This window comes from Cupriavidus sp. WKF15 (genome assembly GCF_029278605.1).
Lineage (GTDB): Bacteria > Pseudomonadota > Gammaproteobacteria > Burkholderiales > Burkholderiaceae > Cupriavidus.
Genome location: NZ_CP119572.1, coordinates 1573218 through 1630888, shown reverse-complemented (window position 1 = coordinate 1630888; position 57671 = coordinate 1573218). Strand labels below are relative to the sequence as shown.

Below are 57671 nucleotides of genomic sequence, written 5' to 3'. Positions count from 1 at the left end.
GGCAGATGGCCAGCGCGACGTGCTGGGCCTGTGGGTCGAGCAGACCGAAGGCGCCAAGTTCTGGCTCAAGGTCTTCAATGAACTCAAGAACCGAGGCTGCCAGGACATCCTGATCGCAGTGGTCGACGGCCTCAAGGGGTTGACGGAGGCCGTTGCCACGGCCTATCCCCGCACGACGGTGCAGACCTGCATTGTGCATTTGATCCGCAACAGCCTGGAATACGCCAACTATAAGGACCGCAAGGTGCTGGCACAGGCGCTGCGTCCGATCTACAGCGCGGCCAGCGAACAAGAGGCCGGGCAGGCGCTGCAGGACTTCGCCGACGGCCCGTGGGGAGCCAAGTACCCGATGATCGTGCAGTCGTGGCGACGCGCCTGGGAGCACGTCATACCGTTCTTCGTGTTCCCGCCCGACATCCGGCGTGTGATCTACACCACGAATGCCATTGAGAGCTTGAACATGCAGTTGCGCAAGATCATCAAGACCCGGGGCCACTTCCCTTCGGATGAAGCTGCGATCAAGTTGCTGTGGCTGGCGCTGCGCAACGTGCTGACCAAGTCCGTTCGCACGACCTATGACTGGAAGTCCGCCATGAATCAGTTTGCTATTCTGTATGGCGAGCGATTTACTGCCGCTCGAAGCTGACAGAATTCAAAACCGCCTCGCACACAAAAATACGGACAGGCCCCCCGCCGGCTACGCCGGCGAAACAGCAGCGCCTGCCAAGCACGACAACCCCATCATTGCCCATTCCCCGTATTCCTGCGAATAACCAGAAAAAAGGCCGGCATAGCTGCCGGCCAACGTCCTTGAACCCAGTGACAAGCCAAGGTCGATATGAATCTCTTTCGTCCGCACGCGCTGATGCGCGTGCTCAAGCTGCATCAGAACCGGTGGCGAACGCCAATCATCGCGCCGGTCTGGTTCTGTCCTGGCAGCGTATTCGCGGTACCGGTTACGCCGTAGGTTGCATTCCCTTTGTTGCTCACATAGCCGAGCAGCAGGTACGCGTCGGTGCGCTTGGAGAAGGCATAGTCCGCGTTCAGCACGAACATCCACGAATCCTTGCTGTCAGTGCGGGCGTCCGTATAGTAGGCCGCGCCGGTCAGCGTGAAGGCCGGCGTGAACCTGTAGTTCGCGCCAAGCCAGTACAGGTTATCGTGACGGGCCGTACCCGTGGTGACCTCATCGCGCATCCAGCGGTAGCCAGCGAATACCTTGGCATCGCCGAAGGCATACGAACTGCCGATCGCGGCGCGCTTGGCGGTCAGGTCCGCTGAAGCCAGGGTGCTGCCCTGGAACTGGTCATAGGCAACGCCCACCGAGAACGGGCCGTTCGCGTAGGCCAGACCACCGCCAAAGTTGGTACCGACCTTGAAGTGGCCTGGCACTTCACCGCCCAGGCCAGTGTTCACGTCACGGCCGAAGCTGTAGAAGCCAGTTGCCGTCAGGCCACCGAACTTGCCCGTGTACTTGATGGCATTATCGGCGCGGCCGTTGAACTGATTGTCTACAGAGTTCAGCGAGTAGATCGGGCCGACCGCCATCGGATCATAGGCTCCGAACAGGTCGTACAGCGAGTTCTGCTGACGGCCCAGGGTCACGGCGCCGAAATCGCCCTGCAGGCCAACATAGGCCTGGCGACCAAACAGCCGGCCACCCTGGGCGGACTTGCCGGTGTCGATATCAAAACCGCTTTCCAGTACGAAGATGCCCTTCAGGTTGTTGCCGAGGTCCTCCACGCCGCGCAGACCCCAACGCGAGCCGGACAGGCCGCCCGATGTCACACCAGTGACCGAGCCACTGCCGTTGGCGCCACCATTGACATGATTTTGGAAACTGATGCCGGCATCGGCGATGCCATAGAGCGTCACGTTGGACGACTGGGCAAAGGCGGCGCCCGACGTGGCGCAGGCAGCGAATGTCACTGCGAGGAGAGCATTTTTCATTGTTGAATCGAAGACTGTTTGAACGAGTTGGTTCCCTGCCGTCAGTCCACATTAAGGCCGGCCGCCGAACCAAGCGGCCCCTCCTGACGCGTCGGGGATATTAGGGCGCTCATATGACAGCTTGCGTAAGCAATGACTTGATTCATGGAAACATTGTTCGCCACGGCGAACAATGGACTGGCGGAAAGAAATGGACCCGGTCGATGAGATGGCCACATACCTACCATCGCGCTCTGCGACCTTGTAAAGGGTCGCGCATGAGCTGACTACTGGCGGCTCCAGGCTCGGCAAAGCCGCAATGGGTCGTGATGAATTCCCTCTGCGCCAGCGGCAGAGGGTTGCAAACTTAACTGTCAGGCCGCCGGACGAATCGGAAACTCGTCATCGGCAACCTTCACTTCAGTTGGATTGGATACCGGCGCGTTGGGCAATCGCTCGCATGCGCGGCAGCTCCGCGTCGATCATGGCACTGACCCGCTCAGGCGTGGCATAGGCCGGCTCCAGCCCGTTGGCCAGCAACTTCTTCTGGATATCCGGATCCCTGGCGACCTCGGCAATTGCCTTGTCCAGTCGAACGCGCACGTCCGCAGGCAGCCCTCGTGGCGCCGCGAGGGCTACCCAGGCATCGGCATCGAAGCCGGGAAAGCCAGACTCCGCGACGGTTGGCACATCTGGCAACGCCGTTGCGCGCGTGGCGCCAGTCACGGCAATCGGCTTGATCTTGCCGCTGCGGATATGCGGCAGCGAAGCGGCAACGGTGTCCACAGAAAACGGGATCTGGCCGCCGATCAGGTCAGCAACGGCCGGCGCGCTCCCCTTGTAAGGGATGTGCTGCAGCTTCATGCCAGTGGCTTCGAGCAGCATCTCGCCGGCGAAATGCCCCGTGGTGCCGGTGCCGAATGAACCATAGGCGTACTTGTCCGGCGCGGCCTTGGTCAGCGACACCATGTCCTTCAGGCTGTTTGCCGGCACGTTGCGATTGGCCAGTACGACCAACGGCACGCGCGCCACCAGGCCGACCGGCTCGAAGCTCTTGATGGGGTCATAGGGCAAGCTGGCGTTGATGGCGGGATTAACCGTGAACGTCGAGCCCGAACTGATGAACAGCGTGTAGCCGTTGGGCGCGGCCTTGGCCACGTAGCTGGCGCCCACGATAGTGCCGGCGCCGGCGCGGTTCTCGATCACCACTGGCTGGCCGAGCCGGTCGCCCAGCGCCTTGCCGACCATGCGGCCGATGATGTCCACTGCGCCTCCCGCGGGAAACGGCACCACCAGCACCAGCGGTTTGGCAGGATAGCCTTCGGCCCGCGCGTGTGTGCCGGCCACGGCCAACCCCAACAACGCGAGCGCCTGTAGTGCCCCGGCCGCAAAGCGTGGAATTCCCTTCATTTGCTGTACCTCCGATCGCTTGATGTGATCCGGGCCAACTCATGGTGCGGCCCGGGCGCTGTCTCCTCCCGGTTGAAGCCTGCTCGTTATCGCGTGTCAGGTCGGCGGCTGCGCAGAGCCGGTTGCAGGCGGCGCTGCGCGGCCGGAATCGGTCAGCCGTTGCGGAACAGGAAGCTGTAGGCGTTCAGCGCGGGGGCCCCGCCGAGGTGGGCGTACAGCACCCTTGAGCCTTCGGGGATTTCGCCGCGGCGCACGAGGTCGATCATGCCCTGCATCGACTTGCCCTCATAGACCGGGTCGGTCATCACACCTTCGTACTTGGCACAGAGGCGGATGGCCTCCAGCGTGCCCTCGGACGGCAGGCCGTATTCAGGCCCACCATAGCGCGTGTCGAGCACCACGTCGGCGTCCGTGATGTCGCGGCCCAGGTCGACCAGCTCGGCGGTATGGCGCGCGATGCGCAGGATCTGCGCGCGGGTCTGTTCAGGCTTGGCCGATGCGTCGATGCCGATGACGCGATCGGCACGGCCGTCGGCGGCGAAGCCCACCACCATGCCGGCCTGGGTGCTGCCCGTGACGGAGCACACCACGACATAATCGAACTTGAAGCCGAGTTCCGCCTCCTGCGCCCTCACCTCCTCGGCAAAGCCGACAAATCCAAGGCCTCCCAGCGGATGTTCGGAACAGCCCGCTGGAATCGGATAGGGTTTCCCGCCAGCCTGGCGCACGCTTTCCATCGCGTCTTCCCAGCTCTTGCGGATACCAATGTCAAAGCCGTCGCTGACCAGCCGCACGTCGGCGCCCATCATGCGCGACATCTGGATATTGCCGACGCGGTCATAGACGGCATCGGAGTAGTTGACCCAGTTCTCCTGGACCAGCACGCACTTCATCCCCAGGTGGGCCGCCACCGCAGCCACCTGGCGGGTCTGGTTGGACTGGATGCCCCCGATCGAAACCAGCGTGTCGCAGCCCTGCTCCAGCGCATCGGGGATCAGGTATTCCAGCTTGCGGGTCTTGTTGCCACCGAAGGCCAGGCCGCTGTTGCAGTCTTCGCGCTTGGCATACAGCTCGACCTTGCCGCCCAGATGCGCGCTCAGGCGCTTGAGGGGCTGGATGGGCGTGGGACCGAAGGTCAGCGGGTAACGGGAAAAGCGCTTGAGATTCATGCTGGCAACTCCTGGGTTGAAGGCGGGTATCCAGGCATCGGGGCTCGCGAAGAACATGGGCATGTCGGGCTCCGTGGCTTGATGCTGAGACGGCTTCATCCTAGGGAAAAATGCGCGAAACGTGCTTGCAAAGATGGCGGTTTTTGCGCACGATAAAAAAGCTAATCGATGATATTTAATCTCAAAATTTTTTGATTCATGCGATGAACGAAACAACATTTCGCACCAAATCCGAGCAGCCCGGGCCCCTGATGGATGCCCTCGATCGCACCGACAAGGGGATCCTCCGTGCCTTGCAACAGGACGCGTCGATCTCCAACGTGGCGTTGGCGGCCAAGGTGAATCTGAGCCCGCCGGCGTGTCTGCGCCGCGTCGAGCGCCTGAAGGAAATGGGACTGATTCGGGGAATCGTGGCACTGCTGAACCCTGCACCGCTGGAGGCCGGGATGCTGGTGCTGATCGGCGTGGTGCTGGACCGCTCCACGCCGGAGTCCTTCGCCCAGTTCGAGCAGGCCGCGCAGAAAGTCTCGGGCTGCATGGAATGTCACGTAGTGACGGGCGAATTCGACTACTTCATGATGGTGCGCACGAAGGACAGCGAGAGCTTTAACCGGCTGCATGCCGAACAGCTGCTGTACCTGCCGGGCGTGCGCCAGATCCGCTCCTTCATGGTGCTCAAGCAGGTGCTGTCGACCACCCAGATCCCGATCTGAGCCGCAAGGTTCGGCATGCCCGTTGATGTCGCGCCGGCGGGAAAGCTGGCTCCATGGGCAGCCGGCGCGATGACTCTTTCAGGTGCAGCGTCAAACTGCCGATACGCCACCCGCTTGTGTGGTCTCGCAGAAAGTGGGCGGGGCGGTCACGATGGAGCGAAGCGCGGGCACGGCCGGCGCGATGGCATCGAGGTCAGGAATGGGACGGCGCAATGCGGATGAGGCGGCAAACGCTGTCTCCATCGCCTGCGCCACGCCGAGCGTCTCGTCATCGCCCCGGAAGCGGCCGGTAACCTGCAGGCCGAATGGCATGCCTTGTTCGTCAACGCCGCACGGCAATGAAATCGCCGGGTGCGTAGTCAGGGTGACGACATAGGTCAGTGCCAGCCAGCGGTAATAGTTCTCCTGCTTCTCGCCATTGATGGTATCCGCGTACAGGCGGGTCCACGGAAACGGAGAGACTGGCGTTGTCGGCGACAGGATCACGTCATAGTCCTGGAAGGCCTGCTGGAAGCGTTGCAGGATCCGGGTCTGCTCTGCCTGGGCCCAGGAGCTGTCGACGAGCGACAAGCGGGCGCCAATCTCGTAGTTGGCGCGGGTATTGGGCCCGAGGCTGTCGGGATCGCGCTGGTAGGCTTCATGCAGGCTGGCGACGAAGCTCTCGGCGCGCAGCACGTCAAAGCATCGGTGCACATCGCCCAGCTCGAAGCTGACCTCATCGCAGGACTTGAAGAGGTGGCGCATCGCGGCGATCTTTGCCCGAAAGACGCGGCGGATGCCGTCATCGACGCTGCAGCTGCCGAAATCCTCCGTCCAGCCTACGCGCAAGTTGGACAGGTCAACTTGCGGTGGCGACAGGAAGGCGGCCGGATCGAGTTCGTAGCTCAGCGGATCGGTGACCGAAGCGCCCGCAGACGCTGCCAGTTGCAGGCAGGTATCGGCGACCGTGCGGCCCATCGGGCCGACCACCGAGATCGGGGTCCAGCCCAGCAGTTTGCGCGAGTTCGGCACGACCCCCGGCGAGGGCCGGAAACCGACCACGCCACACTTGGCCGCCGGGATGCGCAGCGACCCCCCCGTATCAGAGCCCGTGCAAACCGGCAGGAAATTGGCGGCCAGCGCAGCGGCCGAGCCGCCCGAGGAACCGCCAGCGTTCAGGTTCGGATCGAAAGGGTTGCCGGTGGCCCCCCACACCGCATTGCGCGAGTTCGCACCAGCACCCATTTCCGGGATATTGGTCTTGCCGACGACGATGGCGCCAGCCGCCCGCAGGCGCGCCACCAGGACATTGTCCTGGCTGGGCACGTTGCCCCGGTACAGCGGCGAACCATAGGTGGTGAGCAGCCCGGCGGTTGCCTCCAGGTCCTTGACGCCCAGCGGCAGCCCGTGCAGAAGGCCCAGGGGCTCGCCGCGCATGACTGCCTGCTCGGCCGCCCTCGCCTCCCTGCGCGCACGCGCGTAGCAGGTCGCGGTGACCGCGTTGATGACCGGGTTGTAGGTCTCGATGCGGGCGATGCACGCCTCCAGCAGTTCGACCGGGGAGATATCTCTGGTGCCGATCAGCCGGCGCAGTTCGACGGCGGACGCCGAAGTCAGTTGGTCCTGCGAAGACATGGAACGATGATCTCCTTGAGTGGCCCGGCGCTAGCGCCGACGGCCCGGATTGAATGGCAGGAATTTGCGCGGGCTCAGTCGAGCTTGATATTGGCGCGCTGGGCAACCGCACGCATTTGCGGTATCTCTTTCTCGATCATGTCGCTGACCTGCCTGCCCGGCGCGTAGTGCGGCTCGATGCCGTTATCGTTCAGCTTGCGTTGCGTATCCGGGTCCGCGACGACGTCGGCGAGCGCTTTCTCCAGCCTGGCGTGGACCTCCGGCGGCAAGCCACGCGGTGCCACCAGCGCGATCCACGTGCTGGTGTCCATGCCGGGATAACCGCTCTCGGCCACGGTCGGCACGTTGGGCAGCAGCGCCGAGCGCTTGGCCGTGGTGACGGCGATGGCCTTGATCTTGCCGGCCTTCACTTGTGGCAGGGCCGCGGCCACGGTATCGATGCTGAAGGGGATCTGGCCGCCAATCAGGTCCGCCATGGCAGGCGAACTGCCTTTGTAGGGCACATGCAGCAACTTGGTACCGGTCAGGCTGAGCAGTGCCTCGCCGGCAAAGTGCGCGGTGGTCCCGGCGCCGAAAGAGCCATAGGAGTACTTGCCGGGCTGGGCCCTGGCGGCGGCGACGAACTCCTTCAGGTTGTTGACGGGCACGCTGCGGTTGGCCAGCAGGATCAGGCCGGTGGATCCGATCAGGCCAATCGGCTCGAAGTTCTTTTGCGGATCGTAGGGCAGCCGCGGATAGATGGCGGGGTTGACGGTGAAGGTCGTGCCTGACGTTGCCAGCAGGGTGTAGCCGTCGGCCGCCGACTTCGCGACATAGCTCGCGCCGACGATCGTGCCGGCGCCGGGGCGGTTGTCGACCACCACAGTCTGGCCGAGTCGCTCACCGAGCTTCTGGCCGATGATGCGGCCGACCACATCGGTGGCGCCGCCCGGCGGATACGGCAACACGAGCTGGACCGGCTTGGACGGGTAATTGCCCTGCGCGCCTGCCGGGACGGGAGCCAGGCAAGTCCCGATGGCGAGCCCGCAGACGGTCAGCGCAGAAAGAGCGTGGTGGACAGGGGATCGCATCGTTTTGCTCCAGCAGGGTTAGGAACCGGCACAGGCGACGGGCGGCGCGCCGTGTGTCACTATCCTACGATCTCGTCAGTCCGAATCCGTGGCAATGTTTCGAATATTTGATTGCCGATTCGGCAATCCATAGAATTGAACTTGCCCACTGTAATTCCCAGCCTCCCCTATGTCCTCCTATCGCATCCTTCAGGAAACCGCCGTCCGCTACTTCCTCGAAGTGGTGCGCACCGGCTCGGTCAAGGACGCGGCGCTGAAGCTGAATGTGGCCCCGTCAGCGGTCAGCCGGCAGATCGCCAAGCTTGAGGATGAACTTGACACCCTGCTGTTCGACCGGCGCGCGCGGGGGCTCGCCCCTAATGCCGCCGGAGAGTTGCTGGCGGCATTCGCCAAGCGCTCGCAGCAGGACATCGAGCGCGTCACAGGCGACATCCAGGCGCTGCGTGGCCTGCGCGCGGGACGGGTGCGCCTGGCCAGTGTCGAGGGCCTCGCCCACGAGTTTCTGCCGACCCTCGCGGCGAGGTTCAGGGAAGAGCACATGGGGATTCGCTTCGATCTTGACGTTTGCCCGCAGGGCGATGTCGCCCGGCGAATCCGGGACGGCGAGGCCGATATCGGCGTCACGCTGAGCGGGCTGCCCGAGCGGGAGATCGAGGTGGAACTTCGCCACCCCGCGCCCGTGCTCGCCATCATGGCACCGGACCATCCGCTCGCCGGGCAGCGCCAGGTCTCGCTGTCGCAAGTCATTGCCCATCCGCTCGCGCTGCCGCCCAAGGACAGCTCGTTGCGGCAGTTGCTTGACACGAGCTGCAGCCGGCAGGGCCTGCACTACCAGACGGTATTCTCGAGCAACCATCTCGATGCGCTCGTGAGCTTCGTCGTGGCCGGCGGCGGCGCCATCAGCTTCTATGGAGAACTATCGGTACGAGGGCGGCTGAAAGCCGGCACAATCGCCGCCGTGCCGTTGCGCGACCGGGAAATGAACGAGCGCTACATCGAGATCCAGACCCTGGCCAAGCGCAACTTGCCCCCTGCCGCGCGCGCCTTCGTCCAGCAGTTGGTGCAGAGCATCACTGGCGTCGGCAGCGGCTGATTGCCGAAATTGCAATCGATCGTTCCGTTAAATGCCGCGCAAGCATATTCCCTTTGACTCGCGCGGCATGGAGAATCTGAACCTGGTCCCTATGGCCAGCATCACTGCTGGTCCGCCGTGACCCGACCTCGTTGCCGGCACCGGCACCCTTGGATGACAGCAAAGACGGCATGACAAAGGACATTGTGGTACTCGGCGCCGGCATGGTGGGCGTATGCACGGCGTTGGCACTGCGCCAGCGCGGCCATGCGGTGATGCTGGTCGATCGCCAGGCACCCGGCAGGGAAACTTCCTACGGCAACGCCGGCATCATCCAGCGAGAAGCGGTGCAGCCCTATGCCTTTCCGCGCGAGTGGCAGGCGATCCTGCGCGTGGCACTGCGCCAGGGCAACGATGTGCACTACCATCCGGGCGCGCTGGCACGTCTGGCACCGACGCTGATGCGTTACTGGCGCGAGTCGGCGCCCGATCGCTATGCCCCGATCGTCACGGCCTACAGCGCACTGATCCGCCACTGCCTGAGCGAGCACGAGCGACTGATCACACTCGCCGGCGCGCAAGACCTGGTGCGCAAGTCGGGTTGGCTGCAGGCCTACCGCACGGCACAGGCATTCGACCGGGCGGCGCACGAGGCAAGCGCCGTCGCCCGCGTGCACGACCTGGATTGGCAGGCGCTTGACCAGGCTGGCGCGTCTGCCACGGAGCCGGCCCTGCATGGACGGCTCGCCGGCGCGATCCATTGGCGCGATCCCTGGACGGTCGCCGACCCCGGGGAACTTGTCACCCGCTATGCCGCGCTGTTCGAGCGCATGGGCGGCGAATTCCGCCGCGGCGACGCCACGACGCTGAAACCGGCCGGCGCCGGCTGGACCGTGGCCACCGAAGACGGCCAGCTCAGCGCAGCACACGTGGTGATCGCACTCGGCCCATGGGCCTCGGCCCTGATCGAGACGCTCGGCTATCGCTTTCCGCTATTCGTCAAGCGCGGCTACCACCGCCACTATGCGGCCGAGCCGATGCCGCGACTGCCGGTGCTCGACGTCGAGAACGGCGTCATGCTAGCACCGATGCAACGCGGCCTGCGCCTGACCACGGGCGCGGAGTTTGCCCTCCGCGACGCGCCGCCGACGCCCGTTCAGTTGGGGCGTGCCGAAAACTACGCGCGCGAACTGGTGCGGCTGGGGCCTCCAGTCGAAGCGCAGCCGTGGCTCGGCGCACGCCCCTGCGTGGCCGATATGAAGCCCGTCATAGGTCGGGCCCCGCGCCATCAAGGCCTCTGGTTCCACTTTGGGCACGGCCATCAGGGCTTCACGCTGGGACCGGTCACAGCGCGCTTGCTCGCCGAACTGATCGACGGCGAGCCGCCCTACATTGATCCCCTGCCTTACGATCCCATGCGCTTTGCATCCTGAGATGTAACCAGGAACGTGTATCCCGTTCCCTTGGTTTGTGCGCCAAGTCCCCGCATCTGCACGGGAATGGGGTCAGCTGATACGACGAACATGGCAAGCCGTTCAACTGGACCGCCTCAGCGGTGATCTCGTTAAGCTGGTCCCGATAAATCCGGCCTCCGGGTTCTACCGCCAACTTGTTCCGCTGGCCGGCGATAGTCACCGAAGGACCCGAATTCACTCCCACTCGATCGTCGCCGGCGGCTTCCCCGACACGTCATACACGACCCGGTTAAGGCCACGTACCTCGTTGATGATCCGGTTCGAGCAACGACCCAGCAGAGAATACGGCAGGTGCGCCCAGTGGGCCGTCATGAAGTCGGTCGTCTGCACCGCGCGCAACGCAACGACGTAGTCGTAGGTCCGGCCATCGCCCATCACGCCCACCGACTTCACCGGCAGGAACACGGCAAAGGCCTGGCTGGTCAGGTCGTACCAGCTCTTGCCCACCTGTTGCGGCTCGCACAGGCCGGCAGCGGCATCCTGTTCCGTCGCGATGGTCTTGCGCAGTTCCTCGATGAAGATGGCATCGGCACGGCGCAGCAGGTCGGCGTAGTCGCGCTTGACTTCGCCCAGGATGCGCACGCCCAGGCCCGGACCCGGGAACGGGTGGCGGTACACCATCTCCGGCGGCAGGCCGAGCGCCACGCCCAGTTCGCGGACTTCGTCCTTGAACAGATCGCGCAGCGGCTCCAGCAGCTTCAGGCCCAGCGTTTCGGGCAGGCCGCCGACGTTGTGGTGGCTCTTGATGGTGGTGGCCTTCTTGGTCTTGGTGCCGCCCGACTCGACCACGTCGGGGTAGATCGTGCCCTGGGCCAGCCACTTTGCGTTGGTCAGCTTCCTGGCCTCGGCCTGGAAGACCTCGACAAACTCGCGGCCGATGATCTTGCGCTTCTGCTCGGGGTCGGTCACGCCGGCCAGGTGGCCAAGGAACTGTTCCGAGGCATCGATGTGCACGACCTTGGCATGCAGGCGGCCGGCGAACATCTCCATCACCATCTTGCCTTCGTCCAGGCGCAGCAGGCCGTGGTCGACGAACACGCAGGTGAGCTGGTCACCGATCGCACGGTGGATCAGCGCGGCCGCCACGGACGAGTCCACGCCGCCGGACAGGCCGAGGATCACCTCCTCGTCGCCCACCTGCTTGCGGATCAGGGATACGGCTTCCTCGATGTGGTCCTTCATCACCCAGTCCGCATTGGCGCGGCAGATGCCCAGCACGAAGCGCTCGAGCATCTCGCGGCCCTTAGACGTGTGGGTGACTTCCGGGTGGAACTGCACGGCGTAGTAGCCGCGCGCCTCGTCGGCCATGCCGGCGATGGGGCAGCTCGGCGTGGACGCCATCAGCCTGAAGCCCGGCGGCAGCTCGCCGACCTTGTCACCGTGGCTCATCCAGACCTTGAGCATGCCGTGGCCTTCGGCCGTGGTGAAATCCTCGATGTCCTTGAGCAGCGCGGTATGCCCATGTGCGCGGACTTCGGCGTAGCCGAATTCGCGGTGATCACTCCACTCGACCTTGCCACCGAGCTGCACGGCCATGGTCTGCATGCCGTAGCAGATGCCCAGCACCGGCACGCCCAGGTCCCACACGGCCTGCGGCGCGCGCAGCTGGTGGTCCTCGTAGGTGCTGGCGTGGCTGCCCGACAGGATGATGCCCTTGGGCGCGAATTCGCGGACGAACTCGTCGCTCACATCGTTCGGGTGGATCTCGCAGTAGACGTGCGCCTCGCGAACGCGGCGGGCAATCAGCTGCGTGACCTGCGAGCCGAAATCAAGAATAAGGATTTTGTCGTGCATGATGGGCGGGTGGCGTATCTTCCGGTTCGGGTTCGGTTGTCACTTCCGTGCCCGGTCCGTAGCCGGGCGGCGGCGTGATGACCGGCTCGCGCCGGTTGTCGGGGAATGTCGATGTTTGCGCGCGGCGCACAGCGCCGGGTTGCGTGCGCGAATTGTTGGCTTCGGTGGCCTGCTGCAGCTCTCGTTCTGCCTTCTGCTGCCGCTCGCGGTTGCGTACGCGCTTGGCCGCCGGTATCTGCACCAGCGCGAAGAAGCCAAGCATGACTACCAGTACGGGCACCCAGACCTTGCCGGCGCCTTCGAGCGGCAGTTCCAGGAACACCAGCCAGGAGAGGATCAGCAGCGCGCTGGCCAGGTTGACGTAGCCGGCGGTGCGCGCCACCGTCACCGTCATCTGCCCGTTGAAGGTGGCATGCCACAGCAGCCAGGCCAGGCCGATCAGCGCCACGCCCAGCAGCTGTCCGAACAGCGCCGGTTGCGGCTGCGGCAGTTGCAGGGCCGCGTACAACGTGGTGAACGGCGACATCAGCAGCAGCACGCCGAGCAGCAGGTCGAGCAAGGCGTCGAAGAACAGCACGGCTCGCAGCAGTACCTTCATGAGCGTTCCTCAGCAGGCCCGGCAGGCTTGCCTGCCGGGATGCCTGGCACCTGGCTCGGCAGGCCCGCCGCGCGGGTCAGTCGATGTGGTAGTTCGGCGCTTCCTTGGTGATCTGCACGTCGTGCACGTGCGACTCGCGCATGCCGGCCGCGGTGATCTGCACGAACTGCGAGGTCTCGTGCCAGTCGGCGATCGACTTGCTGCCGCAGTAGCCCATCGAAGCACGCACGCCACCGGTGAGCTGGTGGATGATGGCCATGACCGAGCCCTTGTAGGCCACGCGGCCTTCGATCCCTTCCGGAACCAGCTTGTCGACGTTGGCGGTGTTGTCTTCCTGGAAGTAGCGGTCTGCCGCGCCGTCCTTCATGGCGCCGACCGAACCCATGCCGCGGTAGCTCTTGAAGGAGCGCCCCTGGAACAGGAATACCTCGCCCGGCGCTTCCTCGGTACCCGAGAACATGCCGCCCATCATCACGGTGTGGGCGCCGGCTGCGAGCGCCTTGGCCACGTCACCGGAGTAGCGGATGCCGCCATCGGCGATCAGCGGCACGCCGGTGCCCTTGAGGGCCTCGGCCACGTTCGACACCGCAGTGATCTGCGGCACGCCAACGCCGGCCACGATACGCGTCGTGCAGATCGAGCCCGGGCCGATGCCGACCTTGACGCCGTCCGCGCCATGTTCGACCAGCGCGCGAGCGGCTTCACCGGTGGCGATGTTGCCGCCGACGACCTGCACCTGCGGGAAGTTCTGCTTGACCCAGCGCACGCGGTCCAGCACGCCCTGGCTATGGCCGTGCGCGGTATCGACCACGATCACGTCCACGCCGGCCTTGACCAGCAGCTCGACACGCTCGTCATTGTCCGGGCCCACCCCGACCGCGGCGCCTACGCGCAACTGGCCGTGATCGTCCTTGCTGGCCAGCGGGTTCTCGACGGCCTTCTGGATGTCCTTCACCGTGATCAGGCCGCGCAGCTCGAACGCCGCGTTGACCACCAGCACGCGCTCCAGGCGGTGGCGGTTCATCAGGCGCTTGGCTTCTTCCAGCGTGGCGCCTTCGTTGACGGTCACCAGCTTTTCGCGCGGGGTCATCTTGGCACGCACCGGCGCGTCCAGTTCCTCCTCGAAACGCAGGTCGCGGTTGGTGATGATGCCGACGACGGTCTTGCCTTCCAGCACGGGGAAACCGGAGATGCCGTGCTGTTGCGACAGCGCGATCACTTCTCGCACCTTCATGTCCGGCGAAATGGTGATTGGATCACGCAGCACGCCCGATTCGTAGCGCTTGACGCGAGCCACTTCGCGGGCCTGGTCCGCGGGCTTGAAGTTCTTGTGGACGATGCCGATGCCGCCGGCCTGCGCCATGGCAATGGCCAAGCGAGCCTCCGTCACGGTATCCATGGCAGCGGACACGAGCGGAATGTTCAGGTCGATCGAACGGGTCAGGCGGGTACGAAGGGAGACATCCCGGGGCAGGACGGCCGAATAGGCCGGCACGAGCAGCACATCATCGAACGTGAGTGCTTTCTGGACAAGACGCATAGCAATTCCTCTAGGCGCAAAACCGAATTATACAGGAATGCGCGCACCTTGATGCGCCGCAAACGCCCGCGCACGACGGTCTCTGCTATGCTCGACGTCTTTTTCTTCGAAAAGTGGCAGCAATGGGCATCGGCGTACTGTGCGGACTGCTGGCGGGCGCGTTCTGGGGCATGGTATTCATCGCGCCCAAGCTGCTGCCGGCATTCTCCCCATGGGAGCTCGCCATCGGGCGCTACCTGGCCTACGGGCTGGTCGCGCTCATCGCCGCCCTGCCCCTGATAAAGCGCATTGCGCGCAAGCTCACGCGCGCCGACTGCTTGGCGCTGCTGCGCCAGGCCTTCACCGGCAACCTGCTGTATTACGTGCTGCTGGCCTTTGGCGTGCAACTGGCCGGGGTAGGCCCGACCTCGCTGATCATTGGCATCCTGCCGATCTCCGTGACTATCATGGGCCGGCGCGACCATGGGGCGGCGCCGCTGTCCAGGCTGATCTGGCCGCTGCTGGTGGTCGCGGCCGGCATTGCCTGCATCAACATCGACCTGTTCGGCGGCGGCCAGAGCGCCCACGCGTCCGCCGCCGGCACCATGGCCCGGCCCGTCTGGCAGAAACTCGCGGGCGTGGCCTGCGCGGCCGGCGCGCTGGTCTGCTGGACGCTGTATGCCGTGGACAACGCGCGCTACCTGCAGCGCAACCCGCACTACAGCGGCAATGAATGGTCGGCGCTGTACGGGCTGTCGACCGGCGCGGTCTCCGCCGTGCTCGCCGTGGCGGGCTGGCTGATGGCGGGCGACGTGCTCAGCGCCCCCGGCAGCGGACGCGACTGGCAATGGTTCTGGATGATCAACACCGCCGTGGCGTTGGGAGCGTCGCTGATTGGCAACAACCTGTGGAACATTGCCAGCCGCCGGCTGCCACTGACGCTTTCCGGCCAGATGATCGTGTTCGAGACGCTATTCGCGCTGGCATACGGGTTTGTGTTCGATCACCGCTGGCCGCGGTTGCTGGAAATTGCCGCCATCGCCCTGCTCATGGCCGGCGTCGCCTGGTCTGTCCGCTTGCACGCCAGCGACAAGTCTGCGTAGACTTGCACTCGATGCCGCCGGGGTCACATCATTGACGTCCGGCCGGTACTGGCGAGCCGTCGCCGGCCGCCTAAAATCGTCCAGACACTTCCTGCACCCAGCCATGATCCGTTCGTCCGCGCTGTCGCTTTCGCTGCTCGCCGCCGCCCTCGCCACCGTGCCGGCATCGGCCTCCGCCCAGTGGCAATGGCGCGATGCCAGTGGGCGCATGGTGTACAGCGACGTGCCCCCGCCGCCTTCCGTCACGCGCATTCTGAAGGCGCCCGGACAGCCTTCCGGCGAATACAGGCCGGTCGAGGCCGCACCCGCCAATGCCGAAGGCGTCCCGGCGAAGCCTGCCACGGTGAAGCCGGCCGCAGCGCCCGCCCCCACGGCCGAGGAAGCGTTCCAGAAGCGCCGCGCAGAGCGGCTCGAGGCAGCGTCCAAGGAAGCACAGAAAGAGGCGGAGGCCAACGAGCGCGCCACGCGCTGCACCCAGCTGCGCAACTACGCGCAGGGCCTGCAGCAGGGCGCGCGTACCGGCGTCATGACCGCCGACGGCGGCGTGCAGTATCTGGGCGGCGAACAGCGCCAGGCCGAGATCCTGAAAACGAACGCCACCATCGAGAAGGATTGCGGCTAAGGCCCGTACCGCACACCGGGTCTGGCCGGCATGGAGTTCAGCCGCCGCCGCGCAGCCATTTCTGCCCTTCGCGCGTTCCGCTCTCGCGCGTCTTCTGCACGCGCCGGCGCCGGGCCGTTTTTGGATCCGCAGTCAGGGGCCGATAGACTTCGACGCGGTCCCCTGCGCGCACGACGGTATCGGGTGTCTTGAGCTTGCCGTAGATGCCGACGCGCATCGTCGACGGATCCACTTCGGGACAAGCCTGCTGCAAGCCCGAGCCGACGATGGCTGCGGCGATCGTGGTGCCCGCCGGCACATCGAGCTCCTTCAGGAAAACCGAATCCGGCTTCGCGTAGCACACCGAGATGCGTACCATGGCCGGCGCGGCATCAGCTGGCACCATAGACCACCTCGGCGCGCTTGACGAAGGCATCCACGAAGGTATTCGCGATCATGCTGAATACCGGGCCGATAATCTTCTCGATCAGCAGGCTGGAGAATTCGTAGTGCAGGTGGAATTCGATCTTGCAGGCGTTCTCGCGCAGCGGCGTAAATCGCCACGAGCCATTGAACGTCTTGAACGGCCCATCGGCAAAAGTCATGTCGATGCGCGTGGGCCGCTCCTGCGTATTGCGCGTGTGAAAGAACTGCTGGATACCCTTGAACTGGATATGGATCTTTGCATCCAGCGTGGTCTCGGTCTGCTCGAACACCTCAACGCCGCCACACCACGGGAGGAACTTGGGGTAATCCTCCACGCGCGTGACCAGGTCGAACATCTGCGCGGCCGAATAGCCGAGCAGCACGGATTTATGGACGTCTGCCATGAATGGGAAAATCGGGCATCCGGTCATTCCGCACTGCAATATCGCGCCTGTCGGAGCTGGCGCGCCGCGGACATGGACCGGTACCGGGGCTGGTTTGCTAAAATCGGGATTCTAGCCGACGCAGGCGTCCGCGGCATCCCCGCCGCGGCACCTGTCACTGAGCCCGTCAGTGAACCCGCCCTGCCGGCAAGATTTTCCACTTACGCATCCCTGACCCGCACGCATGACCATCGCAGATAACAAGAAGGCCTTTTTCGACTACTTCATTGAAGAGCGATATGAGGCCGGCATCGTGCTGGAAGGCTGGGAAGTCAAGGCGATTCGCGCGGGCCGCGTGCAGATCAAGGAAGGCTACGTCGTGGTGCGCGACGCCGAGATGTACCTGATCGGTGCCCACATCAGCCCGCTGCAAAGCGCGTCCACGCACGTGAATCCGGACCCGGTGCGCACGCGCAAGCTGCTGCTCAAGGCCGACGAAATCAAGAAGCTGATCGGCAAGGTCGAGCAGCGCGGCTATACGCTGGTGCCGCTGAACCTGCACTACACGCGCGGCCGCGTGAAATGCGAGATTGGCCTGGCCAAGGGCAAGAAGCTCTTCGACAAGCGCGAAACCGAGAAGCAGCGCGACTGGCAGCGCGAGAAGTCCCGCATCATGAAGGGCGGCGGCAAGGAATAAGCCGCCGGCCCTGCCGAGCCTGTCAGATTTTTAGTGTGCCGAGGTCATGAGACGATTACGGAAACGTCCAATGACCGACACGACAGTGAACAAGAAGAGCAAGAACCCGAAGGCACCGAAGCTGTTTCCCGATGAGCTGATCGATCAACTGCTGGCCCAGGTGCAGAGCAAGGATGCCGAGTCGATCCTGGGCGAATCGGGCTTGGCCGGCCAGCTCAAGAAGCAGTTGGCCGAGCGTATGCTCGCCGCCGAGTTGAGTCACCATCTGGATAACGAGGCCGAGCAAGGCAAGACCGGCAACCACCGCAACGGCACCAGCCCCAAGACGGTCCTGACGCCCAACGGTGAGCTGAATCTGGATATTCCGCGCGATCGGCAGGCGACGTTCGAGCCCCAATTGGTCGGCAAGTATCAACGCCGGCTGCCTGGCTTCGACGACCACGTCATCAGCATGTATGCGCGCGGCATGAGCGTGCGCGAGATTCAGGGCCATCTGCTGGAGCTGTACGGGCTGCAGGTATCGCCCGATCTGATTTCCACGGTCACCGACGAGGTGCTGGCTGACGTCGAGCAATGGCAGCAACGCCCGCTCGAGGCCATGTATCCGATCGTGTACTTTGACGCGCTACGACTGAAGATTCGCGACGAAGGCACGGTCAAGAACAAGGCGGTCTATCTGGCGCTGGGCATCCGCGCCGACGGCCGCAAGGAAGTGCTAGGTCTGTGGATCGAGCAAACCGAAGGCGCCAAGTTCTGGCTGAAGGTCTTCAACGAACTGAAGAACCGCGGCTTGCACGACGTCCTGATCGCGGTGGTCGACGGCTTGCGCGGCTTCCCCGAGGCGATCGAGGCGGTCTATCCGGCCGCGCAAATCCAGACCTGCATCGTGCATCTGATCCGCAATTCGCTGAATCTGGCGAGCTGGAAGGACCGTAAGCCGTTGGCTGCCGCGCTCAAGCCGATCTATCAGGCCGCCACGGCCGAGGCGGCGGCCGCAGCGCTCGACACCTTTGCGGGAAGTGAGTGGGGACGCAAATTCCCTACCGTCGCGGCCATGTGGCAGCGCCAATGGGAACAGGTGATTCCCTTCTTCGTCTATCCGCCTGAGGTGCGTCGAATCATCTATACGACAAACGCCATCGAGAGCATGCACATGCAGTTGCGCAAGATCGTCAAGAATCGCGGCCACTTCCCCAGCGACGAGGCCGCCAGCAAACTGCTGTATCTGGCCTTGCGCAACATCGAAAAGGATTGGAAGATGCCACCTATCACCTGGCGGCAAGCAGTCAATCAGTTCGCCATTCTGTTTGGCGAGCGATTCACCTCCGCCATGAGCTGAGATTTTTTAACCGACCTCAGCACACAAAATTCCTGACACCTCCGCCCTGCCCGGTCAGGCTGCCTTCTGGCCTTTCACGATCTGCAGGGCAGAGGCAATCATGCTGCTCATCTCGCCAAGGTTGCCCGGCACGATCAGCGTATTGCCCTGCTTGGCCAGGTTGCCGAAGGCCGTGACGTATTCCTCGGCAACCTTCAGGTTCACCGCCTCCATGCCGCCTTCCACGCGGATGGCCTGACCGATCTTCTGGATCGCCTGCGCATTGGCTTCGGCCACCGCCAGGATCGCCGCCGCCTCGCCCTGCGCCTTGTTGATGGCGGCCTGCTTCTCGCCCTCGGACTTCTGGATGGCCGCTTCGCGCGCGCCCGATGCCAGGTTGATCTGTTCCTGGCGCTTGCCTTCGGACGCGGCGATCAGCGCGCGCTTCTCGCGCTCGGCGGTGATCTGCGCCTGCATGGCATGCAGGATTTCCTTAGGCGGCGTCAGGTCCTTGATTTCGTAGCGCAGCACCTTGACGCCCCAGTTCGAGGCAGCCTCGTCCAGCGCATTCACCACGCTGTGGTTGATGAATTCGCGCTCCTCGAAGGTCTTGTCGAGCTCAAGTTTGCCGATGACCGAACGCAACGTGGTCTGCGACAGCTGCGTGATTGCCACCACGAAGTTGCTCGATCCGTATGAAGCCTTCATCGCGTCGGTGACCTGGAAGTACAGCACGCCATCGACCTGAAGCTGCGTATTGTCCTTGGTGATGCAGACCTGGCTGGGCACGTCGAGCGGGATTTCCTTCAGGATGTGCTTGTAGGCGACGCGGTCGACGAACGGCACCACGATCGTCAGCCCCGGTGTCAGCGTGGCGTGGTAGCGCCCGAGGCGCTCGAGCACCCACGCATGCTGCTGGGGCACGATCTTGATGCCCTTCGCAATCAGCACGATCGCGGCAATCAGGATGATCAGCGGCAACAGGCCAAGCTGAAAGACTTCCATGTAAGACCCTCCGGACAGTTGACGGCAACACCGCGCCGCCTGGGCGCGGCAACAACGGGAATCAGCGCGGCAGGACGATCAGCGTCGAGCCGCGGACCTCGACAATGCGGAAGCGCCCGGGCGCGGCATCGGCGCCGGGAGCAAGCTCGACGGTCCAGTCCGCGCCGCGGTACGGCACGCGCGCGCGGCGGTAGATGTCCCACGCCGGCACTTCGAGCTCCTGGCCGATGTCGAGGTTGACGTCGGGATCGGCCGCCGCGCTGCCGCGGCGCAGCCGGCCAAAGCGCGTGCGGCGCAGCAGGACGATGGCGACAACGGCGACCAGCGCCGCGACCAGCGTCTGCGCCGGCGGCTCCAGCCCCGACAGCGCCGCCACGCCGCCCGCGGCCAGCCCGAGCGCCACCATCAGCAGATAGAACGTTCCGGTAGCCAGCTCGGCGATCACGAGCACGGTCACAGCCACGAACCACATGTATTGCGGCGCCATCTATTCTGCCCCCCCCGGGCCTGGCCCGGCGACCATCGTTCAATGCGAAGGGCAAAGAAAAACCCCCGCAACGCCAACGGCGCCTGCGGGGGCCTTTGATCACACCTGCCCGCAGGGCCGGTGCTACCCGGCGCATCGCGGCGCCGGCAGTCCTCGTTATTGTGACGCCAAATACATCACGACGCCAGTTGTTGCCAGGTCTCGACCACCGAATCCGGGTTCAGCGAGATCGACTTGATGCCTTCCTTGGCCAGCCAGAGCGCGAAGTCCGGATGATCCGAAGGACCCTGGCCGCAGATGCCGACGTACTTGCCCAGGCGGTTGGCCGTGGTGATGGCGCGCGACAGCATGAAGCGCACGGCCGGATCGCGCTCGTCGAAGTCCTTGGCCAGCAGCTCCATGCCGGAGTCGCGATCCAGGCCCAGCGTCAGCTGGGTCAGGTCGTTCGAGCCGATCGAGAAGCCGTCGAAGTACTGCAGGAACTCTTCGGCCAGAATGGCGTTCGACGGGACTTCGCACATCATGATGATGCGCAGGCCGTTCTCGCCGCGCTTCAGGCCGTGCTTGCCCAGCAGTTCGATGACCTTCTCGGCCTGGCCCAGGGTCCGCACGAACGGCACCATGATCTCGACGTTGGTCAGGCCCATCTCGTCGCGCACGCGCTTCATGGCCAGGCATTCCATCTCGAACGCTTCGGCGAAGTCGTCGGCGATGTAGCGCGAGGCGCCACGGAAACCCAGCATCGGGTTTTCTTCATCCGGCTCGTAGCGCGAACCGCCGATCAGCTTCTTGTACTCGTTGGACTTGAAGTCCGACAGGCGCACGATCACGGGCTTCGGATAGAAGGCCGCGCCGATGGTGGCGATACCCTCGGCCAGCTTGTCGACGTAGAAGGCGCGCGGGCTGGCGTGGCCACGCGCGACGCTTTCCACGGCCTTCTTCAGGTCGGCATCGACCTGCGGATAGTCGAGGATGGCCTTCGGGTGAACGCCGATGTTGTTGTTGATGATGAACTCCAGGCGGGCCAGGCCCACGCCGCAGTTCGGGATCTGCGCGAAGTCGAATGCCAGCTGCGGGTTGCCGACGTTCATCATCAGCTTGACGTCGATCTCGGGCATTTCGCCACGCTGGACTTCGGTCACTTCGGTTTCCAGCAGGCCGTCATAGATGCGGCCCTCGTCGCCCTCGGCGCACGACACGGTCACCAGGGTGCCATCCTTCAGGATGTCGGTCGCATCGCCGCAGCCGACCACGGCCGGCACGCCCAGTTCACGCGCGATGATGGCCGCGTGGCAGGTACGGCCGCCACGGTTCGTGACGATCGCCGAGGCGCGCTTCATCACCGGCTCCCAGTTCGGGTCGGTCATGTCGGCCACCAGCACGTCGCCGGGCTGCACGCGTTCCATTTCGGACGGGTCGTTGATGACGCGCACCGGGCCGGTACCGATCTTCTGGCCAATGGCGCGGCCGCTGGTCAGGACCGGAGCGGTGCCCTTGAGCTTGAAGCGCTGCTCGGCCTTGCCGGCCGACTGGCTCTTCACGGTTTCCGGGCGGGCCTGCAGGATGTAGATCTTGCCGTCCTTGCCGTCCTTGCCCCACTCGATATCCATCGGGCGGCCATAGTGCTTCTCGATGATCATGGCGTACTTGGCCAGTTCCGACACGTCGGCGTCGGTGATCGAGTAGCGGTTGCGCAGTTCGGCGGGAACGTCCACGGTCTTCACGCGGCCCGCTTCGCCCGGCTTGGTGAATTCCATCTTGATCAGCTTGGAGCCGATCGAGCGGCGGATGATCGGGTACTTGCCGGCCTGCAGCGTCGGCTTGAAGACGTAGAACTCGTCCGGGTTCACGGCGCCCTGCACCACCGTTTCGCCCAGGCCATAGCTCGAGGTGATGAAGACCACGTCCGGGAAGCCCGATTCGGTGTCGATGGTGAACATCACGCCCGACGCCGCCAGGTCCGAACGGACCATGCGCTGCACGCCGGCCGACAGTGCCACCACGTCATGGGCGAAGCCCTTGTGCACGCGGTAGGAGATGGCGCGGTCGTTGTACAGCGAGGCGAACACGTGCTTGATCTTGTCGAGCACGTCGTCGATGCCGCTGACGTTCAGGTAGGACTCCTGCTGGCCGGCGAATGACGCGTCGGGCAGATCTTCGGCGGTCGCGGACGAACGCACGGCGAACGATGCCTCGGCGCCTTCGCGCTCGGCGGCGCGTGCGTAGAACTCACGGATTTCCTGTTCCAGGCGCGGCTGGAACGGCGCCTCGACCACCCAGCGGCGGATCTCGGCACCAGCCTCGGCCAGGGCCTTCACGTCATCGACGTTCAGGGTCTTCAGGCGGTCGGAAATGCGGGCGGTCAGGTCGTTGTGGGCGAGGAAGTCGCGGAATGCCAGCGCGGTGGTGGCAAAACCACCGGGGACACGGACGCCGGCTTCGGCCAGCTGGGAGATCATCTCGCCCAGCGACGAATTCTTGCCGCCAACCGTTTCCACATCCGACATGCGCAACTGCTCGAACGGCTGCACGTAGGCGCCGTTATTTGCCTGGTTAGTCATGAAAGCCTCAAAACAAAGTAAGAAATCTGGCGCGGGTGTCCGGTATGTTCTTGTTGTTCTGTTCCCGAACGGATCGCTTGGCTAAACAACCCCGCAGAATTCAGGGGAATTGTGTTTTGCGGCTGTCGTCTCGCAGCGCACATTGTCGACAATTCCGGCCGGGATAGCCGCAAAGGCAAACGCCTGCAGAATTGCTTAGCGAAAAGATCGCCGCTATTCTACCGTGCTGCGCCGCACTTTTCTGCGGAACATTGAATCTATTTATTCTGCTCGCCCATGTCTGAGCCAGTCGCGCCGGACGGCGCCCAGCCGGCCAATGCCGGTGCAACGCCGCAGCCTCCCCAAGCCGCCACGAGCGACCGCCCCGCCACCCGCACGGTCTTTATTGTCTCGGACGGCACCGGCATTACAGCCGAAACCTTCAGCCATTCGATCCTGGCGCAATTTGAAATGCGTTTCCGCAAGGTGCGCATGCCATTTGTCGACACCGCGGAAAAGGCACATATCGCCGTTGGCAAAATCAACGAAGCGTTCCACGCGGAGGGCGTGCCGCCCATCGTCTTCACCACGCTTGTCAACCAGGAAGCGAACAAGGCACTGCGCCGCGCCAAGGCGATGATCCTGGACATGTTCCAGACCTTCATCGAGCCGCTGGAAAAGGAACTCGGGCTCAAGTCCACGCATGCGATCGGCCGCTTTCACCAGAATGCGGATACCGAGGCCTACAAGAACCGCATCGAGGCCATCAATTTCTCGCTCGCGCATGATGACGGCCAGTCACACAAGAACCTCGAAGAGGCGGATGTGATCCTGGTCGGCGTGTCACGCAGCGGCAAGACGCCAACCAGCCTCTACCTGGCCATGCAGTACGGCCTGAAAGCGGCGAACTATCCGCTCATTCCCGACGATTTCGAACGCGGCAAGCTGCCCAGGGCCCTGTACGACTACAAGAGCAAGATCTTCGGTCTTTCCATCGACCCGCAGCGCCTGACGGAAATCCGCAATGAGCGCCGCCCCGGCAGCAAGTACGCCGCGATCGAGAACTGCCGCTATGAGGTCAATGAGGCCGAAGCCATGATGCGGCGGGAAGGCATCAAGTGGCTGTCGTCGACGCACAAGTCGATCGAGGAAATTGCCACGACCATCCTGCAGGAAATCAAGGTCGACCGCGACAACTACTGAACGGCGCTACGGCTACGGCTACAGCTTCGCGCGCCGCTGCCGCACTGCCTCGAACAGGCAGATCGCGGTGGCGGCAGCCACGTTCAGCGATTCCAGGCCGCCAGGCTGCGGAATGCCGACGGTGCGTTCCACGCGCTCCATCCATGCCGCACTGACGCCTGCGCCCTCGTTGCCGACGATCCATGCGACCGGCTGGCGCAGGTCGGTATCGAACACCGCCGCATCGGCATGCGACGATGTCGCCAGCAGCGGCACTGCCAGCCGCGGCGCCAGCATGTCGATGGTGCAATGCTCGACGATATTCAGGTGGAAGTTGGCGCCCATGCCGGCGCGCAGCGTCTTGATCGACCACGCGAACGCGCAGCCGGTGCCCAGGAAGGCGTGACGGATACCCGCCGCCGCCGCGCTGCGCAGGATCGACCCGACATTGCCGGCATCCTGCAGGCCGTCAAGGATGATGCAGTCTTCGTCGATACGCGCCGGCAGATGCCCGGCCGGCGTCTCGATCACCAGCATCAGGTCGATGCCGTTGGCCACGCCGCTGATCTGCACGAACAGCGCGTCGGCCAGCACGACGACCCGCTGGCTGTCGATCCCGGCCAGCAAAGGCGCCACTTCGGCATGGTCGTAGTGGCGCTCCGAGACCACGCAGCTGACCGGCTGCCCCAGCGCCGCGACATAGGCCTGCGCGAGGTGCACGCCATCCAGCAGCGACTGCCCTGCCTTGCGGCGCTGGTGCGTCGACGTGGCGAGGGCCTTGAGATGTTTGAACAGCGCGTTGTCGCGCGAAGTGACGTGCTTCACAGGTGAGTGTCTCGTTGAGCGCGCCGCGCTCAGAAGGCCACCGGGCCGCGGGCCAATGCCTCGCGCACGGGTGCGAAAGAACGACGATGGTGCGGCGTGGCGCCGAATTGTGCGAGCGCCGCCAGGTGCTGTGGTGTCGCGTAGCCCACGTGGGCATCGAAGCCGTACTGCGGATAGGCATCATGCAGGACCAGCAGCTCACGGTCCCGCGCGACTTTCGCCAGGATAGACGCCGCCGAGATCGCCTTGACCAGCGCATCGCCCTTGACCACCGCCTCGACCGGGAACGGCACCTGCGGGCAGCGGTTGCCGTCCACCTGGACCAGGTCCGGGATAATGCCCTTCTCTGCCAGCCCCTGCACCGCGCGCTGCATCGCCAGCATGGATGCATGCAGGATGTTCAGCGTATCGATTTCCTCCACGGTGGCGAAGGCGATATGCCAGCCCAGCGCACGCTCGCAGATCTTGTCGTAGAGCTCTTCGCGCTTGTTCGCGGTAAGGACCTTCGAATCCGCGAGCCCGCGAATCATCGGCTTGCCCGGATCGAAAACCACCGCCGCAGCGTACACCGGCCCCGCCAGCGGTCCCCGGCCGGCTTCATCCACGCCGCACAGGAACTGAACGCTGGCCGCGGCCGGCGCAAGGTCAAGCCCCATCTGCGGCGACGGCGATTTGCTGCGAGCCATCAGAGCAGCCCCCTTGCGCGCACCAGGTCGATCACCACGTCGGCGGCAATCTGCGCCGTATTGCACTTGAGCGTCTCGTGCATGCGCGTGAAGTGTTCGTACAGGAAGGAGATATTGCCCTGGTCATTGAGCTGCAGCAGCGTCTCGCGCGCCAGCGCTTCAGGCGTGGCGTCGTCCTGCAGCAACTCGGGCACGACAAAGCGCCCGGACAGGATATTGGGCAAGCCCACGTAAGGCAGGTAGCCTTGTCGCTTCATGATCTGCGCGGTAAGCCAGGGCACCTTGTACGAGATCACCATGGGTTTCTTGTAGAGCGCAGCTTCCAGCGTCGCGGTACCGCTGGCCAGCAGCACCACATCAGCCGCCTCCATGGCCAGGTGCGAGTTGCCGTCGACAATCGTCAGCCGAAGCTCCGGGTACTGCTGGTGCAGGCTCTCCACGATGGCACGCAACGGGGCGCTCGCCGCCGGAAGCACGAATGCCAGGTTCGGGTCCATGCGCTGCATCCGTGCCATGGCGGCAAAGAACGTGGCACCGAGATTGCGCACCTCGGACTGCCGGCTGCCCGGCAGCACCGCTACCACACGGTGGCCGCCCGGCAGGCCCAATGCCGCGCGCGCGCCTGCGATATCGGGCACCATCGGAATCACGTCGGCCAGCGGATGGCCGACATAGGTGGCCGGGATGCCAGCCTTGGCATAGATCTCGGGCTCGAACGGAAACAGGCAGAGAATATGGTCGACCGCGCGCGCGATGGTACGGATGCGCCCGCCCCGCCATGCCCAGATTGACGGACTGACAAAATGGACCACCGGAATCCCGGCGCGGCGCAGCGGCACCTCGAGTCCGAAATTGAAGTCCGGCGCATCCACGCCGATGAAGCACAGCGGCGGATTCGCCAGCAGCGAATCACGGACGGCGCGTCGCGTCGCCAGGATCTCGCGCAGCGAACCCAGGACCTCGACGTATCCATTGACCGACAGCGTTTCCATCGGCCAGTGCGAGACAAAGCCCTCCGACATCATGCGCTTGCCGCCAATGCCGGCATAGCTGACCGTATCGCCCAGCCGGGCCTTGAGCCCGCCCAGCATCAACGATGCCAGCAAGTCGCCCGATGCTTCGCCAGCCACCATGGCAATGGTGCCACGCCGACTGGCATTGGTTCCGGTACCGGCGGGCAGCGAGCCCCGAATCGCGGCGTCGACCATGTCCGGGCCAGTCTCAGCGTACGATGCCGCGCTGGGTCGCGGCAATGAAGTCGAGGAACGCCCGCAGCGGTTCGGCGGCGCTCGCGTCGGCCTGGGCCAGCAGGCCGCCGATTTCATTGCGCGCGTCGTCGAAGCTGAGATCCGACTTGTACAGCAGCTTGTAAGCCTGGCGCAGCGCTGCAATCTGCGCGGCGTCGAAGCCGCGGCGGCGCAGGCCTTCCACGTTGATGCCGTGCGGCGTGGCCTTGTTGCCGCTCTTGTCGCTGGCCGCGATCACGAACGGGGGCACGTCCTGCACCAGGGCCGACGCGCCGCCCAGCATGGCATGCGCACCGATGCGCACGAACTGGTGCACGCCGCTCATGCCGCCAAGAATGGCCCAGTCGCCCACTTCCACGTGGCCGGCAATCTGTGCGTTGCTGGAGAACACCGTGTGGTTGCCCACCGTGCAGTCATGCGCGATGTGCACATAGGCCATGATCCAGTTGTCGCTGCCGATCGTGGTCACGCCGCGATCCTGCACCGTGCCGGTGTGGATCGTGGTGAATTCGCGGATCGTGTTGCGATCGCCGATATCGAGCCGCGTCGGCTCGTTGCGGTACTTCATGTCCTGCGGCACGCCGCCGACAGATGCGTAGGGTCCGATATTATTGCCCTCGCCGATCGTGGTATGGCCCTCCACCGTGGAGTGCGCGCCAATCTTGGTGCCGCTGCCGATCCGCACATTCGGGCCGACAATGGAAAACGGGCCAACGGTCACGTCGGCCGCAAGTTCTGCTTTCGGGTCGACCAGTGCGGTGGGATGGATTTGCGTCATACGTCCTGTCCTGTTGGTCTGGTGTCTGGGGGCCGGGAGCGGGGCCGCCCCGGCCCAGGCGTGGCGGCAGATAGCCGCCGTGCCCGCGGACCTGCCGCGGGCGGGTGGACTCAGGCGTCAGCCTGCTTGACGGTGCACATCAGCTCCGCCTCGCATGCCACCTTCTCGTCCACCGTGGCGAACGCCTTGAACTTCCAGATGCCGCGGATATAGCGTTCCACGGTCACGTTCATATGCAGCTGGTCGCCCGGGTAGACGACCTGCTTGAAGCGCGCGCCGTCGATGCCCACAAAGTAGTACAGCGCGCCTTCCTTGCGCTCCATGTCGGCGCCAAAGGTCAGCAGGCCGGCCGACTGCGCCAGCGCTTCCAGGATCATCACGCCGGGCATCACCGGCTGCTCGGGAAAATGCCCCTGGAAGAACGGCTCGTTGATAGTGACGTTCTTCAGCGTCTTGATCCGCTTCTGCGGTTCGAATTCCAGCACGCGGTCCACCAGCAGCATCGGATAGCGATGCGGCAACAGCTTGAGGATCTGGCGGATGTCGATTTCGGCGGCGATCATGATGATTCTCTTAGTCTTGTGAGGTTTGGGTCCCGGCTGACTGGCCGCGCAGGCGGCGCTCCAGTTGCATGACGCGTTCACGCAGCCTGGTCAGGCCACGCACGATCGCGGCGTTGCGTTCCCATTCGCCATGCGGCAGGAACGGGAACACGCTGGTGAAGTGGCCACCGGGCTTGGTAATGGATTTGGTGATCGAGGTCCCGCCCGACACCGTGGTGCGATCGGCAATCGTCAGGTGCCCCGAGAAATTCGCGGCACCGCCGATCACGCAGAAGCGCCCGATGCGCGTGCTGCCCGAGACCGCGGCACAGCCTGCAATCACCGTACGCGCGCCGACCCGCACGTTGTGCGCGATCTGGACCTGGTTGTCGATCTTGCAGCCGTCTTCGATCACGGTATCGGCCATCGCGCCGCGGTCGATAGCGGTATTGGCGCCGACTTCGACATCGTTGCCAAGCACTGCCCGGCCGGTTTGCGGAATCTTCACGTACTCGACGCCGGCGGGACCGATGTCCGGCGCAAAGCCGAACCCATCGGCACCGATCACGACGCCGCTGTGCAGGATCGCGCGCGCGCCGACCACGCAATGGTGGTAGATCGAGACGTTGGCGTAGATCAGCGAATCGTCGCCGATCTCCGCGTTGGCGCCGACGAAGCTGTTGGCCAGGATACGCACGCGCTCGCCAATGCGCGCCCCGGATTCGATGACCACGTTCGGCCCGATAAAGCACGAAGCCGGAACGGTAACGCCCTGGGCAATACTGGCGCGCGGGTCGATGCCCGTGCGCGCGTCGCTATTGGCCTTGTCAAAGCGCTGCGCGATCCGGGCGAAGCAAACATAGGGATTGCGTGCCACGAGCCAGTTGCGGCCATCGGCCTGCCCTTCGGCGCGGATGCGCTCCAGGTCCTGTGCCGACACGATCACCGCGCTTGCCTTGGAAGCCAGCGCCTGCAAAAGGTAGAGCGGATTGGAGAGAAACGAGAGTTCGCCGGGACCGGCCTGGTCCAGCGGAGCCAGGCCGACGATCGCGAGGTCGGGATCACCCACAACCTGCGCGCCGTTCTCGGTGGCGAGCTGCCCCAGTGTGGGTGTCTGCATGGCGGTACTTCCTAAAAAAAAACGGACAGCGGCTTACTTGCCGCCAGCGTTCAGCGCCTTCATCACGTCGTCGGTGATGTCGATGCGCGGGTTCACATACACCGCTTCCTGCACGATCAGGTCGTACTTGCGCTGCTCGGCAAGCGAGCGGATCACCCGGTTGGCGCGCTCGAGCACCTGGGCCAGTTCCTCATTGCGGCGCTGGTTCAGGTCCTCGCGGAACTCGCGTTGCTTGCGCTGGAACTCGCGGTCCAGGTCCGCGACTTCACGCTGACGACGCTGGCGGTCGGAATCGGCCAGCACGGCCGTGTCCTTGTCCAGCTTGTCGGCCATGCTCTTGATCTTCTGGGCCATGTCCTGCAGTTCGCGGTCGCGCTTGGAGAACTCTTGCTCCAGCTTGACCTGCGCAGCCTTGGCGGGCTGCGAATCGCGCAGGATGCGCTCGGAATTCACGGCGGCAATACGGGCTTCCTGGGCCGTGGCCGGTGCCGCGGCGCACAGTGCCGCAGCGGCCACGGCGGCGGCGCTCAGGGTCTTGACCAATTTAGATTTTGTATTCATGAAACAGATCCTTTTACAGAATCAGAACGCGGTGCCAATCTGGAACTGGAAGCGCTGAACCTTGTCGGTTACATCCTTCTTCAGCGGGAAGCCCATGCTGATCTTGAGCGGGCCGATCGGCGACAGCCACGACATGCCGAAACCGGTGGAGTACTTCAGCTCGCTGAACGACAGCGGCGCACCTTCCTGGTAGACGTTACCGAAGTCAAAGAAGGTGAACAGGCGCAGCGTGCGGTCCACGCCCGAACCCGGCAGCGGGAAGATGAATTCCACGTTACCGATCATCTTGGACGCACCACCCACCGGGTTGCCGTTCTGGTCCTTCGGGCCCAGCGTGCTGGTCTGGTAGCCGCGCACCGAACCGATACCGCCGGCGTAGAAGTACTTGTACACCGGGAACGGCGTATTGCCATAGCCGTGGCCATAGGCGACTTCACCGTTAAGCGCGAGCGTAAAGGCCTTCGAAAGCGGATAGAAGTACTGCTGCTGCACGCTGGCACGGTAGTACTGCACGTCCCCGCCCGGGATCCCGACTTCCAGGTTCGCCTGGGTGTAGGGGCCCTTGGTCGGAACCAGCGCCGAGTCACGGCGGTCACGCGCCCAGCCGATCGTGAACGGGAAGTTGTTGATCGGCGAGGCCGTGCCCACGGTCTGTCCGGCCGGGAGCTTGTTGATGTCGTGAAGGAACTTCACGTACTGGCTCGGCGTATTCGGCGAGACCGAGATACGGGTCCATTCGTAGCCGATGCCGAAGAACACGGTGTCGACTTCCGAGAACGGCACGCCGAACTTGAAGCCGCCACCGGCCGTTTCGATCTTGTAGTCCTGGTCGCCGGTGTAGTACAGCGGGCGGGACGTACGGTAGTAGATATCGGTCGAGCGGCTGATGCCGTCCACCGTGAAGTACGGGTCGTACTGCGTCAGCGCGATGGTACGGAAAGACTTGGCCGTGTTCACGTCCAGACCCAGGCTGGTGCCCGAGCCGAACACGTTGTCCTGGCGCAGGCCTGCCTGCAGCACGAGCTTGTCCGTGGACGAGAAGCCCACGCCAAGGCTGATCTGGCCGGTCGGCTTTTCGGTCACATTGACGTTCACATCGACCTGGTCAGGCGCGCCCGGCACGTCTTCCGTGGTGATGTTGGTGTCGGTGAAGTAGCCCGTGCGGTTGATACGCGCCTGCGACTGCTGCAGCTTTTCGCTGTCGAACCAGGAGCTTTCCATCTGGCGCATTTCACGGCGCACCACTTCGTCGCGGGTCTTGCTGTTGCCAACCACATTGACGCGGCGCACGTACACGCGGCGGCCCGGGTCGACCATCAGCGTCAGCGCGACTTCGCGCTTTTCCTGGTCGATCTGCGGCTGCGGGTTGATCGTGGTGAACGCATAACCATAGGTGCCGAGCAGGTCGGTAATGGACTTGGTGCTAGCCGTCAGCTTCTCGGACGAGAAAATATCGCCCTTCTTCAGCTGCAGCAGCTTTTCCATTTCCTCCTGCTTGCCGAGCAGTTCGCCGGCCAGGCGGATATCGGACACCTTGTACTGCTCGCCTTCCTTGATGTTCAGCGTCAGGTAGATGTCCTTCTTGTCCGGCGTGATCGACACCTGGGTCGACTCGATGGAGAATTCCAGGTAGCCGCGGTTCAGGTAGTACGAGCGCAGCGCTTCCAGGTCAGCCGTGAGCTTCTGCTTGGAGTAGAGGTCGTTCTTGGTGTACCAGGACAGCCAGTTCGGCGTGGACAGCTGCATCTCGTCGCGCAGCGTGCTTTCCTTGAATGCCTTGTTGCCGACGATATTGATCTGCTTGATCTTGGCGACCGGGCCTTCTTCCACGTTGAACACCACTGACACGCGGTTGCGGTCCACCGGCGTCACCGTGGTCTGCACGTCGGCCGCATAATAGCCACGGGCCACGTACTGGCGCTTGAGTTCCTGCTCGGCCTTGTCGATCAGGGCCTTGTCGTAGTAGCGCGCTTCGGCAACGCCCACGGCTCGCAGCGAGCGGCGCAGCGTGTCCTTGTCGAATTCCTTGATGCCGACGAATTCGAGCTGCGAAATGGCCGGGCGCTCTTCCACCTGGACGACCAGCACGCCGTCTTCGGCGCGGATCTGCACGTCCTTGAAGAAGCCGGTGTTGTACAGGGCGCGGATGGCATCGGCACCCTTGTCGTCGGTGAACGTCTCGCCGACGCGGACGGGAAGGTAGCCAAAGACCGTACCCGGTTCCACGCGTTGCAGGCCCTCAACGCGGATGTCCTTGACAACGAACGGATCGGCGGCCCAGCCCGCCGGGCTCCAGGCCGAAATAATGGCACTCGCGAGCAAGCCCAGCGAGATGCGCTTATGTCTGATCAACTTTGATCCCCTCTTTGATTCCATCCAGGATTGCGCTCCGATGCTTCGTGGGACTGCGCCTGTCAATAGCATCCCGGGCGACGGTGTCGGCAACACGATCGCCCTGTTTGCCGATATCTGTCCCTAGCCATTGGCCAGGAACATCCGGCTGACGTCATTGAACAAAGCGAGCGAAGTCAGGAGCAAGATGCAGGCGATGCCTACCTTCTGCAGCATTGCCTGCCAGTGGTCTGGGACGGGCCTGCCAGTCAAAAATTCCACGCAATAATACAGCAAATGCCCCCCATCCAGAACCGGAATAGGTAACAAATTCAGCACGCCGAGGCTGACGCTGACCAGCGCCAGGAAGCTGACGAAGGCCTGCACCCCGAGGTGGGCGGCACGTCCCGCGTAGTCCGCGACGGTCAGCGGGCCGCTCAGATTCTGTAGCGAGGCCTGTCCGACCAGCATCTTGCCGAGCAGCTTCAGCGAAAGGACGCTGGTGCTCCAGACTTGCCCGGCGGCGCGGGCCAGGGCCTGTGCCGGCGCATAGCGCACGGTTTCCATCTGCACCGCCTGGCTGAGCGCGGCGCCAAGCTTGCCAGCCGGCGCCGTTCCAGGGGCCTCGCCCTCGCGGGGACGCGCGCTGTCGAGCGTTACCGGAATATCCAGGCGCCGGCCGCTGCGCTCGATGCCCAGCGACACGCGCTGGCCCGGCTGTGCACGCACCGCCTTGATGAGCTCCGTCGCCTGGGTGAGTGGCGCGCCCTGCCACGCCACCACCCGATCGCCCGGCTTCAGGCCGGCTCGTTCCGCGGCGGAACCGGGCAGGACTTCGGTGATCGTCACGGGGCCGCCCTTCAGCGACAGGCCCAGCACGGCAAGTGGATCCAGCTCAGGATTGCTGCCGGTACTGGGCAGCCGAGCCACCGTCAGGTCGCGCTCGCGGCCGTCTGCACCGCGCACGCGCAGCACGGCCCGCGCATCCCCAAAGCCTTCGGCGAATACCGCCATGCGCAGTTCGTTCCAGGAACGCACGGCTTCTTCGCGCCCGTTGGCCTGCAGCGACAGCACCCGATCGCCTTCGCGCACGCCCGCTTGGGCAGCCATGGTCCCGCTTGCGGGGGCGGCAAGGATCGGCGCGGGCTCACGCATTCCGCCGGTAAATAGAGCGAAGTACAGGACGATCGCCAGTGCGAAATTGGCCAGCGGCCCCGCAGCGACAATGACAAAGCGCTTGGCCACGGGCTGCCGGTTGAAAGCGCGCGGCAGCTCGGCCGGGTCGATCGGCGCATCATGCGCGGGATCCCGCTCGCGCTCGTCCAGCATCTTGACGTAGCCGCCCAGCGGAATGGCAGCGACGGTCCATTCCGTGCGGTCTCTTCCCTTGGAAATCCAGCGCAGCAGCGGCCGGCCGAAGCCGATCGAGAACCGCAGCACCTTGACTCCGCAAGCGCGCGCGGCAAGGTAGTGGCCCATCTCGTGCACGAAGATCAGTACGCAGAGGGCGACGACAAAGGCGATTACGGTTTGCATGGCAGGGTCGTCAGGAAAGTTGGCCGGGCTGGCGTTGGCCAGGCCGCGCGGCCGGCCGCCCCTTCATGGGCGTCGACCGCCGCGGCACTGCCATTGTCGCAGATGCCACTGACCGCGCCGTCAGCGCGGGGTCCTTGTTGTCAGTTCCTGCAGACATGCGCGAGCTGCCTGTCGCGCCCTGTGGTCCGCATCCAGCACGCTTTCCAGCGAATCGGCCACGCTGTTAGGTGTACTTTCCAGCACGTTGCCAACCACCCGTGCGATGTCGGTAAACCGGATGCCGCCCTCGAGGAATGCCTCGACAGCCACCTCATTGGCGGCGTTCAGCACCGCAGGCGCCACGCCGCCCGCGCGCAGTGCGTCGAAGGCTAGCGCCAGACACGGGAAACGCGCCAGGTCGGGCTTCTCGAAAGTCAGGGCACCGGCCAGTGCCAGGTCCAACGGGGAAACGCCGGCATCGATCCGCTCGGGGTAGGCCAGGCCATAGGCGATCGGCGTGCGCATGTCCGGATTCCCCAACTGCGCGAGCACCGAACCGTCCCGGTAGGCAACCATCGAGTGCACGATGCTTTGTGGATGAATCAGCACTTCGATATGCTCGGCCGGCGCCGCGAACAGCCAGTGGGCCTCGATCACCTCCAGGCCCTTGTTCATCATGGTTGCCGAGTCCACGGAGATCTTGCGACCCATGACCCAGTTGGGATGGGCGCAGGCCTGGTCGGGGGTGATGTCATGCAGCGTCGACGGATCACGCGTACGGAACGGACCGCCCGACGCAGTCAGCACGACCTTGGCCACGCCGGCCCGATAGCGCTGATCGCTCGCCGGCAGGCACTGGAAGATGGCGTTGTGCTCGCTGTCGATCGGCAGCAGCGTGGCACCATGTTCGCGCACCGCGTCCATGAAGATGCGCCCGGACATGACGAGCGCTTCCTTGTTTGCAAGCAGCACGCGCTTGCCCGCCCGGGCCGCCGCCAGGGTCGGACGCAGACCCGCCGCGCCGACGATCGCCGCCATGACCGAGTCTGTCTGCGCGTCGCTCGCGACCGACTCCAGTGCGGCCTCGCCGTGACTGACTTCGGTCGTGACACCGGCCGCGCGCAGCAGCCCTTCCAGCTCCTTCGCGGCTTCCGGCGTTCCCACGACGGCGCGGGCGGGCCGGAACTCGATGCAACTCGCCGCCAGCTTCTGCACCTGCCGGTGCGCGGTCAGGGCATGCACGGCATACCGGTCGGCATGGCGCCGCACCACGTCAAGCGTGCTTTCACCGATCGAGCCGGTAGCGCCGAGGATGGTAATTCGATGCATATCAGAACAGAACGGCTTCAGAAATAGGTCACCATCAAGGCCGCCAGCGGAAACACCGGCACCAGGGCGTCAATGCGGTCCAGCACGCCACCATGTCCCGGCAACAGCCGGCTGCTGTCCTTTATGCCGACTTGCCGCTTGAGCAGCGATTCGAACAGGTCACCGATGATACTGGCGGCCACCAGCAGCGTGGTCAATAGCGCGACCAAAGCCAGGCCACCATGGTCGGCCATGACAGAGAACCAGGTCGGCGCAAACGCATGCGTCGCCGCCAGGCTCAGGCCGATCAGCATGGCCAGCAGCCAGCCGCCCATCGCCCCCTCCCAGGACTTGCCCGGGCTGATAGACGGAGCGAGCTTGCGCCGCCCGATGGCCTTGCCAACGAAATAGGCGCCGATGTCGGCCGCCCACACCAGCACGGCCGCCGTCAGCAATACGCCAATACCGGCACCACGCAGGATCATGGTCGCGTGTCCGAATGCCGGCAGCATGATGAGGCCGAGAATAGCGCCCAGTACCGTGAACCCCGCCGTTGCCTTGCGCACGCCGCGCGCGAGCAGTACCAGCGCAACACCCCAGCAGGCCACGGCTGCCCGCAGCAGCCAGTCCAGGCCATGACGGGCCGGCAGGTCATGCCAGGCGATCAGGGCCACCAGGCAGGCCACAGCATAGACGTACGGCCAGGGGCCGCGCAGGCCGATCAGCCGCCCGAATTCCCAGCCGCCGAGCAGCACGATCACCGCGACGAGGCCGGCCAGCCCCGAAGGCGGCGCCAGGAACAGGATCGGCAGAATCAGCAGCAACAGGCACAGGGCGGTGATGACGCGGGTGAGAAGCATGCGCTGCTAGTCCCGTGGAAAGATGGATTGGCCTGCCGCTCAGGCAGTGCCGGACAGCCCCGGCGCAACCAGCTGGGCGCTGGTACGGCCGAAGCGGCGTTCACGCTGGCGGTACGAGGCAAAGGCCTTGTCCAGCTCGGCGGCGTCGAAGTCCGGCCAGTAGACGTCGGTGAAATAGAGCTCGGAATAGGCCAGTTGCCACAACAGGAAATTGCTGATGCGCTGTTCGCCTCCGGTACGGATGAACAGGTCCGGCTCCGGCGCATAGGACATGACCAGGTGTGGCGCCAGCACCGACTCGTCGATCGAATCGGGGTCGAGCATCGGCGCGCGGGCCAGCATCTTGCGCATGGCCTGCAGCAGGTCCCACCGGCCGCCGTAGTTGGCGGCGATGGTTACGGTCATGCCGCTATTGCCCGCCGTGCGCGCTTCGGCATCCTTGATCAGCTGCTGGATGCGCGGGCTGAAGCGGCTCAGGTCCCCTACCACGCGCACGCGGATATTGTTTGCGTGCATCTTGACCACTTCGCGGCGCAGAGCGGTCATGAACAGGCGCATCAGGAACGAAACCTCGTCCGCGGGACGGCGCCAGTTCTCGGAGCTGAACGCAAACAGTGTCAGGAATTGCACGCCGCGGGCGGCGCTGGCTTCCACGACGGCGCGCACGGCGTCCAGCCCGCGGCTGTGACCGGCCACGCGCGGCAGATGGCGCTGCGTCGCCCAGCGGCCGTTGCCATCCATGATGATGGCAACGTGGCGGGGCACATAGGTGGTGTCAGGGACGGCGAGCGTAGAACTGATGTGCTGCATAGCGGCAAACGATACTGGAGACCCGGGCGGCAAGGCGCCAGGCGGTCCTCAGACCGTCATGATCTCCTTTTCCTTTTCGGCGACCATCTTGTCGATTTCGGCCACGAACTTGTCGGTCAGCTTCTGCACGTCGTCCTGGCCGCGGCGCTCGTCGTCTTCGGAGATGGCCTTGTCCTTGACCAGCTTCTTGAACTGCTCGTTGGCGTCGCGGCGCAGGTTGCGCACCGCCACCTTGGCGCCTTCGGCCTCGCTCTTGACCACCTTCGTCAGCTCCTTGCGGCGCTCTTCGGTCAGCGGCGGCATCGGCACGCGGATAACTTCGCCCATGGTGGCCGGGTTCAGGCCCAGGTCGCAGTCGCGGATGGCCTTCTCGACCGCGCCAACCATCTTCTTTTCCCAAGGCTGGACGGTAATGGTGCGGGCATCTCCCAGGCCGATGTTCGCCACCTGGCTGATCGGCACCATCGAACCGTAGTAATCCACCTGTACGTGGTCGAGCAGGCCGGTGTGGGCACGGCCGGTGCGGACTTTGGCCAGATCGGCCTTGAAGGCCTCGATCGACTTCTGCATCTTCTGCTCGACGCTCTTCTTGGTTTCGGCGACGCTCATCATTACCTCCGGAAATCAGCTACCAGAATCCCGGCAATCCGGGATCGAAAATGAACCATTCTACCCTTTGCCGGGCCGCGCACCAGATTTGGCGCCCGGCACCCGCATCGAGACATCAGACGTGGACCAGCGTACCCTCGTCCTCGCCCAGGACCACGCGCTTGAGCGCGCCCGGCTTGACGATGGAGAAGACCTTGATCGGCAGCTTCTGGTCGCGGCACAGCGCGAAAGCCGTGGCGTCCATGACCTGCAGGTTGCGCGAGATGGCCTCGTCGAACGAAATCGTGCTGTAGCGCGTGGCACTCGGGTCCTTCTTCGGGTCGGCCGTGTACACGCCGTCCACCTTGGTCGCCTTGAGCACGATCTCGGCGCCGATCTCCGCGCCGCGCAGCGCCGCGGCCGTGTCGGTGGTGAAAAACGGGTTGCCGGTGCCGGCGGCGAAGATCACCACCTTGCCCTCTTCGAGCTGGCGGATGGCGCGCGGGCGGATGTAGGGCTCGACCACCTGGTCCATGCGCAGCGCGGACTGGACGCGGCCTTCGATATTGGCGTGGCGCATGGCGTCCTGCAGGGCCAGCGCATTCATCATGGTGGCCAGCATGCCCATGTAGTCGGCCGTGGCGCGATCCATGCCGGCGGCACCGCCCGCGACGCCGCGGAAGATATTGCCGCCGCCGATCACGACCGCCACCTGGACGCCGAGCTTCACGATCTCGGCAATGTCATTGACCATCCCTTCGATGGTGGCGCGGTTGATGCCGAAGGCATCATCGCCCATGAGGGCTTCACCGGAGAGTTTCAGTAGGACGCGCTTGTAGGCTGGCATATTCACCCTCGGACAGGAGCAAGTCGCTCGATTTGAGACGTATTGTTTTGTTACACCCGCGCGGCCAGGCCGCACGGGTGCCGGAGAACCGGTTTTCGGGGTCACCCGCGACAGACGGATGACGCCGGAAACTGGCTGTCGCAGCGCACACGGCCGGGGCCGGATGCTGCTGCTTCGATCCTACTTACACAGAGGGGCACCTCGCGGCGCCCCTTCGGCATTATAGGCGGCGTGCCAACCCGGAAGGGAGGCACCGGCCCGCCCCGGACATCAGCCCTTCTGTGCAGCGGCCACCTGGGCAGCCACTTCGGCAGCGAAGTCGTCTTGCTTCTTCTCGATGCCTTCGCCCACCACGTACAGGGTGAAGCCCTTCACGGTCGTGTTGGCAGCCTTGAGCATCTGCTCGACGGTCTGCTTGTCGTTCTTCACGAACGGCTGGTTGAACAGCGACACTTCCTTCAGGTACTTCTGGACCGAACCTTCCACCATCTTGGCGGCGATTTCGGCCGGCTTGCCCGACTCGGCAGCCTTCTGCTCGGCGATGCTGCGCTCCTTGGCGATCAGGTCCGCGGGAACCTGGTCAGCCGACAGCGACACCGGCTTCATGGCGGCCACGTGCATGGCGACGTCCTTGGCGGCGGCTTCGTCGCCGTCGAACTCGACCATCACGCCGATGCGGGTGCCGTGCAGGTACGAAACCAGCTTGCCGCCATTGGCGTAGCGGACAAAGCGGCGGATCGTCAGGTTCTCGCCGATCTTGCCGATCAGGGCGGTACGGGTGGCCTCGACGCTCACGCCGTCGATTTCCAGCGCCGACAGCGCAGCCACGTCGGCCGGGTTCTGCTTGGCGATCAGCTCGGCGACCTTGGCCGAGAACGCCAGGAAGTCGTCGTTCTTGGAGACGAAATCGGTCTCGCAGTTCAATTCGACCAGGACACCGGTGGTGCCGTCGATGAACGAGGCCACCACGCCTTCAGCGGTCACGCGCGACGCGGCCTTGCTGGCCTTGTTGCCCAGCTTGACGCGCAGCAGCTCTTCGGCCTTGTTCAGGTCGCCTTCGGCCTCGGTCAGGGCCTTCTTGCATTCCATCATCGGCGCGTCGGTCTTCGCGCGCAGTTCAGCCACCATGCTTGCGGTAATTGCCGCCATTTGTCACTCCTTGAATGGTTCGCGCCGGGTGCCCCAGTTTCCTGTCTGGCAACCGGCCGGGGGGTGTACAGCCTCACCCGCGGCAGATCTTGCCTGCGGCGGATGACAACAATCCAGATACTGCAAATTCAAAAAAAGGGGGCGCCGGATGTGCCCCCTTTTTCTTTTCGCCTTGCCGAGGCCGGTCTTGACCGGCTCCGCGCAACGCCCCGCACCTTTTGTCAGGTCCGGTGGCCGATGCCTTGTGGTCGTTCCGTGGCGATGCGCGTGATCGGGGTCCTCTCGGCAGCCGAAATCAGCCTTCCTGCACTTCGACGAAGTCGTCACCGCCGCGAGCGGCTTCAACGACTTCCTGAACGGCGTTGGCACGGCCTTCCAGGATCGCGTCGGCCACGCCGCGCACGTACAGGGCCACAGCCTTGGACGAGTCGTCGTTGCCCGGGATCACGTAGTCGATGCCTTCCGGCGAGTGGTTGGTATCGACCACGCCGATTACGGGAATGCCCAGCTTCTTGGCTTCGGTCACGGCAATCTTGTGGTAGCCGACGTCCACCACGAAGATGGCGTCAGGCACGCCGCCCATTTCCTTGATGCCGCCGATCGACTTTTCCAGCTTGATCATTTCGCGCTCGAACATCAGCGCTTCCTTCTTGCTCATGGTTTCCAGCGCGCCGGCTTCCTTGGCGGCTTCCATGTCCTTCAGGCGCTTGATCGAGGTCTTGACCGTCTTGAAGTTGGTCAGCATGCCGCCGAGCCAGCGGGCATCGACGTAGGGCATGCCGGCGCGGCCAGCTTCTTCAGCCAGGATTTCACGCGACTGGCGCTTGGTGCCCACGAACATGATGGTGCCGCGATTGGCGGCCAGTTGACGCACGTACTTCAGTGCGTCCTGGAACATCGGCAACGTCTTTTCGAGGTTGATGATGTGAATCTTGTTGCGATGACCGAAGATGAAGGGGGCCATCTTCGGGTTCCAGAAGCGGGTCTGGTGGCCGAAGTGGCAACCGGCTTCCAGCATTTCGCGCATGGTAACGGACATGTAATTCTCCAATAGGGTTAGGTCTGAAGTCCGCCCCGACATTCCTGAAGAGGAACACCCCGGATGGGCGGACCAGCGATTTCACGACTTCAAAACGACTGGCAGCAGCAAATGCTGCACTGCAAACAAGTCAGCCCGCTATTCTAGCAATAAATGCCCGTATCACTCAAGCGGACCGCAACACTGCCGCTATGGGCACGAAGGCAGCGGGAAATGCCTTTCATCTGACCCCGATTGCAGGGCCAAGCGCTGCGATCGAGCCCCGATGGTGCGATAATCCCACATTCCCTATCCGATTCTGGCGCGGCCCGTGGCCTCGCCGTCACTTTTTCTGGCGAAGCAGCATGAGCATCCACCTGAACACCGCCGAAGACATCGCCCAAATGCGCGTGGCTTGCCGCCTTGCCTCCGAAGTCCTCGACTACATCACCCCGTTCGTCAAGCCCGGTGTGACGACCGGCGAGCTCGACCGCCTGTGCCATGCCTACATGCGTGACGTGCAAGGCACCGTGCCGGCGCCGCTGAATTACGCGCCCCCGGGCTATCCGCCCTTCCCCGGCGCCATCTGCACCTCGGTCAACGACGTGATCTGCCACGGCATTCCCGGCGACCGCGTGCTCAAGAGCGGCGACGCCATCAACCTGGATATCACGGTCATCACCAAGGAAGGCTACTACGGCGACACCAGCCGCATGTTCCTGGTCGGCGAAGCGTCGATCCTGGCCAAGCGGCTGGCGCAGGTGACATACGAGTGCATGTGGAAGGGCATCGCGCAAGTGCGCAACGGCGCCCGCCTGGGTGATATCGGCCACGCCATCCAGGTCCATGCGGAAGCCGCGGGCTACAGTGTGGTGCGCGAGTACTGCGGCCACGGCATCGGCAAGAACTTCCATGAAGATCCGCAGATCCTGCACTACGGCCGAGCGGGCACCGGCGCCGAGATCAAGGCCGGCATGATCTTCACGGTCGAGCCGATGATCAACGCCGGCAAGCGCGATATCCGCACCATGCCCGACCAGTGGACGGTCAAGACGCGCGACCGCAGCCTGTCGGCGCAGTGGGAACATACCGTGCTGGTAACCGAAACCGGCTACGAGGTGCTGACAGTGTCCGCTGCCACGCCAGCGCCGCCCGCGTTCATCACGGAGTCGGTCGCGGCCTGAGCCGCAATTTAGTTGGGGGCGCCTGACAGGCGCCTTTCTTTTTCCAGCCGTGCCCACGAACCATTCTGCCCTGCCCATGGACACCACGCCGGAGCTCCTGCTCGCCGCACGCGTTCGCGACCAGTTGAAGGCCGACAAGCAGGCCCTGTTTGCCGATTTCAGCCTGACGGCCCAGGTCGGCACGCTCATCACGCGCCTGCGCCGCGCCGTGGACGCCGCGCTCGTCGAAGCCTGGCGCGGGCTGGGCATGCCCGCCGACGCGGCGCTTGTCGCCGTCGGCGGCTACGGCCGCGGAGAGCTGTTCCCGTATTCCGACGTGGACGTGCTGCTGCTGCTGGCGTCCGAGCCCGATGCCGGCACTGCGAGCCGGCTCGAACGGTTCATCGGCATGTGCTGGGACCTGGGGCTGGAGATCGGGTCCTCGGTCCGCACCGTGGATGACTGCATCCGCGAAGCCCGCGCGGACATCACCATCCAGACCTCGCTGCTCGAGGCGCGCCTGCTGACCGGCGAGCGCAAGCTGTTCGATGCGCTGCGCACACGGCACCAGGCCGACGTGGACCCGGCCGCCTTCTTCCAGGCCAAGCTGCTGGAGATGCGCCAGCGCCACGCCAAGTACCAGGACACGCCCTACTCGCTCGAGCCGAACTGCAAGGAAAGCCCGGGCGGACTGCGCGACCTGCAGGTGATCCTGTGGATGACCAGGGCCGCCGGCCTCGGCGACAGCTGGAAGGAACTGTTCGAGAAGGGCTTGCTGACGCAGCGCGAGGCCCAGGAACTCGCCCGCAACGAACGCCTGCTGAAGACCATCCGCGCGCGCCTGCATATCATCGCCGGGCGCCGCCAGGACGTGCTGGTATTCGACCTGCAGACCGCGCTGGCCGAATCGTTCGGCTACCGCCAGAACGACAACAAGCGCGCCAGCGAGCAGCTCATGCGCCGCTACTACTGGGCCGCCAAGGCGGTGACCCAGCTCAACAGCGTGCTGCTGCTCAATATCGAGGCGCTGCTGTTCCCGTGCGAATCACAGGTGACCCGCGTCATCAATGAGCGCTTCGTCGAGCGCCAGGGCATGCTGGAAATCACCAGCGACGGCCTCTACGAAAGCGATCCGCACGCGATCCTCGAAACCTTCCTGCTGTACGAACGCACGCCGGGCATCAAAGGATTGGCCCCGCGCACGCTGCGCGGCCTCTACAACGCGCGCACCGTGATGGATGCGCGCTGGCGCAACGACCCGGAAAACCGCCGCCTGTTCCTGGCCATCCTGCAGGAGCCGCAAGGCATCACCCACGCGCTGCGCCTGATGAACCAGACCAGCGTGCTGGGCCGCTACCTGATCAATTTCCGGCGCATCGTCGGCCAGATGCAGCACGACTTGTTCCACGTCTACACCGTGGACCAGCACATCCTGATGGTGGTGCGCAATATGCGCCGCTTCGCGATCGTCGAGCACACGCACGAATTCCCGTTCTGCAGCCAGCTCATGGCGAGCTTCGACAAGCCATGGGTGCTTTCGGTCGCAGCGCTGTTCCACGATATCGCCAAGGGCCGCGGCGGCGATCACTCCAAGCTTGGCACCGTCGATGCACGCCGCTTCTGCAAGCAGCACGGGATTGCGCGCGAGGACGCCGACCTGATCTGCTGGCTCGTGGAGCACCACCTGACCATGAGCCAGGTGGCACAGAAGCAGGACTTGACCGACCCCGAAGTCGTCCACGCCTTCGCGCGCGTGGTTGGCGACGAACGCCACCTGACGGCGCTGTACCTGCTGACCGTGGCCGATATCCGCGGCACCAGCCCCAAGGTGTGGAATGCGTGGAAGGGCAAGCTGATCGAAGACCTGTACCGCATCACGCTGCGCGTGCTGGGCGGCGCGAAGGTCGACCGGCATTCCGTCTGGGCGCAGCGCCAGGAAGAAACCATCGCGCAACTGCGCCTGAAGGCCTTCGATCCCGAACTGGGCAAGCCCCTGTGGGCGCAGCTCGACGTGGCCTTCTTCCTGCGCCACGATTCGCGCGACATCGCCTGGCTGACCCGCCACCTGTTCAACAAGGTGGACAGCCCGGTGCCCGTGGTGAAGGCGCGGATCTCCCCTGCCGGCGAGGGCCTGCAGGTGGCGGTCTATGTCAAGGACCAGCCCGACCTCTTCGCCCGCATCTGCGGCTATTTCGAGCGCAAGGCGTTCTCGATCCAGGACGCCAAGATCCACACCACCCGCCACGGCTACGCGCTGGACACGTTCCAGGTGACCGACCCCGGCATGGTCGGCGACGGCGGCAACTATCGCGACATCCTCGCGCTGGTGGAACATGAACTGGGCGACCGCCTGCAGCAGCAGGCCGCGCTGCCGGAGCCCAGCCAGGGCCGGCTGTCGCGCCAGTCGCGCAGCTTCCCGATCAAGCCGCGCGTGGACCTGCGGCCCGACGAACGCGGCCAGTATTACCTGCTGTCGCTGTCGGCCAACGACCGCACCGGCCTGCTCTACGCGATCACGCGCGTACTGGCGAAACATCGCGTGTCCGTGCATACGGCGCGCATCAATACCCTTGGCGAACGCGTCGAAGACGTGTTCCTCGTCGACGGCAGCCGTCTTGCCGCCGACAACCGATTGCAGATTCAGCTTGAACAGGACTTGCTCGCCGCGCTGGAAATCTGACCCGGCCGCGCAGCATTGAAGATATGACCGACAGTAATTCCCCGAAGCGCAGGACGCTCGGCATCAAGCCGCCCGACGGCACCGCCACCCGCAAGCCGGCCGGCAACCGGCCCGTACGCGTTTCGGACCTGAACCGCAAGCGCGTGCAGGCCGTGGCCGAAGGCATCCGGCGCGCGCAAGGCGGCGCTGGCAACAAGTCCGCCAAGGGCCCGATGCCGCCCGCCGACGCCGCCACCGGCCGCGCACCGCGCCAGGGCCGTCCGGCCGACGGCGAGCGGCAGGCGCGTCCGCGCCGCTTTGGCGACGACGACCGCCCACCACGCCGGTTTGGCGACGATGAGCGTCAGGCCCGTCCACGCCGCTTTGCCGATGACGACGCGCGGACCCGGCGTTTCTCCGATGACAATCGTCCGCCGCGCCCGCGACGCACCGAGGGTGGCGAAGCGCCGCGCCGGTTCCGCGACGACGAGCCGCGCCCACGCCGCTTCGGTGATGACGACAACCGCCCGCGCCGCTTCAGCGACGACAACCGCCCGCCGCGCCGCAACGAGGGCGGTGAAGCGCCGCGCCGCTTCGGCAATGACGACGCACGCCCCCGCCGTTTCAGCGACGACAACCGTCCGCCCCGCCGCAATGAGGGCGGTGAGGCGCCGCGCCGCTTCAGCAATGACGACAACCGCCCGCGCCGCTTCAGCGACGACAACCGCCCGCCGCGCCGCAACGAGGGCGGTGAAGCGCCGCGCCGCTTCGGCAATGACGACGCACGCCCCCGCCGTTTCAGCGACGACAACCGTCCGCCCCGCCGCAATGAGGGCGGTGAGGCGCCGCGCCGCTTCAGCAATGACGACAACCGCCCGCGCCGCTTCAGCGACGACAACCGCCCGCCGCGCCGCAACGAGGGCGGTGAAGCGCCGCGCCGCTTCGGCAATGACGACGCACGCCCCCGTCGTTTCAGCGACGACAACCGTCCGCCCCGCCGCAATGAGGGCGGTGAGGCGCCGCGCCGCTTCGGCAATGACGACGCACGCCCCCGCCGCTTCAGCGACGACAACCGTCCGCCGCGCCGCAATGAGGGCGGTGAAGCGCCCCGCCGCTTCAGCAATGACGATGCACGCCCGCGCCGCTTCAGCGACGACAACCGTCCGCCGCGCCGCAATGAGGGCGGTGAAGCGCCGCGCCGCTTCGGCAATGACGACGCACGCCCCCGCCGTTTCAGCGACGACAACCGTCCGCCGCGCCCGCGCCGCTATGGCGATGACGACAACCGTCCGCGCCGCTTTGGCGACGACGACCGCCAGCGCCGCGCGCCGGACTCCAGCGGCCGGCGCGGCGATGCGCCGGCGCGCCGCTTCAGCGACACCGCTGACCGCACGCGTCCGCCTCGCGCCGACAAGCAGCCGTCGCACACCGTCGGCGATGCCCATGAATCCGGCCACGATGACGGCCTCGTCCGCCTGTCCAAGCGCATGTCCGAGCTGGGCCTGTGCTCGCGTCGCGAAGCGGACGAATGGATTCCGCGCGGCTGGGTGCTGGTCGACGGCAAGCCCGTGACCGAGCTTGGCTCGCGCGTGCGGCCCGACGCCAGCATCGAGATCCTCCAGGCGGCCCGCTCCGAGCAAGGCGAGCGCGTCACGGTGCTGATGAACAAGCCGGTGGGCTATGTCTCCGGCCAGGCCGAAGACGGCTACGAGCCGGCCGCCGTGCTCTTCACTGCCGAGAACCAGTGGTCGGAAGACCCCACGCGCAAGCGCTTTGCGCCGTGGCAGCGCAAGAGCCTGGCCCCTGCCGGCCGCCTGGATATCGACTCGACCGGCCTGCTGGTCCTGACCCAGGATGGCCGCGTGGCCCGCGCGCTGATCGGCGAGGATTCGACCATCGAGAAGGAATACCTGGTGCGGGTGCAATGGCACTCGCCCGAGGGCGTGGTCGAGCGCAATGTCAGCGCGGTCTTCCCGGAAGAGAAGCTCGAGCTGCTGCGCCACGGCCTGTCGCTCGACGGCGTGACCCTCAAGCCGGCCAAGGTCAGCTGGCAGAACGAGGAGCAGCTGCGCTTCGTGCTGCGAGAAGGCCGCAAGCGCCAGATTCGTCGCATGTGCGAACAGGTGGGCCTGGAGGTGGTCGGGCTCAAGCGCGTGCGCATGGGCCGCGTCGTGCTGGGCGACCTGCCGCCGGGACAGTGGCGCTTCCTGGGGCCGTTCGAGAAGTTCTGAGGCATTGCATCAGTGCCGGCGAGCCGACCTCGCCGGCAGGCACCAATGCAAACGGGGCGCCAGGTGGCGCCCCGTTTGCATTGGTGTCACGACCCCTTCAGTCGTCGCCGTTCGGCGGCAATTCCGGGAACAGCACCTCGGTAAAGCCGAAACGCGTGAAGTCACGCACGCGCATCGGGTACAGGATGCCTTGCAGGTGGTCGCATTCATGCTGCACCACACGCGCGTGAAAATCCTCGGCGACACGTTCGATGCGGCCGCCCATCAGGTCATAGCCGCTGTACTTCAGCCGCGTGTGGCGCGGCACCACGCCACGCAGCCCTGGTACCGACAGGCAGCCTTCCCAGCCGTCTTCGATCTCATCGGACAGGTCCTCGAGCACCGGGTTGATCAGTACCGTCTTGGGCACCTTGGGCGCGTCGGGATAGCGTGGATTGCGGTCGAAGCCGAAGATCACCACCTGCAGGTCCACGCCGATCTGCGGCGCCGCCAGGCCCGCGCCGTTGGCATGGTCCATGGTGTCGAACATATCTTCGACGAGCGTGCGCAACTCGGGCGTATTGAAGCGCTCCACCGGCCGTGCCAGCTGCAGCAGGCGCGGGTCGCCCATCTTGAGAATCTCGCGGATCATTGCTGTTTCCCCGGTTGGCCTGCACCGACACTGTCCAGCAGCGCCAGCATGCCGGCTTCATCGAGCACTGGCACGCCCAGCGCCTCGGCCTTGTCGAGCTTGCTGCCGGCTTCCGCGCCGGCCACCACGTAGTCAGTCTTCTTCGACACCGACCCGGCCACCTTGGCACCGGCGGCTTCGAGCATTTCCTTGGCGGCCTCGCGCGACAGCGTCGGCAAGGTGCCGGTCAGCACGAAGGTCTTGCCGGCCAGCGGCGCCGGCGCCCTGGCGGCGGGCTCGCTTTCCGGCCAGTGTACGCCAGCCGCGCGCAACTGCTCGATGACCTCCACGTTGTGCGGCTCGCCGAAGAAGTTGACGATCGACTGCGCCACCACCGGGCCCACATCGTTGACTTCGAGCAGCGCGGCCTCGTCCGCCGCCATGAGCGCGTCCAGCTTGCCGAAATGGCGCGCCAGGTCCTTGGCCGTGGCCTCGCCGACATGCCGGATGCCCAGCGCAAAGATAAACCGGTTGAACGTGGTGCTGCGCGATGCCTCGATGGCCGCCACCAGGTTGCCGGCCGACTTGTCGGCCATGCGGTCCAGCGCGGCCAGCTTGGCCACGCCGAGCTTGTAGAGATCGGCCGGCGTGTGGACGATGCCCTGGTCCACCACCTGCTCCACCACCTTGTCGCCCAGTCCCTCGATGTCCATGGCCCGGCGCTGCGCGAAATGCAGCAGCGCCTGCTTGCGCTGCGCGGCGCAGATCAGGCCGCCGGTGCAGCGCGCGATGGCCTCGTCCTCCAGGCGCTCGATATGCGAACCGCAAACCGGGCAGTTGGCCGGCATCACGAAGGCTCGCGCACCTTCCGGACGCCGCTCCGGCACCACCGCCACGACCTCGGGAATCACGTCGCCGGCACGGCGCACGATCACGGTATCGCCGATATGCACGTCCTTGCGGCGCACCTCGTCCTCGTTGTGCAGCGTGGCATTGGTCACCGTCACGCCGCCAACGAACACCGGCTGCAGGCGCGCTACCGGCGTAATCGCACCAGTGCGGCCGACCTGCACTTCGATGTCCTCGACGATGGTGGTCATCTCCTGCGCCGGGAACTTGTGCGCCAGCGCGAAGCGCGGCGCGCGCGACACGAAGCCGAGCTGGTCCTGCTCGGCCAGCGCGTTGACCTTGTAGACCACGCCATCGATGTCGTACGGAAGCTGGTCGCGCTGTTCGCCCACCTTACGGTAGAAATCGAGCAGGCCCTGCGCGCCCTTCACCACCGCGCGCTCCTGGCAGACCGGAAGCCCCATGGTGGCAAAGCCGTCCAGCATGGCGCTGTGCGTGGCGGGACGCTCCAGGCCCTGCAGCTCGCCAAGGCCATAGGCGAAGAACGACAGCGGACGCTTCGCGGTAATGCGCGGGTCGAGCTGGCGCAGGCTGCCGGCAGCGGCATTGCGCGGGTTGACGAAAGTCTTCTCGCCGGCCTCGGCCTGGCGCGCATTAAGTTTGTCGAAATCGCGCCGGTACATAAAGACTTCGCCGCGCACTTCGAGCACCGGCGGCGCCACGCCACGCAGCTTGAGCGGAATTGCCTTGATGGTGCGCACATTCACCGTCACGTCTTCGCCGGTCTCGCCGTCTCCGCGCGTCGCCGCCTGCACCAGCCGGCCGTCCTCATAGCGCAGCGACATCGCCAGGCCGTCGAACTTCAGCTCGCACGAGTACTCGACGGCTTCCGCGGCACTGAACAGATCCTGTACGCCGGCCGCGGCGCTACGCCCGAGCCCTTGCGCGCAGCGGCGGTCAAAGCCGATCACGTCCTCGTCCGAAAAGCCGTTATTGAGCGACAGCATCGGCACGCGGTGGCGCACCGTATCGAACGCCGACAACGGTGCGCCGCCCACGCGCTGCGTCGGCGAATCGGGCGTCAGCAGTTCCGGATGCTCGGTTTCCAGTGCCTGCAGCTCGGAAAAGAGCGCATCGTATTCGGCATCAGGAATCGTCGGCGCATCCAGCACGTAGTACTGGTAGTTGTGGCGATCCAGTTCCTCGCGCAGCCATTGCACGCGTTCGGCTGCGGCTGTGGGCGGCAAGCCGCCAGCCGGTGCGGAGGCATCAGCCTGCGCACCGCGATGGGTTGCGTTCATGACAGGCTCCGGCTAGACGCTGAACAATCGTACCGCTACCGGCGAACCGGCGGGCATGCCGCGCGCCTCCAGCTTCTGGTAGAGGGCCTCGAGCTGGTTGAAGATCGCGACGAACGATGCCTCGGTCAGCGGCCGCATATTGTCGTCGACCAGTTGCGCGCCCATGCGCTGGGCGAGCGAGTAGCCGTATTCGCAAACGGTCTTGAACGGCTTGCCCCCCTGGTCGGCCTGCGGCACGTCGAGCAGCAGCGTGATCTGGCCACCGCCCTTGACGGTCAGGTCGTCGCGCAGGAAGTTCGTGTCGCCGAACTGCAGCGCGAACAGCGGGCGCTGCACGCCCTCGGCGTTGGCCAGGTAACGGATGAAGCGCGTACCGTCGCGCGACAGCACCAGGCCGTCCTGCGTCGCCACGTTCTGCACATAGGCAGCCGACCACGGCGCGCCGTCCGAGATCACATTGACGCCGAGCTGCACGTCGCAGCTTGCGGCGAAACTATCCAGCTCGCGCGCGTTCGCGACGGTCTCGCCCATGTCCGGCAGGTCGGCCGAGGCGTCCAGCGACTCGGCCAGCGCTTCCACCGCGTTCACGAATTCGGAGAACTCCAGCGCATTGAGCGGGCCGCTGCGGCTGGCAAGCTGCACGGCCACCTGCAGGTCCTCGTACTGGTGGCCGGCGGTCACCGGCTCCCAGGCATTGGCTTCCACGCGCAGGCCCTCGATATGGATCTGCTTGGTGCCGGCGCGGCGCAGCCGCCCCGTGAGAGGCAGGATGCGGTCGCCCGAGGCCTTGCGCTCCAGGTGCAGCGGCACGATGCAGTCGATCAGCGGATCGATCGTGGCCGGCTGCGGCTGGCCGTCGGGTACCACCGGCTCAGCCACCTTGGCCGGCGGCACCACCTCGGCTTGCGCGTGGCGACCGGCTTCTGCTTCCGCTTCTGCTTCCATCTCGGGCTCGGCCACGGCGGATGCGGACGGTGCCGCCGCCAGCGCCACCTCATCTGCCACGGCCTCGTCGGCGTCCGCCGAACTGGCCGCGACGGAAGCGGCCACCGCCGCCACTTCATGCTGTGCCGGGCGCGTGGCCGGCGTCAGGGTCGGCTCGCGCCGCTCGACGTGCTCCGGCGGCGGTGCCTCGTGCAGCTTGGCGGCCACCTCCGGCTTGGTGGCCTCGCCAACCACAGGCTCGCGCATCGGCGGCAGATCATCCTCGGGGCGCAGCTCGCGCGGGCGGCGCGCCTTGCGGATCTGCCACTGGTTGTAGCCGAACAGCAGGCCCAGGAAAACAAGACCGGCGACGATCAGCGCGGTCTGAAGGTCCATGTTGACACTCATGCTGCCTCCGCCATCGACACGGCCGCATCCATGTCCACCGCCACGATGCGCGACACGCCCTGCTCCTGCATGGTCACGCCGATCAGCTGGTGCGCCATTTCCATGGCGATCTTGTTGTGCGAAATGAAGACGAACTGCGTCTTGTCCGACATGCGGGCCACCATATTGGCGTAGCGCTCCGTATTGGCGTCATCGAGCGGGGCGTCCACCTCGTCCAGCAGGCAGAACGGGGCCGGATTGAGCTGGAACATGGCAAACACCAGCGCAATCGCGGTCAGCGCCTTTTCGCCGCCCGACAACAAATGAATGGTTGAGTTCTTCTTGCCCGGCGGCTGCGCCATCACCTGCACGCCGGCGTCGAGGATTTCCTCGCCGGTCATGATCAGGCGCGCCTGGCCGCCACCGAACAGCGACGGGAACAGCTCGCCGAAATGGTGGTTGACCTGGTCGAACGTGCCTTGCAGCAGCGCGCGGGTTTCCTGGTCGATCTTGGCGATGGCGTCTTCCAGCGTGGTGATCGCATCGTTCAGGTCGGCCGACTGTGCGTCGAGGAAGGTCTTGCGTTCGCGCGCCGCCGCCAGTTCGTCGAGCGCGGCCATGTTGACCGGGCCCAGCGCATTGATGGCGTTGTTGATGCGCGTGACTTCGCCCTGCAGGTAAGACGGCTTGAGATCCCCTGTCAGCTTGTCGGCCAGCGCCGCCTCGTCGACCTGCGCGGCGCTCAGCTGCTCGCTGAACTGCTCCTGGTTCAGGCGCGCGGCCTGCTCCTTGAGCTGGCATTCGGTGATGCGGTCGCGCAGCGGCTGCAGGCTGCGTTCCGCGGACAGGCGCTGTTCGTCGTGCTGGCGCAGCTGCGCCGACAGCGCATCGAGCTCGATGCGTGCGGCACCGAGTTTCTCTTCCTTCTCGGCGCGCCGTTCCAGCGCATCCTGCAGGCCGGTGTGAGCGGTCTGCTCATTGATCGTCTCGAGTTCCGCGCGTGCGTTTTCGAGCGATTCGGCAATGCGTTCGGCCTGGTCGCTGGCGACCTGGATATTGCGGTGCAGCTCGTCGATGCGGCTGGCCAGGTTGCGCTCGGCAAAGACCGCCTCCTGCGCCGCGCGCTCGAGGTCGCGCAGCTGGTGGCGCGCCGACGACAGCTTGCTGTCCAGCGCTTCGAACGCCATCTGCTGGTCTTCATGCGTGGCCTGCATCTCGGCCAGCGCGGCATCGTGCTGCTCGAAGCTCGCTTCGGATTCGGCACGGATGGCGCGTTGCTCGTCGATCTGTGCGCCGATTTCGTCCAGTTCCTCGCGGATCTGGCCACTGCGTGCGGCGTAGCGCTCCATCGCCTGCGACAGCTTGAGCACGTCCATCTGCAGCGCATGGGCGCGGCGCGTCGCCTGCTCGCCGCGCGTGCGCGCCTCGGCCAGTGCCTGGCTCGCTTGCGTATAGGCGGCTTCGGCGCGCACGGCCTGGCTCTTGGCCTCGTCCGACAGCAGCGCCTGCGCACGCGCCTGCTTCTGCAGGTTCTCGATCTCCTGCTCGCGGGCCAGCATGCCCGCCTGCTCGGAATCGGCCGCGTAGATCTGGATGGCGTTGCGGCCGATCAGGTGCCCTTCGGCCACCACGAACGACGCCCCGTCGGGCAGCGTATTGCGCGCGCCCAGCGCCTGCGCCATGTCCGTGGCCGTATAGATATCGGCGAGCCAGTCCTGCATCACCGCGCGGATGCCTGGCTCGGTGATCTGCACCAGCGACATCAGCGGACGCAGGCCTGCGGGCGCTTCCATCGGCCGCGCCGCGGGCGGCGGCGAATAGAACGCCAGCTTGGCGGGTGGCGCGTCCGACAGGAAGGCCTTGACCCAGTCCAGGTTCGACACCTCGAGCGCGGCGAGCTTTTCGCGCAGCACCGATTCCAGCGCGTTTTCCCAGCCCGGCTCGATATGGACCTTCTTCCACAGCCGCGGCAGTTCGGACAGGCCGTGCTTGGCCAGCCACGGCTGCACCTTGCCGTCGGTCTGCACGTTTTCCTGCAGCTGCTTCAGCGCGGACAGCCGCGCTTCCAGCGCAGCGATCGCGGCGGCTTCGCTCTGCACGCGCTCCTGCGCGGCACGGCGCTCGCCGTCGAGGCGCGGCACGCTGTCCTCGGCATCGGCCAGGATGGCCTGCGCTTCCTCCAGGACCGCTTCCTGCTCGGCCAGTTCGGCGCGCGCCTGCTCCAGCCGCGTCTCGTCTGGCCGGTCCAGCCCCTTTTCCTCGGCGGACAGGCGTTCGCGGCGCTGTTCGAGCTGCTGCAGCATCTGGTCGGCGCTGCGCTGCTGCGCGGCTTCGAGCTTGAGCGCCTGCTCCGCCTGCATGATGCCGGAGCGTTGCTCGTTGAGCAGTTGCTGCGCATCGCGCCACTGCGCTTCGAGCGTGGGCAGCTCTTCATTCTTCTGGGCCACCGCTTCCTGCGCTTGCACGGTGCGCCCTTCGGACACGGCCAGGTTTTCCTCGGCCTGCGCGATTTCGTCGCTGGCCTGCTCCGACTTGGTCTGCCATTGCTCGCGCTGGGCCGTCAGCGCCGCGATCTGGGCCTGCACGCGGTTGCGCGACTCGACCACGTAGCGGATCTCGGCTTCCAGCTTGCTGACTTCGGCATTGGCCTCATACAGCGCGCCCTGCGCCGCGTGCATGCCGTCGGAGGCCGCATAGTGCGCGACACGCATGGTTTCGAGCTCGGCCTCGACGTGGCGCAGCTGCGCCGTCTGGGCTTCCAGGTCGATCTGGGCCTGTTCGATGGCACGCTGGTGGCGCTCCTGCTCGACCTGCGCCTCGCGCTTGCGCAGCAGCCACAGCAGTTGCTGCTTCTCTTCGCCGTCGGCCTGCAGCGTCTTGAAGCGCTGCGCGACCTCGGCCTGCCCTTCGAGCTTGTCGAGGTTGGCGCCGAGTTCGCGCAGGATATCTTCCACGCGGGTCAGGTTCTCGCGCGTGTCGGACAGGCGGTTCTCGGTCTCGCGGCGGCGTTCCTTGTACTTGGACACGCCGGCGGCCTCTTCCAGGAAGATCCGCATGTCATCGGGCTTGGCCTCGATGATGCGCGAGATCATGCCCTGCCCGATGATCGCGTAGGCGCGCGGCCCCAGGCCCGTGCCCAGGAAGATGTCCTGGATATCGCGGCGGCGTACCGGCTGGTTGTTGATGTAATAGGACGAGGTGCCGTCGCGCGTCAGCACGCGCTTGACCGCCACCTCGGCATACTGGCTCCACTGGCCGGCGGCACGGCCCTCGGCATTGTCGAAGACCAGTTCGACGCTGGCCCGGCCAGCCTGCTTGCGGGCCGTGGAACCGTTGAAGATGACGTCCTGCATGGATTCGCCACGCAGCTCGGACGCACGTGACTCGCCCAGCACCCAGCGGACTGCATCGATGATGTTGGATTTACCGCAGCCGTTGGGACCTACGATCCCGACCAGTTGGCCGGGCACCTGGAAATTGGTCGGATCGACGAATGATTTGAAGCCCGCCAGCTTGATCGAAGATAGTCGCACGGTTGTCGTGTGGTATCGGCGCTGATGGCAGCGCGCGCAGCATTAGAGCGTTCAGGAATGAGCGGCGCACGCGGACGGGCGGACGCGGCGCGCCGCCAGCGTCCCTTCTCGCCCCCCGTGCCCGGAGAATTGGCGGTAATCATACCATCGCAACCCGGCGTTCCGGCCACTCCGGCAGTGGGCTTCACGGCATTTTTCCGGAGCACTTTCCCTTTGCGGACAGTCATTTACGAGCGTCTCTGCAAGCACCTCTCGAGCGCCCGCCCAAAGGCCATATCGCAACAGTTATGTAACAACCGGGAAACTAACTAGGGTAAATGCTAGTCTCTCAGACATGCCAGCGTGACGCCGAATGCTCTCCGGACCACAGGTCGCAAGCGGCGTCCGGCGCTTTGCGGAGGATCCAGCATGACCCAGCCGTCAGCGGCAAGCCTGCCGTGGTCTGTCAGCGAGATTGATTACGGGGCAATCCAGTCCGAGCGCGTGCGCGGCAACCGCGACCTGTTCTACCTGCTGGTGTCGGCATCGTTTATCGAGAGCGGATCCGACACCTACGCCGGCAACCTTGCGACCTACTACGCCGCGGTGCCGGAAGCCGCCGGGTGGCTGTCCGACCACTGGGAAGCCGAGGAACTGCAGCATGGCCTGGCGCTGCGCCGCTATGTCGAGCATGTCTGGCCGGAATTCGACTGGGAACGCGGCTACGAACGCTTTTTCGAGGAATACAGCCAGACCTGCTCCATCGACCAGTTCGAGCCGACCGAGGCACTGGAAATGGCCGCCCGCTGTGTCGTCGAAACCGGCACGGCGGCCTACTACCGTGCGCTGGAACAGGCCAGCGACGAACCGGTGCTGCGCACCCTGACGCGCCGCATTGCCAACGACGAGGTCCGGCACTACAAGCACTTCTACCGCTTCTTCAACCGCTTTGCCGAGTCCGAGCGGCTTGGCCGCGCCAGGGTGCTCGGCGCCCTGGCGCGCCGGCTGCTCGAAATCAAGAACGAGGATGCAGCCATCGCGCTGCGCAATGTGCTACGCATGGAGCGCGGGCAAGAGGACATCCCGGAACACGAAGTCAGGGCGCTCAACTCGCGCGTCAGCGCGGTGGTCCGACGCCATCTGCCCGTGGAAATGACCGTGAAAATGCTGCTGCGGCCGCTGAACCTGCACGCCACGCTGGAACGCGCCGTACGCAGGCCGCTGGTGGCCGTCGTGTCGCGGGTCATGCTCCACTGACCCGCAGCCGTCCCGCTCAGGCCGCGGCTTCGGCGCCGGCCGCCACGGCCTCCGGTGTGCGGCGACTGCGATGCACCAGCCCCGAGAGCGCGCCGGCGGCAACGATGCAGAGGCCGCCCGCGGCCTCCTTCCAGCTCAGCGTCTCGGTTGCCAGCCACCAGGACGACACCGCGGCCACCACGATCTCGAACAGCATCAGCAGCGACACGCGATTGGCGGGCAAGCGCTGCAGCCCATACTGGACCACGGAATTGCTCACCACCAGCACCGCCGCCAGCCCGGCCACCAGGGCCGCCACGGCGGCGCCCGCGCCTGGCACGATCACCGCCGATGGCGCATCGAGCAGCAGCGCGCAAGGCACGCCGACCGCCGTACAGCCCAGGTAGACCACGACCGTGCGCAGCCGCGCATCCATATCGGGAAACCGCTGCCCGGCCCGCCGCGACAGCACGTTGTTCACGGCGAAGCCCATGCCGCCAACCAGCCCGGACCATTCCGCGGCACTCCCCGGCAGGGGCACGCCGACCTCGGGTGTCCACAGCATCAGGCCGGCGCCGGACAACGCGAGCGCAATCAGCGCCAGCCCGCCCGCCGACAGCCGTTCGCCCAGGAACACCCGCGCGAACAGCGCGGTCCAGACCGGGGTCAGGTAGAACAGCAGCAGCACGCGCATGACGTGCCCGTTCACGCTGCCCCAGACAAAGCCCGCGTTGGTCACGCCCGCGGCCAGGCCAATCGCCACGAACAGCCATGACGCGCGCATGCCGCGCAGTTGCTTGCGGAATGCCAGCAGCGACACGATGGCCGCAGCGCTGCTCACGAGCGCCGCGGCGCTCATGCCACCCAGCCCCCAGCCAGCCAGCACGCGGTATGGGAACCAGGCGATGCCCCAAACCGAGGCACCGATCAGGATCGAAAGCGAAGACTTGACCGAATGGCGGTCGGCGGCGCCATGCTGCGCCGCAATATTATTCTTGGTCATTTGAAAATCGTTACAGGTGGCCGGCCTGACAGGCAAAACCCGCGCATCCGCCGGCGGCATCACATGCCGGTGATGCCCGGCATCCACACACCGGATGCGCCGCGCGGGCCGCGCCATCGCGCGGGAAAGCGCGCCATGCCCTTATAATGCTGGGTTTCAACCGGCCCCATCCAGAACGTGAATCCGCGCCTCGACCTGCTCCAGCCCTACCCCTTCGAGAAACTGCGGGTGCTCTTCGCGCAAGTGAAACCGGCCGACAAGCCGGCGATCAGCTTCGGCATTGGCGAGCCCAAGCACCCCACGCCCGAGTTCATCAAGCAGGCGCTGGCCGGGTCGCTGGCGGGGCTGGCGAATTATCCCACAACGGCCGGTTCCGATGCACTACGACAGTGCATCGCCGCCTGGCTGGAACGCCGGTACGGGCTGCCCAAGGTCAACGCGGCAACCGAGGTGCTGCCGGTGACCGGCTCGCGCGAAGCGCTCTTCGCCTTCGCGCAGACCGTGGTCGACGGCACCCGCCCCGGCGCGCTGGTGCTGTGCCCGAACCCGTTCTACCAGATCTATGAAGGCGCCACGCTGCTCGCGGGCGCAACGCCGGTGTTCGCGAACAGCGACCCGGCCCGCAACTTCGCGCCGGCGTTCGACCGCATTGCCGACGAGGTCTGGCAGAAGGTGCAGCTGCTCTTCGTCTGCTCGCCCGGCAACCCGACCGGCGCGGTGCTGTCGCTCGACGACTGGAAGCAGCTGTTCGCGCTGTCGGACAAGTACGGCTTCGTGATCGCCTCGGACGAGTGCTACTCGGAGATCTACTTCGACGAGAGCCGCGCGCCGCTGGGTGCGCTCGAGGCCGCCCACAAGCTGGGCCGCGGCTTTGAACGGCTGGTGATGTTCTCAAGCCTGTCCAAGCGCTCGAACGTGCCGGGCCTGCGCTCTGGCTTCGTCGCCGGCGATGCCGCCCTGCTCAAGAAATTCCTGCTATACCGTACCTACCACGGCGGCGCGATGAATCCGGCCGTGCAGACCGCCAGCATTGCCGCCTGGAACGACGAGGCGCACGTGCGCGAGAACCGCGCCGCCTATGTGCGCAAGTTCAGCGAGGTGACACCGATGCTCGCCGAGGTACTCGACGTGGCGCTGCCCGACGCCGGCTTCTACCTGTGGGCCGATGTCTCGCGCACGGGCCTGACCGACGTCGAGTTCGCCGCGCGGCTGCTGGCCGCGCAGAACGTCACGGTGCTGCCAGGCAGCTACCTGGCACGCGAGGCCGGCGGCATCAACCCCGGTGCGAACCGCGTGCGCATGGCGCTGGTGGCCACGCCGGAGGAATGCCTGGAAGGCGCGCGCAGGATCGTGGAATTCTGCAAGTCGCTGGGCTGATCCGTCGGGATCCAACGCATACCGTGGCGCGGCCTGACCGCCGCGCCTTCTCCAAACAACCACTGAAGAAACCCAAATGACGCAAGCTCTGCAAGCCCTGATCGACCAGGCCTGGGAAGACCGCACCAG

The 57671-nt window shown here is 65.3% G+C and carries 49 protein-coding genes (2 of these 49 cut by a window edge); 15 read left to right on the top strand and 34 right to left on the bottom strand.

All coding sequences use genetic code 11. The features are described from left to right. Positions 1-646, top strand: partial view of an IS256 family transposase gene (locus CupriaWKF_RS07660; protein ID WP_276097757.1) — the 3' portion only. It extends 620 nt beyond the left edge of the window; 646 of the gene's 1266 nt are visible here — the last part of the coding sequence; its start codon lies off the left edge, out of view; it ends in the stop codon at positions 644-646. 239 nt (positions 647-885) lie between these two features. Here the strand turns inward: CupriaWKF_RS07660 and CupriaWKF_RS07655 are convergent, their stop codons facing one another. The 3 genes from CupriaWKF_RS07655 to CupriaWKF_RS07645 form a co-directional block, all read right to left on the bottom strand. Further along, entirely contained in the window at positions 886-1950 is a 1065-nt protein-coding gene (locus tag CupriaWKF_RS07655; RefSeq protein WP_276100384.1) for a porin, read from the bottom strand. Between the two features lie 399 nt (positions 1951-2349). Beyond that, positions 2350-3339 (bottom strand): tripartite tricarboxylate transporter substrate binding protein, encoded by a 990-nt coding sequence (locus CupriaWKF_RS07650; RefSeq protein ID WP_276100383.1) that lies wholly within the window; start codon positions 3337-3339, stop codon positions 2350-2352. A 152-nt stretch (positions 3340-3491) separates the two neighbouring features. Beyond that, positions 3492-4508 (bottom strand): 1-aminocyclopropane-1-carboxylate deaminase, encoded by a 1017-nt coding sequence (locus CupriaWKF_RS07645; protein WP_276100382.1) that lies wholly within the window; start codon positions 4506-4508, stop codon positions 3492-3494. 251 nt (positions 4509-4759) lie between these two features. On the opposite strand from CupriaWKF_RS07645, the gene CupriaWKF_RS07640 reads away from it, so the two are divergent. Next, entirely contained in the window at positions 4760-5221 is a 462-nt protein-coding gene (locus CupriaWKF_RS07640; RefSeq protein ID WP_276100381.1) for an Lrp/AsnC family transcriptional regulator, read from the top strand. A 90-nt stretch (positions 5222-5311) separates the two neighbouring features. On the opposite strand, the gene CupriaWKF_RS07635 is transcribed toward CupriaWKF_RS07640, so the two are convergent. Together CupriaWKF_RS07635 and CupriaWKF_RS07630 are read right to left on the bottom strand one after the other, a co-directional pair. Continuing rightward, positions 5312-6835: an amidase family protein gene (locus CupriaWKF_RS07635; protein WP_276100380.1), complete on the bottom strand. Its 1524-nt coding sequence runs from the start codon at positions 6833-6835 to the stop codon at positions 5312-5314. Between the two features lie 74 nt (positions 6836-6909). Continuing rightward, positions 6910-7905, bottom strand: a complete 996-nt coding sequence (locus CupriaWKF_RS07630) for a tripartite tricarboxylate transporter substrate binding protein (RefSeq protein ID WP_276100378.1) — start codon at positions 7903-7905, stop codon at positions 6910-6912. 169 nt (positions 7906-8074) lie between these two features. Here CupriaWKF_RS07630 and CupriaWKF_RS07625 point away from each other — a divergent pair, with 169 nt between their 5' ends. After that, entirely contained in the window at positions 8075-8998 is a 924-nt protein-coding gene (locus CupriaWKF_RS07625) for a LysR substrate-binding domain-containing protein (protein WP_276100377.1), read from the top strand. A 170-nt stretch (positions 8999-9168) separates the two neighbouring features. Continuing rightward, positions 9169-10410 carry an FAD-binding oxidoreductase gene (locus CupriaWKF_RS07620; protein ID WP_276100375.1) on the top strand — a complete coding sequence of 414 codons (1242 nt, stop codon included), beginning with the start codon at positions 9169-9171 and terminating at the stop codon, positions 10408-10410. A 216-nt stretch (positions 10411-10626) separates the two neighbouring features. Here CupriaWKF_RS07620 and guaA read toward each other — a convergent pair whose 3' ends face one another. From guaA to guaB, 3 genes are all read right to left on the bottom strand, one after another. Then, the gene (gene guaA, locus CupriaWKF_RS07615) at positions 10627-12246 is read right to left on the bottom strand and encodes a glutamine-hydrolyzing GMP synthase (RefSeq protein ID WP_276100374.1); all 1620 of its coding nucleotides are present in this window, start codon (positions 12244-12246) and stop codon (positions 10627-10629) included. Continuing rightward, the gene (locus CupriaWKF_RS07610; RefSeq protein ID WP_276100373.1) at positions 12221-12844 is read right to left on the bottom strand and encodes a hypothetical protein; all 624 of its coding nucleotides are present in this window, start codon (positions 12842-12844) and stop codon (positions 12221-12223) included. Before CupriaWKF_RS07610 ends, guaA begins: the two co-directional genes overlap by 26 nt. 76 nt (positions 12845-12920) lie before the next feature. After that, positions 12921-14384, bottom strand: coding sequence for an IMP dehydrogenase (gene guaB, locus CupriaWKF_RS07605; RefSeq protein WP_276100372.1), 1464 nt, complete (start codon positions 14382-14384; stop codon positions 12921-12923). A 122-nt stretch (positions 14385-14506) separates the two neighbouring features. On the opposite strand from guaB, the gene CupriaWKF_RS07600 reads away from it, so the two are divergent. Then, entirely contained in the window at positions 14507-15466 is a 960-nt protein-coding gene (locus CupriaWKF_RS07600; RefSeq protein WP_276100370.1) for a DMT family transporter, read from the top strand. Between the two features lie 103 nt (positions 15467-15569). Continuing rightward, on the top strand, positions 15570-16088 hold the full coding sequence (locus tag CupriaWKF_RS07595; RefSeq protein ID WP_276100368.1) for a DUF4124 domain-containing protein: 519 nt from the start codon (positions 15570-15572) through the stop codon (positions 16086-16088). A gap of 37 nt (positions 16089-16125) precedes the next feature. Here the strand turns inward: CupriaWKF_RS07595 and CupriaWKF_RS07590 are convergent, their stop codons facing one another. Together CupriaWKF_RS07590 and CupriaWKF_RS07585 are read right to left on the bottom strand one after the other, a co-directional pair. Beyond that, positions 16126-16473, bottom strand: a complete 348-nt coding sequence (locus CupriaWKF_RS07590) for an RnfH family protein (RefSeq protein WP_276100367.1) — start codon at positions 16471-16473, stop codon at positions 16126-16128. After that, positions 16460-16897, bottom strand: coding sequence for a type II toxin-antitoxin system RatA family toxin (locus CupriaWKF_RS07585; RefSeq protein ID WP_276100366.1), 438 nt, complete (start codon positions 16895-16897; stop codon positions 16460-16462). Before CupriaWKF_RS07585 ends, CupriaWKF_RS07590 begins: the two co-directional genes overlap by 14 nt. Before the next feature lie 223 nt (positions 16898-17120). On the opposite strand from CupriaWKF_RS07585, the gene smpB reads away from it, so the two are divergent. Together smpB and CupriaWKF_RS07575 are read left to right on the top strand one after the other, a co-directional pair. Beyond that, entirely contained in the window at positions 17121-17573 is a 453-nt protein-coding gene (gene smpB, locus CupriaWKF_RS07580; RefSeq protein WP_276100365.1) for an SsrA-binding protein SmpB, read from the top strand. 70 nt (positions 17574-17643) lie between these two features. Further along, positions 17644-18912 (top strand): IS256 family transposase, encoded by a 1269-nt coding sequence (locus tag CupriaWKF_RS07575; RefSeq protein ID WP_276098122.1) that lies wholly within the window; start codon positions 17644-17646, stop codon positions 18910-18912. Positions 18913-18966: 54 nt separating this feature from the next. On the opposite strand, the gene CupriaWKF_RS07570 is transcribed toward CupriaWKF_RS07575, so the two are convergent. The 3 genes from CupriaWKF_RS07570 to ppsA form a co-directional block, all read right to left on the bottom strand. After that, positions 18967-19896, bottom strand: a complete 930-nt coding sequence (locus tag CupriaWKF_RS07570) for a slipin family protein (protein ID WP_276100364.1) — start codon at positions 19894-19896, stop codon at positions 18967-18969. A gap of 61 nt (positions 19897-19957) precedes the next feature. Next, positions 19958-20383 carry an NfeD family protein gene (locus tag CupriaWKF_RS07565; RefSeq protein ID WP_276100363.1) on the bottom strand — a complete coding sequence of 142 codons (426 nt, stop codon included), beginning with the start codon at positions 20381-20383 and terminating at the stop codon, positions 19958-19960. A 176-nt stretch (positions 20384-20559) separates the two neighbouring features. Further along, positions 20560-22944, bottom strand: coding sequence for a phosphoenolpyruvate synthase (gene ppsA / locus CupriaWKF_RS07560; RefSeq protein WP_276100362.1), 2385 nt, complete (start codon positions 22942-22944; stop codon positions 20560-20562). Between the two features lie 276 nt (positions 22945-23220). Between ppsA and CupriaWKF_RS07555 the strand changes: the two genes are divergently transcribed. Beyond that, complete coding sequence (locus CupriaWKF_RS07555) at positions 23221-24126, top strand: pyruvate, water dikinase regulatory protein (RefSeq protein ID WP_276100361.1); 906 nt, start codon at positions 23221-23223, stop codon at positions 24124-24126. 18 nt (positions 24127-24144) lie between these two features. Here the strand turns inward: CupriaWKF_RS07555 and CupriaWKF_RS07550 are convergent, their stop codons facing one another. From CupriaWKF_RS07550 to rpsB, 16 genes are all read right to left on the bottom strand, one after another. Then, positions 24145-24930, bottom strand: coding sequence for an RNA methyltransferase (locus tag CupriaWKF_RS07550; protein ID WP_276100360.1), 786 nt, complete (start codon positions 24928-24930; stop codon positions 24145-24147). A 29-nt stretch (positions 24931-24959) separates the two neighbouring features. After that, the gene (rnhB, locus tag CupriaWKF_RS07545) at positions 24960-25616 is read right to left on the bottom strand and encodes a ribonuclease HII (RefSeq protein ID WP_276100359.1); all 657 of its coding nucleotides are present in this window, start codon (positions 25614-25616) and stop codon (positions 24960-24962) included. Beyond that, the gene (gene lpxB, locus CupriaWKF_RS07540; RefSeq protein WP_276100358.1) at positions 25616-26824 is read right to left on the bottom strand and encodes a lipid-A-disaccharide synthase; all 1209 of its coding nucleotides are present in this window, start codon (positions 26822-26824) and stop codon (positions 25616-25618) included. The genes rnhB and lpxB overlap by 1 nt, the downstream gene beginning before the upstream one ends. 13 nt (positions 26825-26837) lie before the next feature. After that, positions 26838-27641 (bottom strand): acyl-ACP--UDP-N-acetylglucosamine O-acyltransferase, encoded by an 804-nt coding sequence (gene lpxA / locus CupriaWKF_RS07535; protein WP_276100357.1) that lies wholly within the window; start codon positions 27639-27641, stop codon positions 26838-26840. A gap of 110 nt (positions 27642-27751) precedes the next feature. Next, positions 27752-28204 carry a 3-hydroxyacyl-ACP dehydratase FabZ gene (gene fabZ / locus CupriaWKF_RS07530; protein ID WP_276100356.1) on the bottom strand — a complete coding sequence of 151 codons (453 nt, stop codon included), beginning with the start codon at positions 28202-28204 and terminating at the stop codon, positions 27752-27754. Between the two features lie 10 nt (positions 28205-28214). Then, positions 28215-29303, bottom strand: a complete 1089-nt coding sequence (gene lpxD / locus CupriaWKF_RS07525; RefSeq protein WP_276100354.1) for a UDP-3-O-(3-hydroxymyristoyl)glucosamine N-acyltransferase — start codon at positions 29301-29303, stop codon at positions 28215-28217. A gap of 33 nt (positions 29304-29336) precedes the next feature. Continuing rightward, positions 29337-29864, bottom strand: a complete 528-nt coding sequence (locus tag CupriaWKF_RS07520) for an OmpH family outer membrane protein (RefSeq protein WP_276100353.1) — start codon at positions 29862-29864, stop codon at positions 29337-29339. A 21-nt stretch (positions 29865-29885) separates the two neighbouring features. Continuing rightward, the gene (gene bamA / locus CupriaWKF_RS07515) at positions 29886-32240 is read right to left on the bottom strand and encodes an outer membrane protein assembly factor BamA (RefSeq protein WP_276100352.1); all 2355 of its coding nucleotides are present in this window, start codon (positions 32238-32240) and stop codon (positions 29886-29888) included. A 99-nt stretch (positions 32241-32339) separates the two neighbouring features. Further along, positions 32340-33731: an RIP metalloprotease RseP gene (rseP, locus tag CupriaWKF_RS07510; RefSeq protein WP_276100350.1), complete on the bottom strand. Its 1392-nt coding sequence runs from the start codon at positions 33729-33731 to the stop codon at positions 32340-32342. A gap of 120 nt (positions 33732-33851) precedes the next feature. Further along, positions 33852-35039: a 1-deoxy-D-xylulose-5-phosphate reductoisomerase gene (ispC, locus tag CupriaWKF_RS07505; protein ID WP_276100349.1), complete on the bottom strand. Its 1188-nt coding sequence runs from the start codon at positions 35037-35039 to the stop codon at positions 33852-33854. Between the two features lie 17 nt (positions 35040-35056). After that, positions 35057-35878 carry a phosphatidate cytidylyltransferase gene (locus CupriaWKF_RS07500; RefSeq protein WP_276100348.1) on the bottom strand — a complete coding sequence of 274 codons (822 nt, stop codon included), beginning with the start codon at positions 35876-35878 and terminating at the stop codon, positions 35057-35059. A gap of 39 nt (positions 35879-35917) precedes the next feature. Next, on the bottom strand, positions 35918-36688 hold the full coding sequence (locus tag CupriaWKF_RS07495; RefSeq protein WP_276100347.1) for an isoprenyl transferase: 771 nt from the start codon (positions 36686-36688) through the stop codon (positions 35918-35920). Between the two features lie 48 nt (positions 36689-36736). Further along, the gene (gene frr / locus CupriaWKF_RS07490; RefSeq protein WP_276100346.1) at positions 36737-37297 is read right to left on the bottom strand and encodes a ribosome recycling factor; all 561 of its coding nucleotides are present in this window, start codon (positions 37295-37297) and stop codon (positions 36737-36739) included. 115 nt (positions 37298-37412) lie between these two features. Continuing rightward, positions 37413-38123, bottom strand: coding sequence for a UMP kinase (gene pyrH / locus CupriaWKF_RS07485; protein WP_276100344.1), 711 nt, complete (start codon positions 38121-38123; stop codon positions 37413-37415). Between the two features lie 270 nt (positions 38124-38393). Further along, on the bottom strand, positions 38394-39272 hold the full coding sequence (gene tsf, locus CupriaWKF_RS07480) for a translation elongation factor Ts (protein ID WP_276100342.1): 879 nt from the start codon (positions 39270-39272) through the stop codon (positions 38394-38396). Positions 39273-39567: 295 nt separating this feature from the next. Further along, the gene (gene rpsB, locus CupriaWKF_RS07475; RefSeq protein WP_276100341.1) at positions 39568-40311 is read right to left on the bottom strand and encodes a 30S ribosomal protein S2; all 744 of its coding nucleotides are present in this window, start codon (positions 40309-40311) and stop codon (positions 39568-39570) included. A gap of 344 nt (positions 40312-40655) precedes the next feature. Between rpsB and map the strand changes: the two genes are divergently transcribed. The 3 genes from map (at position 40656) to CupriaWKF_RS07460 (ending at position 46343) form a co-directional block, all read left to right on the top strand. Next, positions 40656-41474, top strand: a complete 819-nt coding sequence (gene map, locus CupriaWKF_RS07470) for a type I methionyl aminopeptidase (RefSeq protein ID WP_276100340.1) — start codon at positions 40656-40658, stop codon at positions 41472-41474. Positions 41475-41550: 76 nt separating this feature from the next. After that, the gene (locus tag CupriaWKF_RS07465; RefSeq protein ID WP_276100339.1) at positions 41551-44133 is read left to right on the top strand and encodes a [protein-PII] uridylyltransferase; all 2583 of its coding nucleotides are present in this window, start codon (positions 41551-41553) and stop codon (positions 44131-44133) included. A gap of 23 nt (positions 44134-44156) precedes the next feature. Further along, positions 44157-46343, top strand: coding sequence for a pseudouridine synthase (locus CupriaWKF_RS07460; RefSeq protein ID WP_276100338.1), 2187 nt, complete (start codon positions 44157-44159; stop codon positions 46341-46343). Positions 46344-46440: 97 nt separating this feature from the next. On the opposite strand, the gene def is transcribed toward CupriaWKF_RS07460, so the two are convergent. From def to smc, 4 genes are read right to left on the bottom strand one after another with little or no spacing between them, the layout of a single operon-like run. Next, the gene (def, locus tag CupriaWKF_RS07455; protein ID WP_276100337.1) at positions 46441-46974 is read right to left on the bottom strand and encodes a peptide deformylase; all 534 of its coding nucleotides are present in this window, start codon (positions 46972-46974) and stop codon (positions 46441-46443) included. Continuing rightward, on the bottom strand, positions 46971-49103 hold the full coding sequence (gene ligA / locus CupriaWKF_RS07450; RefSeq protein ID WP_276100336.1) for an NAD-dependent DNA ligase LigA: 2133 nt from the start codon (positions 49101-49103) through the stop codon (positions 46971-46973). Before ligA ends, def begins: the two co-directional genes overlap by 4 nt. Before the next feature lie 12 nt (positions 49104-49115). Then, positions 49116-50435: a cell division protein ZipA C-terminal FtsZ-binding domain-containing protein gene (locus CupriaWKF_RS07445; protein ID WP_276100334.1), complete on the bottom strand. Its 1320-nt coding sequence runs from the start codon at positions 50433-50435 to the stop codon at positions 49116-49118. After that, positions 50432-53947 carry a chromosome segregation protein SMC gene (gene smc, locus CupriaWKF_RS07440; protein ID WP_276100333.1) on the bottom strand — a complete coding sequence of 1172 codons (3516 nt, stop codon included), beginning with the start codon at positions 53945-53947 and terminating at the stop codon, positions 50432-50434. Before smc ends, CupriaWKF_RS07445 begins: the two co-directional genes overlap by 4 nt. Positions 53948-54355: 408 nt before the next feature. Here smc and CupriaWKF_RS07435 point away from each other — a divergent pair, with 408 nt between their 5' ends. After that, the gene (locus tag CupriaWKF_RS07435; protein WP_276100332.1) at positions 54356-55183 is read left to right on the top strand and encodes a ferritin-like domain-containing protein; all 828 of its coding nucleotides are present in this window, start codon (positions 54356-54358) and stop codon (positions 55181-55183) included. Positions 55184-55199: 16 nt separating this feature from the next. On the opposite strand, the gene CupriaWKF_RS07430 is transcribed toward CupriaWKF_RS07435, so the two are convergent. Further along, entirely contained in the window at positions 55200-56165 is a 966-nt protein-coding gene (locus tag CupriaWKF_RS07430; RefSeq protein ID WP_276100331.1) for a DMT family transporter, read from the bottom strand. A gap of 177 nt (positions 56166-56342) precedes the next feature. Here CupriaWKF_RS07430 and dapC point away from each other — a divergent pair, with 177 nt between their 5' ends. Together dapC and dapD are read left to right on the top strand one after the other, a co-directional pair. After that, on the top strand, positions 56343-57542 hold the full coding sequence (gene dapC, locus CupriaWKF_RS07425) for a succinyldiaminopimelate transaminase (RefSeq protein ID WP_276100330.1): 1200 nt from the start codon (positions 56343-56345) through the stop codon (positions 57540-57542). A 76-nt stretch (positions 57543-57618) separates the two neighbouring features. Continuing rightward, positions 57619-57671 carry the 5' portion of a 2,3,4,5-tetrahydropyridine-2,6-dicarboxylate N-succinyltransferase gene (gene dapD, locus CupriaWKF_RS07420; RefSeq protein ID WP_276100329.1) on the top strand. It continues 775 nt past the right edge of the window, so 53 of the gene's 828 nt are visible here — the first part of the coding sequence; its start codon is at positions 57619-57621; its stop codon lies off the right edge, out of view.

Coding starts and splice junctions, on each gene's coding strand:
- CupriaWKF_RS07610 (WP_276100373.1), bottom strand. CDS start 12,844: ATGAAGGTACTGCTGCGAGCCGTGCTGTTCTTCGACGCCTTGCTCGAC.
- CupriaWKF_RS07435 (WP_276100332.1), top strand. CDS start 54,356: ATGACCCAGCCGTCAGCGGCAAGCCTGCCGTGGTCTGTCAGCGAGATT.
- rpsB (WP_276100341.1), bottom strand. CDS start 40,311: ATGTCCGTTACCATGCGCGAAATGCTGGAAGCCGGTTGCCACTTCGGC.
- pyrH (WP_276100344.1), bottom strand. CDS start 38,123: ATGCCAGCCTACAAGCGCGTCCTACTGAAACTCTCCGGTGAAGCCCTC.
- ligA (WP_276100336.1), bottom strand. CDS start 49,103: ATGAACGCAACCCATCGCGGTGCGCAGGCTGATGCCTCCGCACCGGCT.
- CupriaWKF_RS07520 (WP_276100353.1), bottom strand. CDS start 29,864: ATGAATACAAAATCTAAATTGGTCAAGACCCTGAGCGCCGCCGCCGTG.
- CupriaWKF_RS07570 (WP_276100364.1), bottom strand. CDS start 19,896: ATGGAAGTCTTTCAGCTTGGCCTGTTGCCGCTGATCATCCTGATTGCC.
- CupriaWKF_RS07620 (WP_276100375.1), top strand. CDS start 9,169: ATGACAAAGGACATTGTGGTACTCGGCGCCGGCATGGTGGGCGTATGC.
- fabZ (WP_276100356.1), bottom strand. CDS start 28,204: ATGATCGCCGCCGAAATCGACATCCGCCAGATCCTCAAGCTGTTGCCG.
- CupriaWKF_RS07635 (WP_276100380.1), bottom strand. CDS start 6,835: ATGTCTTCGCAGGACCAACTGACTTCGGCGTCCGCCGTCGAACTGCGC.
- CupriaWKF_RS07600 (WP_276100370.1), top strand. CDS start 14,507: ATGGGCATCGGCGTACTGTGCGGACTGCTGGCGGGCGCGTTCTGGGGC.
- CupriaWKF_RS07585 (WP_276100366.1), bottom strand. CDS start 16,897: ATGGCAGACGTCCATAAATCCGTGCTGCTCGGCTATTCGGCCGCGCAG.
- rnhB (WP_276100359.1), bottom strand. CDS start 25,616: ATGGCTCGCAGCAAATCGCCGTCGCCGCAGATGGGGCTTGACCTTGCG.
- CupriaWKF_RS07495 (WP_276100347.1), bottom strand. CDS start 36,688: ATGCAGCACATCAGTTCTACGCTCGCCGTCCCTGACACCACCTATGTG.
- bamA (WP_276100352.1), bottom strand. CDS start 32,240: ATGGAATCAAAGAGGGGATCAAAGTTGATCAGACATAAGCGCATCTCG.
- def (WP_276100337.1), bottom strand. CDS start 46,974: ATGATCCGCGAGATTCTCAAGATGGGCGACCCGCGCCTGCTGCAGCTG.
- CupriaWKF_RS07565 (WP_276100363.1), bottom strand. CDS start 20,383: ATGGCGCCGCAATACATGTGGTTCGTGGCTGTGACCGTGCTCGTGATC.
- CupriaWKF_RS07430 (WP_276100331.1), bottom strand. CDS start 56,165: ATGACCAAGAATAATATTGCGGCGCAGCATGGCGCCGCCGACCGCCAT.
- ispC (WP_276100349.1), bottom strand. CDS start 35,039: ATGCATCGAATTACCATCCTCGGCGCTACCGGCTCGATCGGTGAAAGC.
- CupriaWKF_RS07575 (WP_276098122.1), top strand. CDS start 17,644: ATGACCGACACGACAGTGAACAAGAAGAGCAAGAACCCGAAGGCACCG.
- CupriaWKF_RS07640 (WP_276100381.1), top strand. CDS start 4,760: ATGGATGCCCTCGATCGCACCGACAAGGGGATCCTCCGTGCCTTGCAA.
- guaA (WP_276100374.1), bottom strand. CDS start 12,246: ATGCACGACAAAATCCTTATTCTTGATTTCGGCTCGCAGGTCACGCAG.
- CupriaWKF_RS07595 (WP_276100368.1), top strand. CDS start 15,570: ATGATCCGTTCGTCCGCGCTGTCGCTTTCGCTGCTCGCCGCCGCCCTC.
- CupriaWKF_RS07655 (WP_276100384.1), bottom strand. CDS start 1,950: ATGAAAAATGCTCTCCTCGCAGTGACATTCGCTGCCTGCGCCACGTCG.
- CupriaWKF_RS07625 (WP_276100377.1), top strand. CDS start 8,075: ATGTCCTCCTATCGCATCCTTCAGGAAACCGCCGTCCGCTACTTCCTC.
- CupriaWKF_RS07590 (WP_276100367.1), bottom strand. CDS start 16,473: ATGGTGCCAGCTGATGCCGCGCCGGCCATGGTACGCATCTCGGTGTGC.
- CupriaWKF_RS07460 (WP_276100338.1), top strand. CDS start 44,157: ATGACCGACAGTAATTCCCCGAAGCGCAGGACGCTCGGCATCAAGCCG.
- CupriaWKF_RS07500 (WP_276100348.1), bottom strand. CDS start 35,878: ATGCTTCTCACCCGCGTCATCACCGCCCTGTGCCTGTTGCTGCTGATT.
- CupriaWKF_RS07445 (WP_276100334.1), bottom strand. CDS start 50,435: ATGAGTGTCAACATGGACCTTCAGACCGCGCTGATCGTCGCCGGTCTT.
- frr (WP_276100346.1), bottom strand. CDS start 37,297: ATGAGCGTCGCCGAAACCAAGAAGAGCGTCGAGCAGAAGATGCAGAAG.
- CupriaWKF_RS07630 (WP_276100378.1), bottom strand. CDS start 7,905: ATGCGATCCCCTGTCCACCACGCTCTTTCTGCGCTGACCGTCTGCGGG.
- lpxB (WP_276100358.1), bottom strand. CDS start 26,824: ATGGTCGACGCCGCGATTCGGGGCTCGCTGCCCGCCGGTACCGGAACC.
- map (WP_276100340.1), top strand. CDS start 40,656: ATGAGCATCCACCTGAACACCGCCGAAGACATCGCCCAAATGCGCGTG.
- rseP (WP_276100350.1), bottom strand. CDS start 33,731: ATGCAAACCGTAATCGCCTTTGTCGTCGCCCTCTGCGTACTGATCTTC.
- lpxD (WP_276100354.1), bottom strand. CDS start 29,303: ATGCAGACACCCACACTGGGGCAGCTCGCCACCGAGAACGGCGCGCAG.
- CupriaWKF_RS07465 (WP_276100339.1), top strand. CDS start 41,551: ATGGACACCACGCCGGAGCTCCTGCTCGCCGCACGCGTTCGCGACCAG.
- CupriaWKF_RS07555 (WP_276100361.1), top strand. CDS start 23,221: ATGTCTGAGCCAGTCGCGCCGGACGGCGCCCAGCCGGCCAATGCCGGT.
- ppsA (WP_276100362.1), bottom strand. CDS start 22,944: ATGACTAACCAGGCAAATAACGGCGCCTACGTGCAGCCGTTCGAGCAG.
- tsf (WP_276100342.1), bottom strand. CDS start 39,272: ATGGCGGCAATTACCGCAAGCATGGTGGCTGAACTGCGCGCGAAGACC.
- CupriaWKF_RS07645 (WP_276100382.1), bottom strand. CDS start 4,508: ATGAATCTCAAGCGCTTTTCCCGTTACCCGCTGACCTTCGGTCCCACG.
- CupriaWKF_RS07650 (WP_276100383.1), bottom strand. CDS start 3,339: ATGAAGGGAATTCCACGCTTTGCGGCCGGGGCACTACAGGCGCTCGCG.
- guaB (WP_276100372.1), bottom strand. CDS start 14,384: ATGCGTCTTGTCCAGAAAGCACTCACGTTCGATGATGTGCTGCTCGTG.
- smpB (WP_276100365.1), top strand. CDS start 17,121: ATGACCATCGCAGATAACAAGAAGGCCTTTTTCGACTACTTCATTGAA.
- lpxA (WP_276100357.1), bottom strand. CDS start 27,641: ATGACGCAAATCCATCCCACCGCACTGGTCGACCCGAAAGCAGAACTT.